This is a genomic window from Flavobacterium terrisoli (assembly GCF_030167905.1).
Lineage (GTDB): Bacteria > Bacteroidota > Bacteroidia > Flavobacteriales > Flavobacteriaceae > Flavobacterium > Flavobacterium terrisoli.
Map to the genome: position 1 here is coordinate 57672 of NZ_JARGNA010000008.1, position 57671 is coordinate 115342.

Here is a 57671-nt window from a genome sequence, read left to right on the forward strand (position 1 = left end):
AGCATTGTGGCATTGGACAACCGGATATAACATTCAAAATCCAGTATTCTTGCCGACGGCCTGTAAAGGGACACTTTGCCTTTTATCTCTTTTGTATTAAATTCTTTTGGAAAAGTAATAGTAACTCCTTTGTCTGTTGTAGCTATTACAGGCTTTTGTTCTAAATCTTCAGCATTCTGAATTTTGGCCAGTTCATCACTGTAATGGGCATCGTGCTTATAATATTCCTCTACTACAAGTTCGTTGTCGTATTTGGAATTGCTTTGCACCTTAATGATAAAATAGAGTATAAAACTCATGAAAAGAAAAAAAGCAATAACTATAGATGTTCCCCAGTTTGGTTTTTTCATGATACCAGTATTTTTAATTAAAAGCCCTAGGGCTTAAAAAAATTGTTTTTTCCGTTTCGATTAGATGTTGCCCATCATAAACACCAATCTTTATTTTGGTCTTGTCATTTTCAAGTACATATTTACTGATTTCAATAAAAAGCGTTCCCTGTGAAATACCTTGGGCTTTTAACGCAAAATGACTTCGACCTACTGTAGTAATCTTCCCTTTCTGCGAAATCAGCACGAAATGGATATCCTTAAAGTCCTTTACTGTCTTGTTGACAATTTTATAGGTATAGACATTACTGATATTGTCTCCCTTATGCTGATACAACTGCCCCGGAATCCTTAGTATATCTGCTTCCACATCATTTCTTAAAAATAATATCCCGGTAAGGATTCCTATTAGGATTCCTAAAACTGCCGTATATCCTTTCATTCGTGTGGTGAACTTAAAGGTTGCTTTTTTCTCGATTTCATCTTCGGAAGCATAGCGGATTAATCCTTTTGGCAGGCCGACACTTTTCATAATGGCATCACATTCGTCAATGCAGGCGGTACAATTGGTACATTCCAGCTGCGTCCCGTTGCGGATATCAATTCCCATTGGACACACATGAACGCATTGCATACAATCAATGCAATCACCTTTTCCGGATAAGGCTCGGTCTTCTTTTTTATTGAATTTGGCTCTTCCCGTTTCTTTCTCACCCCGCACAAAATCATAGGCCACATTTATCGATTTATTATCCAAAAGTACCCCTTGCAAACGCCCATATGGACAGGCAATAATACAGACCTGTTCGCGGAACCAGACAAATACAAAATAAAAAACTCCGGTAAATATCAATAGGGCAATCAAATTCCCAAGTTCCTGTAGTGGCCCAACTTCAATCATATGGAACAACTCATCACTACCAATTATGTAAGCAAGAAAAACATTGGCTATCAAAAAAGAAATCAGGAAAAATAATAACCATTTCAACAATCGTTTCTTAATTTTTTCTGCATTCCATTCCTGTTTATCAAGCCTTAACTGAGCGCCACGATCACCATCAATCCAAAACTCAATCCGTCTGAAAACCATTTCCAGAAAAATAGTCTGAGGACAAATCCAGCCGCAGAATATCCTCCCGAAAACGACTGTAAACAACGTCACGAAAACGACTCCGGTAATCATGACAAGGACAAATATGTAAAAGTCCTGTGGCCAAAACGGAAATCCGAAGATATTGAACCTGCGCTCCAGCACATTAAACATCATGAACTGATTGCCATTGACTTTCACGAAAGGGTTGGCTATCAATATTGCCAACAGAAAATAGCTTACATATTTGCGGTAGTTGTAAAATTTCCCGCTTGGCTTTTTCGGAAAAACAAACTTTCTTTTTCCTTCTTCATCCAATGTTCCTATACTGTCCCTGAAAGCTTCTTTTTCACTGTTGTTGAGCATAATGCTATTTTTTGGCGGCTTTTGATGGTGATCCTGATGTTTGTCCTACACCCTCCGGATTTATCCAGACCTCGCCATCCGGCGCTTTAGGGTCTTTAGGATTGCTTCCCTGTAATGATAAAACATAACTTGCCACAAGTTGGATTTCTGTTGGTTTCAAGGTCCCTTTCCAGGCTACCATTCCTTTTCCGTCACGGCCACCATTAGTTATGGTATGAAATAGGTTCTTAATACTTCCACCAAAAATCCAATGTTCATCGGTTAAGTTTGGTCCGATTTGCCCACCACCATCAGCTCTATGGCAGGCTGCACAATTGGTATCATAAATGGCTTTCCCTTTGGCAAGACCAGCTGCCTCTGTCACTTTTGTTACCTTATTTTCATCCATCATATCAGGAGCTGTAAGCATGTATTTGGCAACGTCAGCTTTGGCCTGTGCCAATTCTTTCCTGAGCTCCGTTTCCTGATCATCGCCACCCATAATTTCGTAACGTACGAGGTATATGGCTCCAAACAGAATTCCTCCATAAAAAAGATACAGCCACCATGGCGGTAATTTATTATCTAATTCCCTGATACCGTCATAATTATGATCCAATAAAAGCAAATCGTTATTTTCAATCGGTTCTGACCTTGTAAGGCGCTTCATCAAATTTTTATACCATTGCTTTTCGGTAATACTGATTTCCACAGAAGTAACTTCCTCAAGCTGCTTTTTTTGTTCCTCAGTCAACATTTGATAAGTCACATTATCTACTGCTGCAACCACAATCTCGATAGCAATAAGAAGGAACAGGAATATGAAAAGAAATAGAATTACCATTGGATACTTTACAAAGGCCGGGCGGTCTCCCGAATCGATAAAATATTCCAAGGCTCCAAAAACCGAAAAGAAAATTATCGGAAGTCTAACATAAACAGGAAGCATTTTTTTCATTTTTCTGGAATTAAAAGTTCATCATTATGATTTTCATTCAATGGCATTTGGCTAAAGGCAACTATCGTTTCCTTTTTATAAGTGTATACCCAGATTCCCAGTCCCAAAAAGAAAAGGAAGAATATGAGTAATGAAACTATTGGATAAATGGCCACTCCGTCAATAGTTTCCAAATTGTGTTTTATAGGTTCAAACATGTTTTTTACTTGTTAGATTTATCTTTTACTTTGATATCAGTGCCCAATCTTTGTATGTAAGCGATAAGTGCAACTATTTCACGGTCACGCATTGGAACAAATTGCTCCCCTTTAGCTTGTGCTTTTTTCTTGCTGTCTTCATAACTCTTCACAAAATCAGGGTCTGCATAAAGGTTTTTCTCAATCTGATTCCCTTGAGCAGTTATCATTTTGGTCGCATTTGCTATTTCATAATCGGTATAAGGAACACCTAATTCGCGCATTACCTTCATTTTCTTTTCGATATCCGAAACATCCAATGCCTTATTGTCAAAAAGCCATTTATAACCCGGCATGATAGAACCGGCAGAAGTGGATTGTGGATCCCACATATGGTTAAAATGCCAGTTATCGTTATACTTTCCACCTATTCGCAATAAGTCAGGACCGGTTCTTTTGGAACCCCATAAAAATGGATGATCATATACAAACTCACCTGCTTTGGATTGTGGACCATACCGTTCCACCTCACTACGGAATGGACGTACCATTTGGGAATGGCAGCCAACACATCCTTCGCGGATATAGAGGTCACGGCCCTCCAATTCTAATGGAGTATAAGGTTTTACGCTTGCAATAGTTGGAATATTGGATTTTACCATTATGGTTGGAACTATCTGGATGATACCCCCTATCAGGATAGCGACAGTCGCTAATATTGTTAATTGTATCGGTCTTCTTTCCAGCCATGGATGGAATTTTTCACCCTTAACCCTTGCGTTACTTACTCTTTCCAGTTCTGGAGCTTCAGCTAATTCATCACTTATAACAGCATTCGCTTTTACCGTACGAATGATGTTGTATACTAGTATAAACATTCCGATGATATACATTGTTCCTCCAATGGCACGCATCCAGTACATAGGCATAATTTGGTTTACCGTTTCAAGGAAATTACCATAAGTTAATGTCCCGTCAGGATTGAATTGTTTCCACATAGAAGCCTGAACAAATCCGGCAACATACATCGGAAGCGCATATAAAATAATTCCCAGGGTTCCCAGCCAGAAATGCCAATTAGCGAGTTTGTTTGAAAATAATGGTCCTTTAGTCATTCTTGGAATCAGCCAGTAAATCATACCGAAGGCCAAAAAGCCATTCCAGGCGAGAGCACCAACGTGTACGTGGGCAATGATCCAATCCGTAAAATGGGCAATCGCGTTAACATTTTTTAGCGATAGCATTGGCCCTTCAAAAGTGGCCATACCATAGCCTGTAATGGCTACCACAAAAAATTTAAGTACCGGTTCTACACGCACCTTATCCCAAACGCCACGTAAAGTCAGTAACCCGTTAATCATACCACCCCATGATGGCGCAATCAGCATGATTGAAAAGACAACCCCTAGGTTTTGTGCCCAATTGGGTAATGCGGAATACAATAAGTGGTGAGGTCCTGCCCAGATATAGATAAAAATAAGTGACCAAAAGTGTACTATGGACAATCGATAGGAATAAACAGGTCTGTTGGCAGCCTTTGGCACAAAATAATACATCAACCCAAGGAACGGCGTAGTAAGGAAAAATGCAACAGCATTATGGCCATACCACCATTGCACTAAAGCATCCTGAACACCTGCATACACAGAGTAACTTTTCGTTAACGATACAGGCAATTCAATACTGTTGAAAATGTGCAATACAGCTACCGTAACAAAAGTGGCTAAGTAGAACCAAATCGCCACATATAAATGGCGCTCTCTTCTTCGGAGAATAGTTCCAATCATATTAATTCCGAAAACAACCCAGATTAAGGCAATGGCAATATCAATTGGCCATTCCAGTTCGGCATACTCCTTTGAAGAAGTATAACCCAAAGGCAAAGAAATTGCTGCTGCCACTATAATCAATTGCCACCCCCAAAAATGGACATTGCTGAGGAAGTTGCTAAACATCCTTGTTTTAAGAAGTCGCTGAAGGGAATAATAAATTCCGGCAAACATGGCGTTACCCACAAAGGCAAAAATTACGGCATTGGTGTGTAATGGACGTAGCCTTCCGAAACTAAGCCATGAAATCCCATCTGTGAGGTTGGGAAAAAGAAAAAAGAAGGCGAGCAAAAGCCCGACAGCCATACCTACAACGCCAAAAACAATAGTGGCATAAAGGAACTTTTTTACAATTTTGTTGTCATAATAAAACTGTTGCATTTCCATAATTAATCTGGTTTTTCTATTTTGGTTTGTATTGATTTTTATTTTTTTGCTTTTAGCTCATCGTCAAAAAGCATGCGCACGGAAGGCGTATAATTATCATCATACTGCCCGCTCTTTACGGCTTTGATAAAGGCGGTAAAAAAGAATATGGCGATAATGATACTGATGCAGATTAGAAGATAGATGACACTCATGTGGTGATTTTATGGTTCAAAATTAATCCCGTGTTGTCGGATAAAATATGACGTTCATCACTCTTTTTGCTGACCGTCGTTATTTTTAGCCTACGGGCATAAAAATTACTGACCAATGTCACAAAACTGATAATGGTGATGGTGCTCAAAGGCATGATAATCGCTGCCACTATTGGCAATAAGTTTCCCGTTACCGCAAAGGCCAAACCAACAACATTGTAGAGTAAGGAGAGTCCAAAACTAAGCCTGATAACATGGATGGCTTTTTTGGACATTCTCATAAAACGATGCAGTTTTTCGAATTCACCGGCATCGAGTATGGCATCACAAGCCGGGGAAAAAATATTGACATTCTCTGAAATAGCAATTCCAACGTTGCTTTGTTTTAAAGCGCCGGCGTCATTCAATCCATCGCCAACCATCATTACATTATGTCCTTGCTGTTGGAGTTTGCTGATGAAAGTCAGTTTTTGTTCCGGATTTTGATTAAAAACCATTTCGACTCCTTTCGGCAGAAGGTTTTCCAGAATTTCACGTTCCCCTTCATTATCCCCTGATAAGACTTTGATTTGATATTGTTCGTTAAGATTTTTGAATAATTCGCCTAAACTTTCCCTGTACTGGTTGTGGAAAACATATTTTCCGTAGTAAACCTCATTTATCTTAATATGGACGGCGGTTTGCTGAACAGCATTTTCCTCATCAACCCCTAAAAAGGCTGCCGATCCGATGGAGATATTACTACCTGCCAGGCTCGCTTTGATTCCCCTTCCGGTTAACTCTTCAAAACCGGTAATCCCTATTTTTGGCGAATCCGGCAAGTAATCGTACAGCATCCGGCTTAGCGGATGGTTTGATCCCCGGAGTATATTTTTGAGAAGCAGCATTTCATCCTGAGAAAGCGATTTGCCCTGGTAGCTTATATTCGATTTCTTATTGGTTGTAATGGTTCCGGTTTTATCAAAAACAATGGTATCCACTTTAGCCAATTGTTCAATGGCGATGGTATTCTTAAGGTAGAATTTCTTTCTCCCCAATATCCGCAAAACATTCCCAAGTGTAAAAGGTGCTGTTAATGCCAGAGCACAAGGACAGGCCACTATCAAAACTGCGGTAAATACATTAAACGCAATATTGACATCAATAAAAATCCAATAGCCAAACCCGCCAAAAGCTATCAATAGCAATAACGGTGTAAAATAACGACTGATGCGGTTTGTTATATTCTCAAAGCCGATACCTTCATTTTTCTGAAAAGCGGCATTGCCCCACAATTGGGTCAGATAGCTTTGAGACACGGGTTTCAAAACTTCCATTTCAATAACAGCTCCGGCAAGCCTTCCGCCGGCAAAGATTTTATCTCCAGAGCTTTTCGACACCGGAATGGCTTCCCCGGTAACAAAGCTGTAATCTATGGCTGCATTTTTTGATATCAATATACCGTCTGTTGGGACAATCTCATGGTTCCTGATCAAAATGCGGTCGCCTTTATTTATTTCATAAACCGGAATATTTTCCTCATTATCATTGGCTGTAAGGCGCGTGACAGCAATCGGGAAATAGGATTTGAAATCCCTTTCAAAGTTTAAGAATTCATAAGTTTTAAGCTGGAAGGCTCTTCCGAGCAGCATAAAAAACACCAAACCCGTCATGCTGTCAAAAAAACCCGGGCCACGGTCGAGCAGTATATCAATAAAACTGCGCACAAACATTACAATAATGCCCAACGCGATTGGGATTTCAATGCTCAGGATTTTAGCCCTGAGGTTGTTCCATGCGGCAATATAGTAGCCGCTGGCCGAGTACAAAAAACTTGGAATAGACAGTGCGAGGATGAGCCAACGGAAGAATCCTTTGTATTGGTCGAGCCAGAATTCCTTATGCTCAAAATATTCAGGAAATGACAGCAGCATGATATTCCCAAAGCAAAAAAAGGCTACTCCTAATTTGTAAGTTAGGCTTCGGTCCTTTTGATTTTTGGTATTGCCATAATCATCGAGGCTGATATAAGGTTCATAGCCAATGGTTGACAAAAGGTTTACTACATCCTTTAATGAGAAGTTATCAGAATTATAATTGATACGTACCTTCTTTTGATGAAAATTAACTTGTGAGAAAACAATTTCCGGTTTCAGCTTTCGCAGGTTTTCCAGAATCCAGATACACGAACTGCAATGGATGTGCGGTACGTTTAGGGAAACAATCTGCGTTCCGTTTTCATTAAATTCCAAAAGCCTGTCAACAATTTTCTGATTCTCAAGAAAGTCATACTTTTGGTTATCGGAAATGGGAATAGCGCCGGGAGAATTTTCAAAATCGTAATACGAACAAAGTCCGTTGGCATTGAAGATTTCATAAACTGTTTTGCATCCTCTGCAGCAAAAAGCCTTATCATCAAAAAAAAGGGTGTCTTTGGGTGTTACTTCCAGTCCACAATGAAAACATTGATTGCTTGTCATATTTGCTCATTTACCTGTGGCAAATATCATGACCGTAATATTCATGGAAAATGATAAGCATCATCCAGATAAAATTTAAAAGTGACCACCATCATTTTTAATAAATAATTAGAATACTTTTGCTTTTCTGACTGCTAACCGTTTCAAAATGAAAAGTGTTTTTACTGACAAAAATATAACGCCAACAAATGAAAGTTTAAAGGAAGCTTTAGGGGAAAACTTTGAAATCTGGGAAGACTTCGTTGATTTTACGATACAAAGTTATCCTGGTGCAACTCAGGAATGGAATTTTTCCGGTGAAAAATTTGGGTGGAGTTTCCGTATAAAAGACAAAAAGAGGGTTTTGATTTATTTACTTCCAAGAGATGGATATTTCAAAACAGCCTTCGTTTTTGGACAAAAAGCAACAGATCAGATTCTGGAAAGCACAATTTCTGAAACTATAAAAAATGAACTAAGAGCCGCAAAAGCATACGCTGAAGGAAGAGGCATACGAATTGACATTAAGGATAAATCAATGGTTGAAGACATTCATCAATTGATAACAATTAAAATCTTGAATTAATAAACAAAAAGGGGTTTCCTCACCTTGTTTTTGCAGTGTGCGCTGAGGCATTTGCCATCTCTAATGGCTTCTCCAATTTTTGTTGTGATTTTTTGTTGCTTATTTCAACAGTATTGCCATGTCTATTAATATGATTGATAGTCAAACTAACTACTTATTACTAATAAACATATACCAGTTTACATTTTTTAAGAATTATTAAAGTTCCCCAATGTTGTTTAGATGCATCTTTTAAAGTTATTTACTGTTTCTCATCACAAACAATTTTTTTAAACTCTCGACTGATGATTTGAGGCTATTAATTTTCCTGGCTTAGTATGATATGTCACCAAGTAAGCTGGAATGATGAAAAGAAATCAATGCAAAAATGGTCTGAGATGTTTTAGACTATTAGTGTCAATTTACTACATTTACCTTCAAAACTATCTCGCTTAGATAATATCAATCAAAAATTCATGAGTGTCATCAAAGAAATATACGACGTCGCCAAAGACAGTGCCACGCTTGCTACTAAGGCAGCGGCTTTAAAACGTGCGCTAAAAGCAGAGTTAAAACTAAACCAAAAGCTATTAACAGATATCCAAAACGCCGCTCCAATTGATACAGCCCGAAGAATCGAAATTATTAAAATGTTGGATGTTGAAGAACTCACGGCTGCCGTTCGTTATGAAATACCCTATACCGCTATTTCCAGAAAAAAAGTAACCCCCGAACAAACCCAAAAATATAAAATCAAACGAATACTGGATTATGACCTTGAGAAGTTAATTGAAGTTTTGTACCTAATGATTTCGTATCTTAAAAAAGATAGCAAAAACACTCAAATTGATTTGAACTTAAGGTTAATCAATATTAATAAGTACAACAATATCCTGCTTGAGCTGCTTAGTTAGGAATATCTAAAGCTTCTAGATATTATTTTAAAACTAAGAACTCCTGGCGTTATTACTTTTAAAATCACTCGAAGTGACGGTTTGAAAACGTTTAAAAGCTTCCACTACTTCTATTTTAAACAACTAGTAAAAAAGCAAACCCGATTAGTTTCCTAATCGGGTTTTGCATTTTTATATTTTCACAGTTTATCTTTTATCGTCTTCGCCCTGGTCATCATCGTTATTCAAAGTAATCACGGGACAGTTCATTATACTAACTCAGTTCAAGTGTTACGACGCAATGACACGAAGCGAAGCCGACTGCCGAAGGACTTGAGCCCAAAGGGAGAACAGAGCGAAGCTAAATGGAGAATCTCCCCTAAAGTTTTTTTTATATTTTTGTATAAGAACAAATACGCATATGGATTCCTTACGCCGCCATATTGAAGCCATTACACCCATCAGTGATGAGGAGTTTGCGTATGTTGAATCTTTTTTTACGACGAAAAGGGTTCGCAAACACCAGTTTCTACTTCATGAAGGTGACGAGGTCCCATATGACTACTTTGTGGTATCGGGTATCTATAAAGTGTATTATTTAGACCCTCAAGGGAAGGAATACATTGTTCAGTTTGCGCAGGAAAACTGGTGGATGACGGATTATAATGCCTTTTTCAGACAACAAAAAACCGATATGTATATCGAATGCCTGGAGGAAGGAGATGTTTACTGCTTGACCCTGCATGCAAGAGAGCAAATGGCGGCAGAGCTTCATAAGATGGAGCACTTTTTCAGAATGAAGTTGACCCATGGTTATATGGCGCTGCAAAAAAGAATAAGAATGCTGCTTTCGAGCAGCCCGCAACAACGCTATGAAGCGTTTGCCAAATTATATCCCAGCTTATTGCAAAAGATTTCTAAAAAATTAATTGCAGAATATCTTGGCGTGAGCAGGGAAACATTAAGTCGATTACATCATGACAAATAGAATATAGAAAATGGAGGCTGAGGAAAAAATATATCTGGAATCTGTTAGGGCCTTATGTCCGAACCTTACTGATTTTGAACTCTCCCAGTTTGCATCCCAACTCACTTTTCAAACATTGAAGAAGAAAGATTTCTTTTTAGAATCGGGCAAAGTCCAAAATGCCATTGGTTTTATTACCAAAGGACTGGTTCGGTCTTTTTATATAGACGAAAAAGGAGATGAAATAACCGTCGGCTTCTATCCGGAAGGAGAATATGCCACTCATTTCTCCTCCTTTGTAAAGCAACAACCCAGCAAATATGCTATTCAATGCTTAGAAGACACCACACTGGTTTGTCTCACCCTTGAAGGCATGAATTGGAATTACCAACAATCTCCCAATTTTGAAAGATATGGAAGACTAATTGCCGGTGAAATTTTATACCGACAACAAGCTCGTATTGAAAGCTTTATTTTTCAGACGGCTGAAGAGCGTTATCTTGATTTTATCAAAAAGCAACCGGGCTTATTCAACCGCATCTCTATCTCCCATCTTTGCAGTTACCTTGGCATCGAAAGACAAACCCTTACCCGTATTCGACACAAATTAGCACACCAATAATCTTTTGACACATTTGTGTCAGGAACGCCTTTGGGATATTTAAAATCTTTGCAGTGTAATATTAATACACCTTGCAATGAAAACAAATATCTTACTTATCCTTGGGCATCCTTCCGAAAACTCGTTTTGCAATGCCTTGTTAGAAGCCTATCAAAAAGGGGCAGAACGTTCGGGAGCTCAATGCAAAATCCTCTATGTTTCCAGACTGGATTTTGATGTAAACTTATCCTCTGGTTATACAACCGGCGAAACCCTCACGCTTGAAGATGATCTAATCACTGCACAAAAACATATTTTGTGGGCTGACCATATTGTTATGGCTTATCCAAACTGGTGGGGCTTTATGCCTGCCATTACCAAAGGTTTTATCGACCGAATCTTTTTACCCGGCTTTGCCTTCAAACACCATTCAGGAAAAATATTTCCGGAAAAACTACTCACCGGAAAAAGCATCCGACTTATGGTAACGATGGACACGCCAAAATGGTGGTTCTATCTCATCTATCGTGCTTCTCAATACCAAATCCTTAAAAATATAGTGTTCGGTTATGTGGGCTTCGACCCTATCCGATTTTCCACTTTTGGATTTATGAGAAAATCAACTGACGAACTACGCAAAAAATGGCTTCGAAAAGTAGAAAAATTAGGTCAACAACTTAAATAACATACAACAACAATTAAAATTAAAGATTATGAACCAGCAACTTAAAACATTCAGACGCGTCGTGACCGGTCATGATGCTACAGGCCAAGCCATCATCATTTCAGATGCACCGCCAGTACTTTCTCAACTTGTAGGCGGTCCGGGCGGCCCAACTTTCTTTGAAGTGTGGCACACTTTGGAAACTCCGGCTTTGATTCACCCTCAACCGGATGATAGTGTAGAAAACAGTTTGGTATTGGCTCCGCCAAAAAACGGAACCCGCCTAAGAGTCATAGAATTTCCACCTGAAGGCGAGGAAATAAGAAAACTGACCGAAGCAGATGCCGCGGCCAAATTCAAATTGATGGGTGGTGAGAAAGCTTCAACCGCTGTTGCCGGTGCACCTCACCCTTTGATGCACCGTACCCAAACCGTGGATTACGGGATAGTACTCGAAGGAGAAATCACGATGATACTCGATCGCGGCGAAACCACTATCAAAGCAGGGGATATCATCATTCAAAATGGCACCAACCATGCCTGGGCTAATCGTTCAGGGAATATTTGCCGAATGGCTTTTGTGCTTATTGACGGCCAATTTACAGGAAACTTTTAATCCCAAAAAAAATAGAAATCATGCGTATAAAACCCTTACCTCCGAAATCCCTAAGCCCTCACGTTCGTTATGTTCATGACGAGATTGCCAAACTCATTGGCAACAGTCAGGGTCAGGTAAAAATGACAGATGCTCAAGGCGCCTTATTAGGGCCATTCATTCCGATGCTTCATTACCCACAATTTGGTATACCGGCTTTGAGTTTTATAAGAACCTTAGACCATCATGCCACCTTACTAAAATCACTGCGTGAGATTGCCATACTGACTGTGGGTGGCTCATTTGGAGCCCGTTTCGAACTCTATGCTCATGAGATTATGGCTGAGGCATTTGGAATTCCGCCAAATATAATCGCAACGTTGGCCGCCGGTGGTCATCCCAACGGCTTAAATGAAGTCGAAACCATCACCTATGATATTGCCTATGCCTTAGTCAAAGGACGCATCATTCCCGATTCAACTTATAAACAGGCATTGCAGTTACTAGGGAAAGATGGTGTGGCTGAACTCTATTTCTTAATTGGCGGCTATAGTTTCATCGCTATGATTTTGAATGGGTTTGATATTCCTGCACCGGAAAATAATCTCTAATAAGAAATTTAATAAAAACGGACAAGCCGAACACCGTACAAAAAGTAGGCAATACCATTAAAATTTAAAAAAAAATGAAAACAACAATTTCAATGCTGCTTTCAGCAGCCTTTGCAGTAACCACTTTTGCTTCGTGTTCTAAAAATGATGACAACACCACAGCAAAAAAACAAACTTATGTCCTGGTTCATGGGGCATGGCAAGCACCTTACGTTTGGGACTTGGTAAGTTCTGATTTAATCAAAAAAGGCAATGAGGTAATTGTCGTAGAACTTCCGGGTCACGGAGACGATATGACACCTACACACACCCTGACGCTTGATGTTTACAGAGATAAAGTAATCGACGCCATTTCGAAAACAGAAGGTCAGGTTATCCTGGTAGGACACAGTATGGGCGGAATGGTAGTAACGGCTGTCGCTGAAAGCATCCCTGCCAAAATCAGTAAGCTGGTCTATATCGGAGCATTTGTTCCTACTTCGGGACAGGCATTGGTGAATATTTCAGATCCTGAGTCACAATTAGGCCCATCCTTGATTCCTTCAGCCGATCATCTGACGCTTAACGTGAATGCTGAAAACCTGACTTATCTCTTTATTAATGATGGTACAGCAGCCGATAAAGAAAAAGTAGTTGCCAATTACAGACCTGAGCCAGCTATTCCGTTTACCACTCCGGTGACGTTGACTAATGAAAACTTTGGTGCTGTAGCAAAGGTGTATATCAAAACACTACAGGATATCGTGATTTCTCCGGGACTTCAAGACCAGATGATTGCCAGTGCCGGAATTACGACGGTGTATTCGGTGAATACCAGCCATTCTCCATTCCTGTCGCAACCGCATGAAGTATCAAAGCTGTTGTTGAAAATAGGGAAATAAGCTTGCGTAAAGTTCTTGGGGCAAAACAGCATCCATCGCCTCAAGTGATTTAAATCACACTTTTTTAGTGATTTGCTTCCTTGTCCCAAGGCTGCCTGCAGCGGTAAATTTGCTTTATCAATTAAGAAGTACTTCTTATAAAATTAATAACCCATAAAAATGAAAGTTATGATAGCAAAAACACTCTTGTCAATCCAGCGAAAAACAGTACCCGTTTTGACGTCATTTCTCTTAGTATTCAGTTTTTATGCTAACGCACAAAATTCAGGTAAAATGAAAAAGAAAATTCTATTTGTGGTAACAAGCCACGACGAAAAAGGAACTACCGGTGAAAAAACCGGGTTCTACTTATCAGAAGCAGCCCATCCATGGGAAGTATTGGTGGATGCGGGATATGAAATAGATTTCGTGAGTCCGAAAGGCGGAAAAGCGCCGGTCGACGGATTTAATCTTGGTGATCCGGTTAATAAAAAGTTTTGGAACGATGCCACCTATAGAAATAAAGTGGAAAACACGCTGAAACCTTCTGACATCAACCCAAATGATTATGCGGCTATTCATTATGCCGGTGGTCATGGCACCATGTGGGATTTTGCAGATAACAAACCACTAGCATCAATAGCCGCTAAAATTTATGAGAATGGCGGTATTGTAAGCGCGGTGTGTCACGGTCCGGCTGGCTTGGTGAATATCCAACTTTCTGATGGGAAGTTTTTGGTTGAAGGTAAAAAAATAAATGCTTTTACCAACGAAGAAGAAGTGGCGGTAAAACTGGACAAGGTTGTTCCTTTTTTACTAGAGTCAAAATTGATTGAACGCGGAGCCATTTTTGAAAAATCAGGTTTGTGGCAATCCCATGTTGTTACCGATCAAAGAGTAGTCACCGGGCAAAATCCGCAATCTGCCAAAGCAGTGGGCGAAGCTGTTCTGGAAGCCTTAAAACATCAGGAAGTCGCAGCAAAATTGACTCGCTATGAGGTAAAGCAAGATTATTTGGAATCCTTTAAAAAAGCGATTGATGACTATGTTCATTATGCCGTTTCAAATGACAATAATATCATGGCTGAAGCTTATTTCGAACAGGACAAACCAAATGTGCTCTGGGTAATTGAACGATGGAATAACCAAAAAGAATTGGATAAAATCAGTAATCATTTAAAACCAAAAGTAGTAAACGATTTGGCGAAAACAGCATTAGCAAAACCTACCAAAACGATTGGTGTTAAAGATTTGGAACCCATTTCAAAACAAGCATGGCGCAGAACGACAAAAGCAAACGAAGACCAGCTTACCATAATGCTTTTTGTAGATGCTAAAGTCGGAACCCAGGCCAACTTCAAAGATGTTTATCATGTTGCTATGCCTCAATTTAGAAGTGAACCGGGCGTCGTGACGTATCAGTTATCGGAGCTTGAAGAAGATGAAACCCAATTTGTGACTTTTGAAAAATTCAGAAACAATGAGGCCTTTCAGTATCATTTGAACTTTCCTCCTATTCAACCGGTAATTGACTTTCTGAATACCAGTATCAAAAACCCACCATTTCAGGACAGCGTTCACCGACTTATCGAATTTGCTCCACTCACAAGAGAATAATTCAAACGAAATTAATTACTAACAATTAAAAATTTAGAAAATGAAAACAATAAAACAAATCATAATGGCAGTTATCATCAGTATAGTTGCCTCATCGAATGTAAACTCACAAGTAACCGTAAAAACTAAACAAATGAATGCACTAAATGTAAACCAACTGGAAATTGCCAACAAATTATCTACTCAAACGGCTGTAATAAATATGCCGGTAACCCAATTATTAAATGCTCCGGGCAATGAAGCCTTGAGAGATTTCTTCTTCAACCCTGTAAAAAACAAAACCGCACTCAAAGGCAAAAAAATTGCGGTAATCGTAGCCGATGGTTTTGAGGAAATTGAATTAACCGGTCCGGTATGGTACTTTAGAGAACTGGGTGCACAAGTAGATATTGTTGCTCCAAAATTCGTTCCGGCACCTGAAAGATATGGATTGGTATATCCTGAAATGTCAAAAACACATGTTATGGCCATACAATATTTACAACCTGTAGGCTGGATTAAATTTGATAAAACCGCAGACCAGATTAAGGTAAGCGATTATGATGCGGTGTTTATTCCGGGTGGTGCCTGGAATCCGGACAATTTGCGCAATGATAAAGATGTGATCAAATTTATTCAGGATTTCAACAAATCGGGAAAACTAATCGCAGCCATCTGTCATGCTCCGGTGGTATTGGCTTCAGCAGACATTTTGAAAGGCAGAAAACTAACCGGATACTGGAACATCCAGGTGGATTTAAAAAATGCTGGTGGTACTGTAATAGAAGCACCTGTTGTGACTGATGGAAACATCATTACCAGCAGACATCCAATAGACGTAGCCGATTTTTCAAGAGCGGTGGAAAACTGGTTAATCAAAAAATAATTCTAAAATAAGATTAAATGGTGGAGATAAGGGTTTCTTTCTCCACCTTCAATCTTAAAAATCAAAAAATAAATCATATTTTTAACTGGTTGGTCATTTAAACACTAAAATATGAAAGCACTCATCATTGGAGCCACAGGCGCTACCGGAAAAGACCTTGTAAATGTGCTGTTACAAGATTTTACATTTACTGAGGTTGTCATATTTGTGCGTCGTCACAGCGGAATAAAGCATCCTAAATTGACAGAAGTACTTACTGATTTTGATCATTTGGAAGAAGTCTCAACATTTATCAAAGGTGAGGTTTTGTTTTCCTGTTTGGGAACCACTCTGAAAGTAGCCGGTTCCAAAGAAAATCAGCGGCATATCGACTATGATATTCCAGCTAAATTTGCGGAGTTGGCTAAAGCCAATGGTGTTCCGAAAGTAGTTTTACTCTCCGCCTACGGAGCGTCAATGACAAGCAATGTGTTTTATTCTAAAATAAAAGGCGAATTGGAAGAATGGATTGACCAATTGGCATTCGATTCCTATATCATTTTCAGACCCGGATTATTGCTTCGCAAAGAGACCAATCGATTTGGTGAAAAAATAAGCGCCGGTATATTAAAATTTCTGAATGGATTGGGTTTGATTCGAAAATTTAAACCGATGCCCACTTCCCTACTTGCGGAAAAACTGGCTAAAGCAGCTAAAACTTTGCAAAATGGAAAACACATTATAGCATTGGAGAAAATCTTCGGATTTTAATTTCCTCTTATCTCCACAAAAAAAACCGATTAGTCTCCTAATCGGTTTTTCCATTTTTAAATTTTTACAGTTTATCTTTTATCGTCTTCGCCCTGGTCATCATCACCATCATCGTTACCACAGTCATCATCAGCCTGCTGAATTTCATCTGTTAGTTCCTCGTTACTGTTGACCACTTCCGTTTCGCCATTGGCATCGGTGATGGTTAAAGGATAATTGATTACCACGGTTTCTGAACCACCTAAAGTAGCCAGGAAAGTATAGGTTTCATCATCGTTATTCAAAGTAACCACAGTGCTTACATTATTGGCATCGGTGAAAGTAAGGGTTAAAGGATAATGCAAATCCAAACATTCGATATCATCAGCATCATCGCCGCAAGAGTGCACGGCAACATCCAACTCTTCCTCGGTTGCAATAAGCTGTGTGGTTCCGTCAGCAAAAGTGATGCTGATTGGGAAAACAAAAGTCGCATGAACCTCATCGTCATCGCTGTCATCATCATCGTCATCATCGTCATCCGAATCACCGGCATGGTGTAAGGCGTTTTGAACGGTCGCATACTCATCCATCGTAGTTATAGTAACCGTTTGTCCATCGACTACTAAACTCACCGGAAGATCTACTACAAAACAAGGCATATCATCGTCATCCTCAGATTTACCCGTTGGCGTATTGCCATTGTGTGTTACCCTCATCAACAACTGGGTCAGTGTTGAGTTTTTGGACAGTTTTTGACTGTCTGAATCATTTTCACAGGAAGACAGTACTAAGCCTATAATGGCCAAAGCAAAAACAGACTTCAAAATTTTTTTCATAGTTAATTTGGTCTTTAATTAAACGTTTGGTGGCGTTAGGATAATACAAAGTTAACAAATATATACAGTTTTTAACTCGTATAGAATTGATTTAATGGTTTAATTCAAAGAAATACACTTTTTGACCATCGCAAAATTTGAAACTAATCCGTTTTTATTGCAATTCAACTCCAATTGCCAGTTTTCAAATATTACCTTATCTTTATCGGTATAATGAATTGGGCTAAAAAATTGACTTATTTTTACCTAGAAGGCTATTAAATTGTATTGTGCTGCTTAGCAGCATTACTTCATTATTGATTAACAATGATAGTATCTTCCTTGACTTGAAAAGAATAACCGTCATGTTTAAAATGAACAATCTTATCTTTCGCATTACAATAAATTATGCTGTCGTTCGTATTATCAAACCATACAATAACCCTCTTTTTATTTTTTGAACTGCTTTCAATGATATTAGTCAGCCGTATGGATTTTGTATCTTCACATTTATTGGTCTTTAAATAGATAAAAGAATTCATTTTTGCAAAATGGATACTGTCAATTTGCGAACGGCCCGAATCTGCAACAACTTCATAATAAGGTTGGCATTTTCGCTCCTTTAACATTCTTTCCTGCTGCTCGGCCACTTCAATCGAAATTCCATGATCCTGTTGTTCCTGTTTGCAGGAAAAGAACAGTAAAACAATGAATAAACTAAAAATTTTGAATTTCATGATAGTATGATTATTTGGATAAGGAATCACGGTAGAATGATATAATCTTACTTAGCAAAAAACCGATCAGTAAACTAATCGGTTTTTTTATTTTAGTCAGTATGCAACGTAGCTATTTGCTTGTCATGAAACAATATTCATTCACAACAATTACAAGGAATTAAAAATTTCTTATTACTAGTTTCTAAAATAAAATTTAAAGTTTCGTCTTTATTGCTTAGTTCTATATATGATGCAGAATTTACAATCATTTTATATTTTTTATCTTTAAATTTTATCTCTGCTTCATAAAAGCATGGATACTCATAACAGAATAAATGTCTTTCAGAAGGACTTACTTTCTTCATGGCTTTAAATAGTTTTTTAATATCTTTTTCATTTAAAATCCAATCTTCGCATCCTAAATTATCCTTATCACCTTTAATTTTTTTTTGAGGTCTAGTGATAAATTCAATTTCATCATTGACTGAAGAACTATTTATACAGTTAAAAGAAAAAAATATAAATAATATGGTCACTATAAATTTATTCATTATCTTTTTAACATTAGTTTCAGTCCTCTTTCAAGTTTTTTTTGCATATCAAATAAGTCTCTAATAATTCCGTCTTTTTTTGTCTCAGGAATTCTTTCTTTAATTTGTATATCATTATTTTTTTCAGTCGTTGGAGGAGGAGGAGGATTAACTAATTCATCTAATCTATCATGTATAGCGTCTATAACTGTTTGCCCTTCACCAGCAGTTTTCCATGATACATCCTCATGAGGATATATATCCTCCATTGTTAAGTTATACTCGGTCATTATAGTAAATACTGCCATAGCAGTAGCCTCAATTTGTTCTTCTGTTAAAGCATCCCATGTTTCAGTAGTACTATTGTAATTACCAACAACCTCAATCCCAATAGAGTTAAAATTCCCTATTTCCCCTTTTTGTTTTCCGACATGATTAGCTCTATTATTAAAATTAACTAATTGTGTTGTCTCTCCATTAGTATCAATAACTATATGAAAACCGGCTTTCCCTTTATTTGCTTTAGCAGAATTTATTGCACTAGTGGCTGAGGAACTTACTGTTCTATGCAAGACAACCCCATTTATAGAACCCATAGCTGGTCTTGATACATCAGCATTGATATCGTTTACTACATTTGTCCCTCCTGCGACTCCATCATCTATTACATCAACTTGCTTTCCATTCGGATCAATTAATCTAACCGGATTTTGATAACAATACATATAAGAACCATGGTTAAATGGGTTAAAAAAGCCGCCATTATGATTGCCTGTCCAAAAAGTATCATCATAAACTAAAGGATCTACACTTGCCCATATACTTATCTTTGGATCATAATATCTGGCTCCATAATAATACAAACCGCTTTCTTCATCCAATTCCTTTCCATTAAATTTATAGGGTGAATTGTGACTATTCATATGCTCTTCTACAAAGCTTTCACCAAAGGCAAAATACTCCATATGCTGGCTTACCTCTCCAACAAAATTAGTAATATAATTGGAACTTCCCAAATGATCCGGGTGAAAAAAGAACTGCTCATTTTCTTCATCGGTTCCCTCAAAGCTAGGCACTGTTATAAAAGCCGTATTAGAGGCAAAGATTGGTGTTGGCGTAATCTCAAAAGCAGTATACACATGGGTGACTCCTGTTTCGGCCAGAGTCAACTGATCATGACTCGTCCCGACTAAATTGATAGGGGCGCCACCAGAGCTATTCTCCTGCAAAGCCCACTCATCAAGGAAGCGACCTAAATTAGTGGTAGTTCCTATTTTACTGCTGACCCTTTGGGAACCGGCAAAATAATGCTTGGTATAGCTTAAAACTCCTGAATTATCTGTTGCCGGTCGTGCTACCAGCATGCCACTTGGATAAAGCATAAAGTCAGACTGAATGACAGTTCCAACCTGCTCTGCATTTTCATAAACCGCAACGCTCGATGAATTTTGCTTAATGATTCGTTCGCCACCGGCATCATAAGTGTATATGCCAATAGGATGAACCGTTGTTGCCTCAGGATTTAAATCAATGGCGCGAAGACGGTTTTCCTCATCCCAAAGATTTTCTCTTATAATATCTGCCTCAGGCGCTGTACAAATCTTTTCAGTGACTTTGGTTTGATTTCCGTTATAGTCATACTCATAGCTTTTTGTTTTAACCCTTGGATCATTGGCCCCATCACAGCAGCCAGGTAATACCGGTTGCTCTACAATTTTACGTGGGGCATGAGGTTGCTCATAGTCATAAGTTGAAACGCTATAGCCAGCAGTGTTATATTCCTGGTAATCCAATCCATAAGTCGTTTGCTCAACCTGGGTCCATGCCCCAACTACAGCGCTAGGATCTGGGCTGGTAGCCGTCTCGTGTATTTGTGTTTTAGTTTTGATATTGTGCTGACTGTCATAACTCATCGCAAGCGTATATTTACTATGATTAAAACCAACACCATTTTCATTCCTGCCGACAAAATTACCCGCAGATGTGGTCATTCTGTTCAAATCATCATAAGTAAAGGTCTGCCAGCTTCTTCCTCCAATTTGAGTTGGTGTAGGCATTGCCACTGTATTGTTATGTATAGCCGTAATATTGCCCAATACATCATAACTGTATTGGTTGTTTATGAATTCCCTTTGTACAACACCAGACCCAGCGCCTAAAACGGAATTACCGGATTGTTGTACTTTCATTCTGTCCAATCTCCTGCGTTCGGCTTCATAACTATAGCTAGTTTCAGTACCATTGCCATATCGGAGATAGTTACGTTGACCAAAACGGTCATACCCCAATTGGCTGATAATATTTTTACCCGCTACACCATTTTTTTCGGAAGTCATGGCATGAAGCTCTCCTCCACGGTTATAGCGATAAGTCACGAGTTCTTCATCCGGATACTGGATGGTTTGTACCCTGTTCCAGGTATCATAGGTCCAATCGGTCTGAAACCAATAGGTGCGGTCTCCCGGTACAACTACCGAACGGCGATTTTTGGTGATTTCGCCTAGTTTACCATATTTAAAATATTGGGTTCCTGTGGCGTCAACATGATACCACAATTTGCCTACGGCATTATCATTAGAGGCATCTGAGTTGCCTGAGGGTCCGTAATAATAATGTACATTATTCTCAGGGAACTGTGGGTAAATAATCTCATCTAATCTATTATAGGTATAATTATATAATATGGCTTGACCTCCTGACTCCAATAGATTGGAAGTCCTTTTTTCTTTCAGATTACTAGCTAAATCATAGGTGAATTTAGTAATACCATTATCAGGGTGACGAAGCTCTATTCGTCGTCCTGCAAGATCATACTTAGTTTCTGTTATATTTCCTGCTACATCTGTGACTTTCAGTAATTCCCCTATACTATTATATTCAAAATTAGTTACAACATTACCTGTTACCGATTCCTGAATAGAGCTCACTATTCTTCCTCTAGCGTCAGTTAGTTTCTTCTGCACCTGTCCAAATTCATTGGTAACCTTAGTTAAAAAAATACCACTATCTATCGTAAACTCAGTAGTAGTTTCATCTGTCTCCCCTGGTAATTTACTCGTTAAGCTTCTATCTAACACATCATAGGTTGCTTCTGTAGGCGAGGCTGTGTCATCTTCATCCGGATTATAGTTAAAAGCACCAGGCGGCACAAAACTTACACCGGAATTGGGTACAGTTAACCCACTAAAATCGTCAAATTGGGTGGTTGAATAATAGCTTTCTATAGCCCTGTTAAAACCGTCAGTTTTGGTTTTACCATTAAGCACCCATACCAAAGTATTATCATTATCAGGGTCAATCGTTGCAGAGGGGGTACTTGTACCATCAAAAACAGCCATTGATTTTTTTACCTGAACCGGTTTTCCAAAACCATCTACCAAGGTAGCCGTTAAAATTTGATTGGTTGTTGTAACGTCCAGTCCATTAGTCCCTGTTCTATATTCAGGATCAAAATGTCGGGTCAAGGCATGATGCAAACTATTGGTGGCTTCTCCGGTAGATAAGGCATCAAAATGATCCTCGGCATCAATAACACCATTAAAAAAATCAGCCGTGTTTGGACCATACTGATCAATGGCGAAATTGGCTACACTTGTTGCTACCGCCACTTCATTTTGATACTCAAAACGTATTGTCCAGGCGGGTTCTGCTCCACCGGCTATGCCTTCTAAAAATAATTCATAAGGCCCTGTGATTTCTACTGCACGTCCCCGGTCATCAATACGCGTACGCATAGATTGCTGATTCATATCAGTATTATATACAGGCATCCCAAACAGGAAATTATACTCACTTTTAGAAAAATAACCAAATGCATCTTCAATTCGAATTGGGAACATGTTTAATACAGTATCATAAGTATATTGCTTGAAATAGTGCGAACCTGTTACATTTGGGTCAACGCTATCATGACTAACAATTTTCGTCATATTACCATAATCATCATAATCCATATTCATAGTGGAATACTGAGGAATGTCATTTAGCTTCGTTATTACCTGATGTAATTGACCAGTATTACCTGCGCCTGAACCACCAGTAGTCGCTGGCGTTGGATAATAAATAGCTTTTCTTTCTCTCAACACAGTACTTCCGTTAGATTCATAAACCCTTATAAACTCAGGATACCCCACAGCATTATCAAGAGACGCAAAAGTAGATGCTGGATAATAGGTGATTTTGGTAACATAAGCATCAGTATTTTGTTCTCCATAATCGCGGTATTGCGTAATATTCCCAAAAGCATCAAATGCCTCAGTAGCTGTAACTATATATTTATCACCTGAGCCTCCTTCTGTAAAATGTTTTATCGTAGCTAATGGAGCAACAAAAAGGCTTGAATGGTCTAAATCTGTACATACAAAACCATTGCTTGGTATTGCACCACCATTTATTGTGGCAGTTTGATCTACAGTACTGCCATATTTAACCGCATCTGCATTAAAAGTTGTCCCAAATGTGCTGGTGGAAGGGTCAAAAGTTCCGGCGGCCGCAATAGCTTCAGTACCATTTATAGCAATTCCCGGACGATAAATTCCATAAGAGGTTATGCTCTCAGTCCATAATGTAGTTCCTGCAAAAAGGGATTCCTTTTTAACAGCGCCTTTTAAATAGTAATTGTCATTGTGGAACTCTTGCGTAGTATACCTGTAAACTGCTGGATAATCTGTTATAGTCGCAGGATCAGCATAGATATCTATATGATTGTTGTATCCTTCACGCTGTTCTACTTTTACTTTCTTAAATCCAAAAAAATCTCTTTCCCTACGGTCATAATAGGGGTCTTCATATTCAACAGTAATCAATGCTCTGTCAAAATCCCAACTATTATCAGCTGTAAATCCATCATAAACAGCTATCGTACTTAATACATATTGACTGTGAGGCATTTCAAAAATGTTTCCTTCACGGGAATAAGCCACTTCCCAGGAACCACCGGTTGGGGTGTTGACTTTTTTAAGGAGGTTGGTTTTACCAATTTTTGATAAACGGGCATGTAATTCCCCATCATCAGTGTCTGCTCCTGTTTCCGAATTTTCATTTCCATTTCCTGCCGTTAATATATCTGCAAACCCATCCCCATTAATATCCTGTATGGTTATTTCATCTCTGCTTAAGGATTGCTCACCACCAAATTTTGGATTGATGTTGATTTGGAACAAACCTAAAATACAAATTGGAATGGTAAAGGAACCATTAGCCCCTTCTGCTGTTGATCTGTTTCGATTGATATAGTTGGTAGCGCCACCATTGTTATAACTGCCTGCAAAGCCATTACCGGTGTTCAGGGCATAAGTAAAATTACCCCCACTCGAGTCTGTCAACAAATCCAACAAACCGTCACCGTTGATGTCCATCAGGTTCTTTTCGGTATATGCTTTAGAGGAAGACGCAGTGATACCGGCAGAGAAAGCATTGAACCCGTAAGAAAAGCCGGCTCCACCGGCAAAATTGCTGTATTTACCTTTAAGGTCTGTGGATGCCCAGGTCTGTTCCGGTCCAAAACCATAACCTAAATTCAAGCGCACTTTTAAACCCCCTTCTGCATTAACACGGTCAACTAATCCATCCCCATTCATGTCGAGCCATAATAAGGCTTCCTTGTTAGCCCCGCCACCTACTGAACCACTAATTCCAATGGATGACTTGGTCTGGGGTTGGTCCGGGGATTTAATCGTTGGTTTTACGCTTCCCACAGACCACGCAATATTATATTTAGGATCACAGGTTTTTGAAGTGACAAAAGTACCACTGGCAGTAGCACCCCAGCTCTCTGAGGTACTTGTGGTTACTCGTCCAAAATTCAATGTTCTTTCTTCGGCAATGGCTCCCAGTAAGTTCGTGAACTGCACTTTATCCCTTGTCAGGATATCCGGGTATCGGTCTCCATTTAAATCCAAATAATTTAATTCTGCCCAGTTGAAACTGGTACTATAGTTCCCGCTGCCACCAACGCCTCCTGCATCAAAACCTGCAGCAATGGAATGCCCTTCACCTTTATTGATCAAATTAACTCCTCTGATCGTTGGGAAAGTACATTGTGTCACAGTTCCTGGTGTAACCGGAATCATCTCAATAAAAATAGTTTGCAGATTTTTAACGCCAAATCTCGAAGTGGAAAAGAACTCTTCCTGCACATTTACCCCATCTGTAGCATGCCACATACTGTTTTTACCTTCCGGCGATAGGGTAATAAATCTTGTATTGGAAACATTTTGGCTGTTATCTTGCTGGATGCAATCGGCTACAGCTTGCCCTGAAGCATTATTATCAATACAGTCCTGGATATCGTCATTGGCCGTTTCAAGTACAGATTCGTCTATAGGAATTATGACTCCGGCGGCTGTAAAGCCATATCGGGCAGTGATAATAGGTTCTCCAGTAGAAGTATTCAAAGTTACTGTATTATCAACTTCCCATGGGTCAATGTTTCCACTTCCGTCTGTATCAACACTTTCTCTAGCCACTACTATACCGCCATGATAAGCAAATTGTCCCCAGCGTCTGTAATTCGGTCCAAAACCATCATTTCCTACCTTACAATAGATATCTTTTGAATACTGGGAATCAGGGATTAGGTTTACTTTATAATCCCTAACGGTTCCTTCCGGCGTAAAAGCACTGGTTTGATGCAGGTCTGAAGGATTGTATTGGAAAGTAGACCCACCAATAACCCTCATAAGAACATAGCCATCAGACACACCACTTGGGATAGGAATAGTAAAAGAATGTTCATGGTCAACTAAATTCGATTTAAAAAATTCTCCCGCCTCAATAGTCGTGCTTCTGTTAAAGTCAAGCCAAACCGCAGCATGTCCTTCAGTAACGATGGTATTGTCTAAAGTAACATTTAAAATATAATTGCTTCCTTTCAGCAGGAATGGGTTGACTGATAAAGTAGTTCTGTCTTGATAGTAATTTGTTGCGCAGCTGATACCTGTATCATGCAATGAATCAAAATCAACAGCAGTCAGTCTGTTATTGGTACTGCAAACCCCGGTTGGGATATTATAAGTTGGTAAAGTGGTAACCGGTGTAGTAGACTGGGTAACTATCGCCTTAATAGGTTCTGTACCTAAACTTCCGAGATTAGCCAATTCTGATACAGCAGTATTTAATTCGACAAAAATAGTTGATGTCAAATTACTGGTCAGGGTAATCCCGTTGATACCTGTACCGGTCAACGTAACATTTCCTCCACCTTTATTTACAATCATATCTAAAGTGGCTAAGACTTTTTTATTACTGTTTTTAACCACAACATTAATAGGATATGCTCCATCGTCTAATGTAGAAGAAGCATTAATAACCGCAGAATTGAAAACCGGTTTTATGGTAACAGGCTGTAGTGGATCTATAGTAAATTTTGAAGTAACATCGGAATTGATTTTGTTATTGAATATCCCATAATCCACAATACCATATAATATCTCCCCACTACTGGTTGTAATTGTTGGTCGCCAGTCAATTTTTTTCCAATCCACATTCGAATTGGTAATAACACTAAATCTAAAACAGGTTTTATCTACAGCAGTTGAGGAAGGCAATGGTGAAAGTGTAGTAGAAATAAAATCGTTTACTCCTACATTTCCTCCTAATATCTGATCATAGGTGGCTGTGTAAGTATTGCTTACATCAAACACGCCCATACTCTCATCAAAAAGTCCTTCTTCAATTTTAAAGGTAATGTTGTCGCTATAAGTGTGGTCCGAACCGGTAAGGGCCGGTATTGTATTTAAGAGCGGATTCCATCCAAAACTGATAGGTCCTGCTTGGTTAACAACAAGCAAAGTATTGGCAGAAACAATAAATCCTTCAGAAGCCTGAGATGAAAAATAAGACAAGTCATTCGCATCCAATTCGTTTGTAGGGTCATTATACAATATTTGTGGATTCCAATGAACACGATCATAACTTCCTTCAGTTTTAGCCTGAACCCTGAAATAAATGTTATCACCTTTATTAACAGGGACTAAACCAGGCACGGTCATATCAGCCGGAGTGAGATTTACTGTCTGGCTTGATGAAAATGTTGGATTAATTTCCTTGTGCCAGATGACACTCGAAGAACCATCCTCTTTTTGAATAGACAATACCACACCATCATAATCATTAAAAAAAGGATTGGTTGATGTAGGATAAGGATTTTGGACAGTTGGAGGTAAAGGCGCAAGTACAACTGTATTTGTTAAGGCAGATATCGTAATGTCGCCATCTTTAGGTGCCGTCCACATTTTGACAATGTCATGCGGAGGGTTTTCATCATCTAACTGCTCAATGGTTTCCAAAGCGATATTGTCGATGATACCTTCAGTAATTTCCCCTGCGCTTACCGGGTTTGGTGTTCGCCCATTTTCATTGGAAAAATCTACGTCAACAGTCATATAATCATCCTTATTGGCCTGGTTGAACATCACATTGCCAGCATCAACTAAATCAATCAACCCATCACCGTTCACATCCGAGAAATAGGTACTGTTAACACTTTTGGATTTGTTGTAAGTATATCCAAGGAATGCACCATAACTTGCTGAACCACCAATGCTGAATGAATTAGAGCGGTTTCGGCTGATGTTGTTAATATTGTTGATTGGAAGTTCCGAATCAAAACCTGTTCCTGTGTTCGGCCTGAAATATAGTGCATCGTTTTTCCGGAATACCTTATCGTTAAGCCCGTCTCCGTTAATATCGATAAAAGAAACTAAGCCACCTCCGCTTGAATAGTCAAAACCCAAATTGATTCCTGCGGTAAAGCCGTTGGTCCCGCCGACACAACTTGCTGAAAAACCTACATAAAGTCCTCCATTTACACCACCACTTTCAGAAGAGCCCAAGGCACTGGCATGATTGGTAAATTCTGAAGAAATATTGCTAATGGCATTCCCGGTAATAAGATCACCCGTAATATCATTACTTGCATGGCTCCAAGAATCGTTCAGGGTCATATCAATGATATTGTTATTGGAAATAGTAGACCCATCGTCCCCTTTATCTTCATACTCCATGGTATTCGAATAGAACAAATCACCACTGGCATCATACTCAGCGATGCTTTTCAATAATTTTTTAAAGAAGATTTCCTGACCGTTGTTATAATTGAAGCGATAAGAACGGATTGGTCTTAAATCATTTATGCTGCTGTCAAATAGGCCGACTTTAATTTCCTTAAGCAGGTTTTTAGTCACTTGAACCACACCATTCCTTGCATTTACTTGTTTATCAGCTCTATTCTGATAAGGATATAATACGCTGCTTTCATAAGTGTCACCATCCTTTATAAACTCTACTTTATAATAATTGTTTTGTGTAATGGAGTTATGTAAAGTATATTTTATTTCTTTGATATAAAATTCATTGCCACCATCTCCCGGCTGTCCCGACAAACTGATATTGTAATTGTTTTCATAAGTATATTCTACATAATTGCCATTGGTGTCTTCAGTTCTGCATAATCCCCAATAGGTAATGTTTCCGGTGGTTAAATTCCCTGTTCTTATGACTGCATTATCCACTACCGCACTGCCATGTCCTCCATAAAAACTCTTATTTCCCATTTTATCCGTTACTTCCCACCAATAATTGGTTGGATTGTCACCATGACGAACGATGAGTGCATAGGCCCCCTCTATTCTTGGATAAAATCGTCTCTCAGCAGATCTAGGTATGCTTTCTTTTCTGTGCGGATTGGTGTATTCAGCACCATCCATTAAGGTTAGCATACCGCCACCCATGGAATATATCTCGGTTTCATTCGCGATATCATATCGAGGCGCTCCCCAACGGGTATCTAAACTAACTCCTGGGATTGACAAATCCCAACCTAATCCCATCCAGCCATTACCACCTTCGCTACTGTAATTCACGGAAAGAGTGGGTTGCATACCTGCTCTACCTGCTGGTAATTTAATTGGAAAACTGGTATTAACAGTTCCCATGTTATTAGGAGTTGGCGGCGCTATGCTCACAACGCCTGTCGTAGGTTCAGCGGCTTTGATGTCTTTGATGGAAGTGGGTGTAAAACTACCGGTTTCCGGAGATTCAGGCACTTTTACAATACCGTTGATAAAGTCGGTAAAATGAACTGTTTTGGAAACGATTTCATTGGCTGTTGTAAGCAAAGTATCTTTCTCCAAAGCCATCCATTTCTTTTGATCACTGTCAAAGTAAAAAGTTTTCACATCTCTCGCAGTATATCCTGTTGGAAACTTAGAAGCATCGTATTTTATATGAACTTTCGCAGGGCTTTTGGTAAATAAATTCCCGTGTGGCAGCATTCTGTATCCCGAATAATCGGCTGTAACATTCACCATTTCCGGAGACAATGTTGGCACATCCACATAACGCAAACCGGCTATCGAAATATTTTGATTTTCTTCTAAACTCAAGCTGTCAACCTCAAGTCGGGCACCTCCTAAAGCTAAATTATCGCGAAGTCCTTTGATAAAATTTTTATTTATATAAGGTATAACCTTCGCTTCTTTGTGCAATTCTGAAGGTTTGTCGAGCAATTGAACCACTTTTATGGTGTTTTCAATTGATTTTCCATTGGGATCAACATAAGATACGGTTAAATTGGCATTTGGTGCTTTTTCTTCAACAAGTGCTTCAAAAGCACCATTGATAACCGGATATTCTTTTCCTAAGACTGTTATTTTTTGGACATTGTTATCCGCTATAAAACCACTCAAGGCAATAGCACCAAAATAGGATTTTGCTTCTGTCTGGTTGAATACGATTGGAGCTGTTTTGGTTTTTTCTTCATATACCAATTTTAGGTTTCTAATCATGTATTGGTACTTCGATTGTTCCCAGGTAGTAAACCTAACGGTGTTTTTGCCTTTTTGAATGGTATTCGGATTTAGTCTTTCCTTTACCTTAGTCCATTCTTTGGTTGTTTTTATGATATTTCCGCCTAAGGCATATTGATCATTAATACTTTTAGTTGCCTGGGTTCCGTCGGCCAAACCAAATAATTCATACTCCAGATAGACATCTTTATCCATTTTGACATCACTCTTCAATTCAAAAGAGAAGATATTATCAGTCAATTCATCAATCGGTAGGTTTTCACTTTTACCAATGATACCTTGCTTTTCTAGAGAAAGTATGGTATCAGCATCACTAAGCTCTTCATTGGCTGCCAATAAATCAGGTTGGATTGTTTTGGTAACAATGGTTCTTGTTTCAGCAGGTGAAGTATTCGAGACCAAGTCATCAAACCCTCTAAACTGATTCTGATTAAAAAGGGCATCGTTATAATAGGTAGAAGCAACACCGGAAATATACTGTACTTTTCCACTATTCATAGCATAGTTCAAGGTCGGGGAAAGAACCATCAAATTGGTCATGACCGCCATAAATAATTGCTGGGCGAATTGTTGTTTTCTAATACGGGAAAATATAGAATTTTGCATAGTATATTTTGTTTAGTTTATTATTAGTTTGTGTGTTGTAACATAATCTTTCGCCGAAATAGCAACAAAGTAAATTCCACTGGTAGTCAGATCATAATCCTTTTGATAATGGTCCTCCCCGTTAAAATATTCATTTATCAAAGTTTTACCGGTAACATCATAAATGATGATACTCACATCTTTGATCTCGTTAAAATCAACGTTTACGGTAAAATGTCCCGAAGTGGGATTGGGATACACCTGACTAAAGGAAGGCCGCAATTCGGCATCGTAAATGATAGTCACACTATCCTCAACGAAACAACCTGTCGAATTGTTCAGGACTTTACAGGTATAGTTCCCGCCATCAGTAACAACAATGGAGGGATCAGTTGAGATTACAATGTTGTTAGGCAATTGCCCTACTGGGGTAAAATACCAGGCATAGCTGACATTTGGCACTGTAATATTGGCAGCTGCATTTAGCGTCGCTGAATCTCCTAGGGCTAACATTTGGGTAGGCCCCAACTCGAGCAGCATACCAGGTATAGGAGTTACTGTAAAATTAGTAGTCTGGGTATATCCGCTGGCATCTGTTACAGTTACTGCATAAGAACCTACAGTCAATCCAAAAGAAAAATCTCTCTCGGGTTGAAAAAACTGTTGATTGTAAGCATTGTCAGTTCCATGAATATTAACAGCAAATATGGGTTGTCCTCCTCTGATGACAAAGTCAACTGTTCCTATTGTACCATTACATGCCATAGGTTGAACGGTGGCAAAAACTACCATCTTAGGACCAACGCCAAAAGTAAATTGATTATAAGTTGTTGTTGGGCTTGACCATTTAAGATCGTTATATTCTGCATAACCACCTGTAAAACTGGTAACCTGATAAGCATCAACATTGCCTCCATTAAAATCAGAGACTACATTATTGCCGGCATTCCTGTCAATTAACAACCAAAAAGCTTCGTCAGGAAGCAAGGTCACACTAGGATCCTTTTTATATTTTAAATGGGTGACCAAATTGTGAGTTGAAGGACCGAATTTTTCAGTCAGCCAAACCCTGTTAATTTTTTTTATTCCATTGTTCAAAACCGTATTGGGAGTTTCCGCTCCATTATTGTCTCCCATCAGGAGAAAACTCTGGTCTTCAATATAGGCTGTATTGGCATAATTGTCATCCAATAATCCGCTATCACCTGTCCAGAAAATCATCTTTTTCAAAGGATTGGCATCATGAGCACTAACGGCCTGTTTTTGATTTAAGGCACTGTTGGAATCTTTTCCTAAACCAAATATCCGGTTACCAAAAAGCGGATTGTTTTCCTTATGCCAAACAATTTCATTCTTTGAATTATAGTAATTAACTCCAGCCTCTAATGTGATACCATATTTTATAGCCAAATAACTCTCTACTCTCCATTTTTCCTTTTGATTCAATGCTTTTCTGTAAACAATGAATTCCGGAATCTCTCCCTGAAAATTAATCGCCCCGTTAAAGGCCTTCCCAACCAGAACATCGCTTTCCCCATTTACACCATAGGAATTGACAATTTTTTTACTGTTGAAATTGTGCCATACCAAAGTATTCAATCTGGCATTGGGTCTGGACCCTGAAGCCGTTGGATAAGGCAGGTTAAGATTGTTTTTATCAAATGTTGCGGTAGATAATCTAAACGCCTGCTCATTCACAGCACCTGAAGCAACCGGAACACTTGAATTCCAGGCGGTACTCATCAAAGCCTGCAGATCAGAAGGATTTGATGGTGGCAGAGGCTGACTAACCATAAAAACAGTCGCATCTTTCATGCTTTCTACTTTACTCAGAAAGGAGACAAAACTATTTGAATTGTAAGTATAGGAATAGTTATAATTTAACAGGGATTGCTGAAGCGTTGTCCCTGCTCCAAGCGTTATGGCTTTGTTATTTCTACTATGATCTTTATATCTAAAAGTGGTTGCCGGTGACGGATCCTTAATAACTTTACTCCAGATTTCTGCTTGCGAAACTCCTCCGGGGCTTTGGCTAAAAACATAGCTTAGACCGCATACGCTCAGTAATAGTGATAATTTTCTTTTCATAATAGTTATTTTTTTATAAACTTAATTTGACGGTAACCATCATTTGTTTTTGTTTTTAAAATATAAGTCCCACTCGGTAATCGATTTAAATCTAAAGTTTTCTTATTCACTCCAACCTCATATATTTTAGGGCTGTCATCACTGAAAATCAGCTTTCCGCTAACATCATATACTTCAACAGTTAAGGCAGAACTTTCCAAAAGTGAAAATTGAATGTGAAGTATATCATTGATTAACGGATTTGGAAAGACCACCATTTCTCCTTTCTCAACATTGATCCTGTCATCCACTATTTCGTCTTTGATTATTGATTCAATTTCTCGGGGACTAAAAGCCATCCTTTCATTCATATCACTGGTACAATCAATGTGGGCAAGGAAATCAGAACCTAACTCTGAGGTAAAACCTTCCGTTCCGGTACCGCCATTATTGGCTTGAGGCAAAAGCTCAATAAAATCCTTGGCCTGATATTCAACAAAATCCGGATTAACCATTTGAAAAGGAGATATTGCTCTGATAATATTGCTTCCCTTTATCGTACTGGCTAATACTAGGGTTCCTGTATTATCAGTCAGTTCGTTATCCTGATTTTGCTTAAACACCAGATTGTCTTCACAAAAACTCACACCGGAAACAATCAGGGAGAATTTTTGGCCATTTATATTATCACAAGGATCTGCAATGGTTCCTTTATGCTTAATTTCCAATTGGAACATTCCACCTGTAGCAGGTATGAAATTTTGATACACTTCAATTTTTTCGACATTATCCCGGTCATTGTTTCCTCTTATGGCTCTGGAGGCTAGTGCTGCCGTATTATTTCCTGCAATTTGTTGTTTCATTTTCCATGGATACAAAACATTATTGCTATTCAGGGATGACAGAGGTATTAAAGGATCTGTCAATGTAGTATCCTCAATTCCACTTGCATTATTGCGAATCAGTCTTATATCTAAATCATTGACCAATTTTGGATTGGTTTCATTGATAAATGTATTAGCAATGTTAGGATCTACTGTAGTCACAACACCCGATGGATCAGTCCATGCCAGGGTAACAACCAAATCTTCCAGCCCTGTGGCTGCGAGATTCAGTCGGATAGTTTGACCATTGGTTATGACATCTTCCCTGATGATAACATTGTAACCTCTGTTTTGTACAATGGTAGCTGCTTTTTCAAGATTAACCAATCCCCATCCGTTTCTGTAATCCGGGCCTCGGTCATCAATTTCATCAATGGAATGGATCAATAAAGCTCTTATGGTTGACGACCACATCACGCTTGGGAATCTAGAGTTCCAATATTGGCTTAATAAATTTATGCCACCGGCTACCCCTGCCGCAGCTTGAGAGGTACCGCTATAAGTACCATAAGAGTTATTTTGAGTTTCAATGCTCGAGAAAACGCTTTTTCCGTGGGTAACCAAATCAGGCTTAATTCTTCCGTCATCGGTTGGTCCCCAACTGCTGTAAGGTTCACTGAATGCCCCGTCATAATATCCATTTGTTAATAAAGCCGGACTTTCGAGGTTGACAGCTCCGACAACCAATACATTTTTTGAGGTTCCGGCACCTTCCAACAGGTCATATCCGTCAAGCAGATTAACCTGTGGATATTCCGGATAACCATTTTTCTTAAAATCATCCCGCGCATTCCCAACAGATTTTACAATTTGGAATTCCTTATTGGCACACATCACATCATCCCATTGTTTGGCTACATAATTATACCGGCCAAATTCCAGAGGATGCATGTATAATGGATTAAGTCCGAAACTGGTATTGGCAATTTTTATATTATCAGTGGTAGCTGCTGTCTGCATCTCGGCAGGAACATTTAACCAGTCCCAGGCTTTAATGGTACTTCTGAAAGATACACCGCGTACAAGGCTGTTAAGTGGTGAAGTCAGACTGGGCGAAAATTGATTCCCAATAATAGTACCGGCAACATGTGTCGCATGTCTTTGAATTGTAGTTGAATTTTGATCGGAAGCATATTCTATTCTGCTTTGCAAAAGAGCAGGTGGAATATTCAATCGGAACATTTCATGGGCTGTTCTTGGTGATCCGTTTTCCCAAAGTCCGATTCTTAATCCGTTACCATCCAGAATTACACCATCAAATCCTGCATGAAGGATATTGGCCTTTAACCCCGACACAACATTACTGTTGTTACCCGTTAAAAAATACATGGGCTGCCCAACTTCATTTTCTCCGACTAACTCACTGTAATCCCCATTGGGCGTCTCTATGATACGCTTATAACCCAGTTTCACAAAACGCGCTACAGCATCCTGTTGTTTCTTTTCATATTCTAATAAATCCCGTTCTTTTTTCGCCTTTGAAGTATCGTTTTGAGCAACAGAAAAAAGGGAAATAAAGCAGAAAAACAGAATAAGAACAGGACTTTGATTGGTCCCCGAAAAATTACTTATACTTTTCATCGATAGTAATTTTAGATTATTGTTTTGCTTTGTTTTCTAATTTTTCCAGTCTTTCAATTAAACTCTGAATAAGGGCTTGCTGTGTTTTATTGTTTTTCTCCAAAGCCTCATTCTTTTTATTGATTTCAATGGTGTGTAATGTCAATTCTTCTATTTTCTCCAATAATTTTGCATCCATTTCAGCCAAATCAATTCCTTTATCTTTTACCTCTTCTGCTGTTGGGATATTAGGCAAATGCTTATTGGCATTGATGTATTCTTCTAATTCCTTTAGTGGCATTAGCTTATACCCTGTATCAAATACATAATCCGACCATCCTCTGACAAGTGCAATATCAACACGTACCTTTTCAGTACGGATTCCCTGAGCTACAAACAGCCTGTATTGGTCACAATCAGGACAACCAGCATCCATGTTGACATTCAAAGTCCCGATAGCCACTTTTCCACCGTCTGGGTTAATCATATAACTCGCGGCAAGGCTATTATAAGATGATTGTGTCCAGAAATAATGCTGACCCTGTCCATCCTGGTTATATCCGGTGGTCAGGAATGTATTGGTAAGACCTGCTCTTTGTATTCTGAAATGTCCTGTCCCTACATAGTTTGACGTGTTATTTCTGTTAGAAGCAACAGAAAGGCTGGCGGTTGATGCACCAACACCTGGGTTCATCGATACTTCATTGGCTGATAATGAAGCTATAGTGCCAAAGTTAAAGCGTAAAGTATTTCCGTTAGAAGCTACTATTCTGTTTGACTGCAAGTTATCACTAGTGTTATAAATGTTTGCACCGTTTGAAGTAAGGATTGAGGAAATATCTCTGATTGCGACATCACCGGATCCGTTTGTGGTTAAAATGTTCGTATTCGTGGTTGATGATCCTAAGCCTTGAAATCTCAGTGTACCATTAGTGTGCAGCGTTGCCAAGGGAAAATTAGGGCTTACTCCTATCCCGAGTCTTCCACCTTTCCCTGTAATCCATCCTCCAATATTAAGTTCATCACTAGCTGTGGTTACTGTTGGATTGTTAATAAAGGAAGGTGCTTCACCATTGATTAAAATATTGTTACTGCCGCTTGTTAAATTAAAACCGCTCATATATCCGATACCAACATTGTTCTGACCCGTTGTTACCTTTTCCAAAGATTGATATCCTAAGCCGGTATTACCCGAATTAAGCTGCCCGGAAGTTGTTCCTGCCAATGACAATGCGTTTTGACCCAGAGCTACGTTATAACTTCCTGTTTTATTACTAAATAAGGCATTGACCCCTATAGCAACATTGTATCCTCCGGTTTGGTTAGCCAATAAAGCATTACTTCCAAGGGCAGTGTTAAGTATACCGGTAGTGTTATTTACTAAAGTTCCATAACCGATTGCGGTATTGGCGGCAAGAGGTCCATAAGGGGAGGCCGTGGTATTAACAGAATTATTACCTCCTCCTATGTAAAAATTCTTACTCCAGTTAGAACCAAACTCGCTGTTAACGACTATTCTGCCCGAGGCTGAGTTGGTAAACCTGAATCTTTCAACATTGTTTGTTCTTGCAACAAAATCCCTGGCATCGGTGGTTCCGATAAAATTAAAATTGGGGTCTGTACCGGCATTACCATTAAGCTGCCAGTCATCAGTATCAGTGGTACTTCCTCCTGAAAAAATGCCTGGATCCCACTCGTAAACATTTCCGGCGCTATCAGTCCCTAAAATGTTTACAGGTTTTTCTGAAGGGTTAGCTAAATTTTCAAAACGCACGGTGTTAATGGTATGCAACTGGGCAGTAGGATCCATAACACCTACACCTACATTTCCATGTAGTGGATTGATAAGTAAGTTAAAGGTTTCAAATTCCTCACTTTCTAAAGGTTCTGTGGCTCTGCCAAATCTGCCTTCAGGGCGGCGACGGCTTGATTGAAGCCAGGTCGCTTTCGAATTGAGTCCTTGCGTCAGGGCAATGGCGGAACCCGGCTGTGTAATGTTAGACATCCCCCATCCTATTAAATTAGGATCTTGATAAAAATTATTGGCTGTCATTTTAATACTCGAAAAGGAATCCTTTTGATCAACAAAATTCTGTGAAGAAAGCACCAGTTCATTGTTAAAAATGTCATCTATAAAATGCAGGTTAAAAGGATTAACTTTTCCAAAATAAACAAATCTTTCTTTGAGCAATGTGCCATCGCTGTTATATATATTATTGGCACTTGAAGAACCTGTCCAGTCAATTAACTGTCTAAACGTAACATTACCGTCATCTCCAACCGTTAATACTTTGGTCTGGTTTGTATTGGCCGCTAGATTTTCAAATTTCAAAGTGCTGTCGGTGTGCAGACTGGCTGTTGGGTGGTCAACACCAATACCTATATTTCCGTTATTACCAAAAATCCAGTTCCCAATATTTAACTGATTAGAACCTGTATTGGATATGTTTGGTTGTGCGCCCGCCCCTATAAAAATATTATAGCTTCCATTAGTCAGATTCATCCCGGCTCCATGACCAAAAGCGGTATTTGAATCACCGCCACCCTTAAGTTCCATCGCTCTCATTCCAAAAGCACTGTTATAATATCCTGAATTCTGCAATAAGGAAAACAATCCCAAAGAAGTATTGGTTTCATTTATTCTTCCTGCTTCCCAATTATTTCTTTTGAAAATTACATCATAATTATTGGTGCTACCCATAAATTCAGTGCCGTTACTGGTGGTTAAAGCATTACCATTTAAGGCCCAATTCAAACTCGAGCTAGATGAACCCCAGTTGGTTAAACTTCTTGTGGTAACATTTCCACTGGAATCTGTTGTCAGGACATTGACATTACTGGTGTTTGTCCCGAGATTTTGGAATCTCAAGGTACTGTCTGTATGCAGACTTGCCGTTGGTTGCGCAACCCCAATTCCAATACTGCCGTTATCACCATAAATCCAGTTTCCGATATTCAATTTATTAGAACTTGTCGGGGCCATACCAACCGCAGTGGTATTGCTTCCGAGAAAAATATTATTATCACCATTAACTCCATCTCCGGCAAAAAGTCCAACTGCTACATTATTATGACCTGATACATTACCTATTAAAGTGCCGGCACCAATAGCTACATTCATATTTCCAGTCTGACTAACACTCAAAGCTTCGATTCCGAGAGCAATATTACCGCTCCCGCTAACATTCATTTCCATTGTTTCTTGACCAAGTGCAATATTTCCATTACCTGTCTTATTGAGCGCTAAAACATCCCCGTTACCCATTCCTATGTTATGAGCTCCGGTGGTATTCTCATTCAAAATTTCCCTTCCAATGGCAACATTCCCATAACCGCTGGTATTATGATTCAGGTTCTCCGCTCCTACAACCGCATTACTTGATCCTGTAGTATTTAATGATAAGTTTTTACTGCCTACAATGGTATTGTATGCTCCTGACGACCCATTGTTATTCAGCGAATTAAAACCAAATGTTGTATTACCTGATGCGCTCCCTAACCTGCCTGCAAAAGCTCCGTTTCTCCTGAAAACCAAATCTTTGTTATTTAAGGTACCCAAAAAATCTGAATCTGTCGGAAAGTTTCCGGCCAGTTTCCACTCAGTGGCAGTGGTTGTGGTTTGTATACCCGACAGGACAACATTATCTATCCTGATGGCGTTTGTGCCTGTTTTGACAAACCTGATTTTTAAATTATTGATTTGTGCTCCGGCGGGCAAAGCCAAAGCTATGGCGGAATACCAACCTTCTCCTGTACTCACTCCCTCGGTGAACAATGCTGCCGAAGTATTGGCGAGGTTGACCCAGGCAGAGCCATTCCAATAATCCACTGAAAATGTGGCATGCGCTACAGCAGACATTTTGTAATATGAATATTGCAACGACAAAGAGGTATAACTGGCTGCATTGATCCCTTCAATGGAAAGTCCATAAGCGCCGGAAGTAGCTGGGAATAAAGCGTTCATCGCCGGAAAACCAAATTCCATCACTCCACTCATGGTAGCACCATTAGTCTGCGCACCGGTTGAAAATTGAAGTAAACCACTGTTCTGAAAATTATTGGTGGCAATCGTAGCATCATCGAGATTTTCGTTTGCGTAACCCATGTTTTCAGAAAATAGGGTCTGCGATATGACACCTTGGATCGATAATATTGCTAATAATAAGGTAAACTTTGCTTTCATATTTACGAGTCGTTAAATTTATTTTTAATCTATATTGTACAGTCAAAGGAAAATAGTATTCCCATTCAATCGAACTTATTCATAAACAATGCATGCCTTGAATAAGCCGAATTAAAGGGCATTCACGCTAACTTTTCAGAAAAAAAAGACTTAAAAATCCTGTTCCCAAATTGAAAAATTGGCAAAAAAACACTAACACTACTGAAATTCAGCAGCGGGACTAAATGTGATAAAAGTGGTTAATGGATTTTCCTAGCTCAGACAGCATTCCTTGATGCAAACAACATTTGTCAAACTGAAACAATTACAAGTTTTTTTCTTGACTATGGAAAATTTGATAAAACTGTGAAGTGGTATTTTAGCTTTATCGAAGACGAATGTAGAAATAAAATTGTAAGAAAAAAAATATTTGTTAAAAAAAATTTAAATCGTAACATTAAATTAATAAACCGCAAAATTAAAAATACCAATATTTACAATTAATTGATACTGAAAAGATTCTTCTCTCACTCTGGCTTTGAGGAAATAATTACAAAAAAAAAATCCGTTCTGCTTACCTTAAAATTTTAGAACATAAAAGGGCAATTCTGTAATGCTTTTATAACCCAAAATGCAGAATTTAGTACTATCATAATCTGACTCATTAAACTAAACCATTGTTTAATTTTTAAAATTCAGTATCATGAAAACACTACGAAAAATAAGCCTCCTGTTTTTTGTCACGAGTCTTTTGACATTATTACAGCCACAAACCATAACCGCACAGGTATCAGTTGGTTTTCAGGTTTTTTATGACAACCTGAGCCCTTATGGTAGCTGGATAAGCAGCCCAAGTTATGGTTATGTATGGGTTCCGAGAGTGTCTGTGGGATTTACACCCTATCATACCAATGGATATTGGGCCTATACCGATTATGGCTGGACTTGGGTTTCCAATTATTCCTGGGGTTGGGCACCATTCCATTATGGTCGTTGGTATTATGATCCTTATTACGGATGGGTTTGGGTTCCCGATAATGAATGGGGGCCGGCATGGGTAAGCTGGAGAAGTTCACCCGATTATTACGGATGGGCACCATTGGGTCCGGGAATCAGCATTCAGATTGCTTACAGCAGAGGTTATAGTGTGCCTTATAATTATTGGACCTTCGTCAGACACAGGGATTTTGGTCGAACCAATATCAACAATTACTATGTCAGCAATACCCGTAATACTACCATTATCCGAAATACAACCGTCATCAATAACGTGAGAAGGGACAACCGAAACGTGAGTTATGCCGCGGGTCCCAATAGGATTGAAGTCCAAAAAAGAACCGGTAAAAACTTTACTGCTATGGCGGTTAAAGACCGTGGTGCACCGGGACAAAAAAGCAGCGGTCGTGAATTACAGTTGTACCGTCCTCAGGTGAAAGAGAACAAAGCGGCAAAACCGGCGCGTATCACTCAAATGAAGGATATTAAACGTCAGCCGCAAACCAATACGGTGAGAAACAACAAAGCAGACAGGCCTTCAGCCCTGCCGCAAAGAGACCGGAAAGAAACGGCTCCAAAAGTGACGCCTCCAAAAAACAACAGACCTGCCAGGGAAATGGAAAGACCGAGAGAAACCGCTCCAAAAATCAGAGAGCCCAACATTAACAGACCGGATAGAGAAGTGCAAAAACCAAGACAGACTGTTCCTGAGCCACAGCAGCCAAGAGTCAGTCCACCGGGGAACAACAGACCGGCTATTGCTCCTGTTGGACCACCGACACAACGAATGGAACGACCTCAAGGCCAACAGCAACAGCGCCCTAACTTGAATCGTCCTATACCACAAGGAAAACGGGACGGACTCCCCGGAGGAAAAATCCTTTGATAGCAACAGTTATATATAACTTTCAAAAGCCCGATAGCTTCATCAACTATCGGGCTTTTGTGTGTAACAAAATGATTACTGATTCCTTTTCCCTTGATTTTACCGATTAAACGTGTCAAAACACCGATTAAGTGTAAAATTCTATCGTTAAAAAACCAATTAATCGCAATTTGCTTAACTTTAGTATTGTCATTTACCACACTTTAAATACCACAGAATTTTATAGGAAAACTGATAAGTAATCTCTCTTTTGAGCTTACATGTATTGCCAACTAATGATTGTTAATCATTGGTAATGTCTTTTTGATATATCCCGGAAGCTGAAAAGGGTTCTTAGAGTAGGCAGAATTAAAATCTTTAAATATTATGGCAGCTAATCCTAATGAAATAATTACCATCATTGTGGCAGGAGGCTTACTTGGTCTTTTGGGGCAAGGTATCAGAATGGCAATAGGTTTGAAAAAATTATCAGACGCTAACATTACTAAAGTAGCCGGTGAAAAAAATGAAATCAATGGAACCCGTTTACTGGTAAGCCTTTTTATAGGTTTTGTGGCGGGAGCTTTATTTCTTTTGGTAAAAGGGGTTAAAGAAATTAACAATAATGAATTCCTTTTTTCGGTTATAGCGGCCGGTTATTCGGGAGCTGATTTTATTGAGGGATTGTTTAGTACTGCTATTTCAAAAATTGGAACCAGCGGAAATACAGCCGTAACTCAGCCGGCCAGCACTACTCCATTGTCTCAAAGCGAAACTCCTAATGTTTCATTTGCAGGGAAAGAACGTGATGACGAATCAACTACTAATCTTTAATCAGCCGTATCATGTTTCCCATTACAGAACAATTTATAAGTGGTCATAACAGACCCTATAGAAAACTAGATGGTTTGAAAGCCATCATCATTCATTGGACAGCCAACACCAACCGAGGTGCTAATGCTATGGCCAATAGAAATTATTTTAATTCCAAACATTATGATGCCAATGGCAATGTTATATATGCTTCGGCACATTACATTGTAGACTCTACCCGCATAGTTCAATGTTTACCCGATAATGAGGTTGGGTATCATGTGGGTGCCAAGGCATCGCGTTATACTGATACTGCCAAACGCATTATGGGTGGTAGTGGCAGTCCCAATTATGTAACTGTTGGAATTGAAATGTGTGTAAACAGTGATGGCAATTTTGACATTACCCGGGCACAAACGGTTGAACTTACACGGATGTTGGCCAGAAAATACAACATAAGCCGTGAAAATGTTTTGAGACATTATGATATAACCCGTAAAGACTGCCCAAGAATGATGCTTGATGAGGCTATTTGGAGCACCTTTTTAGATGAAGTCTTTGCAGATTCTGCTACTATCAACAGCTATCGTGTAAATGTTTCCCAACTCAATGTAAGAGCCGGCGACGGCACCCAACACTCTATACTTAGAAAACTGGCTATGGGTGATATTGTTACCGTGTTGGATAAACTTGGGATTTGGTATCAGATCGGCCAAGGCGAATATGTGCATTCTGATTATTTGGTAAAAGTGTAAAAAATAAACAATAAAAACTGAATTATGAAAACAAAAACAATTATTGGAATACTCTTAATAGCAATGGGAGTTTTATCCTCTTGCTCTTCGTTTAATGAAGTGCATTATTTTAAGGACAAAGTAGGTTCGAAACCAGGTGAGGTAACTAAAGTCTCCAATTATTACAGAGTGAAAATATGTGGTTATTCCTTTCTTTCCAGTTCAAGGTATGTTTCTGGCTATTTTAACCAAGACGCAATTAACCTTTATTTTAATGAATTCACACAACCAGAAAATGGAGCACTTGGTCAAACGCGAACTACGGACAATGTAAAATCATTAGTCACCAATGAAGACGGCAATGAACTGGTATTGGTTTTTTCAACCAATGCTAAAGCAATTTCTTCTCAGATTGGGAATATCGCCAAAAACCAGGTAATATTAAATAGCGCGGCGCAACTGACCCAAAAGGATAAATTGATGGAAGCCGCAAAGCTTAAATATCAGATTAAAGATATAAAGCAAGACATTGATTTTTTTAGTTTAAGTGTAGATAGTCATCTTAGTGACATAAATAGTAAAACCGCCGCTGATTTAAGACGTGAAATTCAAGATTTGTTAAACTCGTTAAACTAAACACGATGAAAAAGTTATTTATTATATGTGTTTTATTCATCGCCACAGGTTGCATGAGTAAATTAAAGGTAGTTGTTGAAGTAGCCGATAGGGATAAAATAATTACCGAAAGTGGCAGACTAGATCAGCCAAATGTTGCCTTATCGATAAATTCTCTGCAAAACTTTATAACTGAGTGGGATAAAAAACATAAAGATAGAATGAGCAAATTGTTTAGCGATGTAAAAACTGGATTAGGTGTATCGACGTTAAGTCCTGCAGTTATAAAAAAATTTACTGACAAGATCGATGCTCATATAGAGAATATTAAAACTAATAAAGAAAAAGCTGAGCAGTATTATAATACTTATTTAGGTGACAATAAGAAATTGGTAGAGCTTAACGCTGCTAAACTTTATGTGGAAAAAGGAGGCTCTGAATTAGAGAAACTCGAAGCGACTCTTAAAGATGAAGGAGTTTTGAATGCTCCAACATTGGCTGTTGTGCCTGAAAGTCGTGAAGTTGCTGCAACAGTTTCCAGTGGCATAACAGCTTTGGCAAATAATGGTGCACTTAGAACACGCTTTCCTATCTTGGGTGATGAACTGGTTTGGTTTATCTCAAAAAACAGCGACAAGGATATCTGGAAAAGTGTTTTTAACAAAACTGCCTGTGCCAATTTCATGGGAAATGCAGACATGGCGATGATACTGAGGTCAACTCCTCCCGAGAGAGAGATAAAAAGCGGTGACTATAACAATAACTTTACCATTAAGGGTGTTAGGCTGGATGCTGCTGACGCTACCAATGCTTTGGTAACAGGATTGACTCAGACCTTCAATTTCATTGCAGCTACACAAGGCATTCCTTCTGTACTGAATGCAACTCCACAGACAGGTACCGCAGACAATCCGTTACCCAATGGATCGACTGCCGTTAACACCATTTATGATGATCAGTTTAAAATCGAGACTGATAGAAAGAAACTTGAAAAATGCAAGGAGCTTTTAATTCAAAAAATCAAACAGGAAAAATTCCCTGCTAATCAAACGGACGCTGATGCTCGTGCTGCTGCAAATAGAATTAAAAAATATTGGGATGAAATAATCAAAATTGAACTTCAAAAAACATAAATCATGAAAATTAATCAAGTATATATCACCACCAAAAATTTGGATTTGGAAAACGAAAATTTCTTAGTTAAAAAAGGCACAGCTCTTCAAGTCACAAATATTTTTGACGCAACAGATACCTCAGTTCCAACCAAGGTTGAATTTAAGATTGACAAAATTAACGGGAATTATACACTCGACGAAAATAAATTCAAAAATTACATTAATGACAATGTCCTTTTCGGAGCGGCTCTCTCGAATTTTAATGTAGGCGACTGCGTAATCCATGTTGTGTATGGCCAAGGCTTAGTTATAAGTAAGCAGTACTATAATTCCATTGATTCCTGGCTCTATGGTGTGGACTTTAACGGCCAGAAGATAGGCTGCACGGAAGAAGAGTTAACAGGCTGTTGATTAGGTGAATAAACAATTGCTATTCTAACTTAAACTATAATTTATGAAAAAAGAACTTAAATATTTTTTGTTTGGTTTAATCATCAGTTGTGACATTATGTTTTCACAACCTACTACAGAAAAACCATTGGCATATGCAATGTCTCAAAAGTTTGTTGCCTCAGTGTTGGATGCACATCATACAATCCAGGATTTTTCTTTTGAAAGCACAAAGGATATCCGACAAAACTATGGCAGCAAGAGCTCTCAATTCATGAACGCCGTAAAAGCAGATTCCATTTTCAAAGCTGCCAGAAACAATATCAACTCGTTGTTATACAATATGAGCGAATTAAAAGAAACCGACCAACATAAGGCAATAATAACCATTCAACAATATATTAAACAGGCAAAGGAACTGGAGAAAGACAAAAATAATCTTCCTTCCTTTTTGGATATAATGTCAACCTCAAATAAGTTCGAAATCAATAATACAATCATAAGTGAAAACTTTATCTTGGGTATAGAAGGTACTTCAGCTAGCATTACACCTAATAATTCTTTGGATGTAAAAATTGATTTTAATATCAAAATACCACCTGGAAATCCTAAAGACTATATCCTTTATCTTTTTCCTAGTAATTGGATTTATTTGGAGGACAGGCTGTTTGGAGCAAACATAGGTACAGGCAAGAATGTATCAGTCTTTTATGATAGGCTTGATCGATACGCCCATAAATGGATTAATGGTATGGATAACAAATTGGACAAAATATACACAGGAAAATTTATGCTGATTATTATTGATAGAAACAAAAATATAATTACCCATTTCCAAAATGTGTTGATACCCTCAGACAGGGAATTTAAATATACCGTAACTGATTAAAACAACCTGAAATGAATAAAAATATTTTGGTAATCGGGATTCAGGTAGTATTGACTTTTTTAGGGGCCTTTGGTGCTATCTTAAAAGATATATTGCCCAACGAAATTGAGTCAAAACCTTTTATTTATGGCATTACTCAATTTAGCTGTCTATTTGTTTTTTTAATATTAAAAGCTGCATTTTTCAAAAAAAAAGTAATAAAAAAATCACATTGGATTGCTTTTGCTTCGCTTATGCTTGTGTCTTTCCTCGTTTCTTCCTGGTTTTTTTACAACCATAATCGAAAAGCTATTATATTGGTGGGAGCAAACGCTGAAAAAGTGATAATTGGTAATGAACTTACGCCCAGAGCTAAAACAGCTTGTACCAACATCAAAAAAATGTTTCCGGAATTAACTTTAAAGGAATGTCAGCAAAAACTTTTGGTAGAAGGTACTGCCGACGACCCAACATGGATTTGGACCGAACCTTCAATTGAACAAAACGAAGATAAATTTGTTTTATTTTACATATTGTTAGTCATCTCATTATCTGCTGGACTATTTTCCTTAGTAGAATTATTATCCCCCAATCAAACTGCTCCGGAAAATGCGCCTTGAGAGATTAAATGTAGATTAACAATACACTTGATTAAAGAATTTTTACCTTATAATCTGATAACGGAGTGAAGTCAGTTTGCCTCTCGATACATTTTGACTATGTCAAAACACTCGAGGTGACGGTCCTAAAACTAACGTCAGTTCGAGTGTTGCGAAGCAACGTATCGACCCGGGCGAAGCGAACGGAGCATAAGCTAGAACTCTATCAAGAACAAAAAAGCCTCCCCAAATGGGAGGCTTCCTTTTTAAACCTGTAACCTTACGACAAAGTCGCTTTGTGATTGGTAACCGCTGTGATAAACGAATCCACTTCGGTGATTTCCTGGTTGACTCTCGCCAAATCCATTTCCTTTTCGAGCAAGGCTACTGCGCCATAACTTTCCCTGCGGGTTTCCAACAGGAACTTTTTGTATTCCAGTCTTGTTTTTTTGTCCAGGGCATCGTCTTTGGTTGGTCCGTCGGGCAATACCGCGATGATGGTTTCGGTGGCGGCCAGTTCGGCCAATACGCCCTGAAGGACAGCGTCGAGCTCTTGTGCAGTTTCTGCATAGCGAACGGTCAAACGCTCATCAGATAATTTTTTAAAATTCAAATCGGCTTTTTCTTTGTTTGCCCAAGTTAACAACGCATCGCAATCGCTAATTTGTGTTAAGGCACTCACGGAGTAATTCATAATAAAAGTTTTTAAAGTTAATGCTTACGTCTTTTACAAATGATGTGCCAAAATATTTACATTTTGAGAATTTATTTTATTAATTTATTTACAAAACGCGAATTTTATTCTGTTTCCACAATCTCAATACTCCGATAGTGTTTCAGCAATTCGGCTTGAAGCTGCATGTTTTCCGAGACCAGAAGTTCATACTTCATCTTGTATTGGAACATTTTGCTTAAACCTTCATTTTCCAAACCCTGTGAAGCTCTCCGGTTTATGGCATTTAAAACAGTAGGTGATATCGAATGTTGATCAGACGGAGTGTTGTTAAGATAAGCCACCATTTGCAGGGCTTTTACATTGCCATGGTACTTCTTTTCGGCGGCGGTAATTTTTCGCAGCATGACTTCCATTTGGTATTGGTTCTCCTTTAACAGCCGCTCCACCAACTGTTGTTTTTGGAAAAATTGCTGCTCCAACACGTGCAGCCTTTTGGCAGACAGTTCGGGTGATTGTGCTACTTTGAGCAACTCCGCCAATAGGTATTTGGCCGCCATCGGTAAATCCCTTTTACCCAACTCAAATTTATTAATCTGAGTACGGTCAAGACTGAGCACCATCGCCAACTCCTTCTGGCTAAAGCCCAATATTTCCCGAATAGTTGACGGTTTCTCCATAGCGCTAAAGTAAGAATATTGTTCTACTTACTCAACTATTTGTAAAAATTTTATACTACTTCTTATTTTATTTTGATTTTTGTCACACTTTTAGTCATGTGAACAAAAAAAGTGACAGGTTTGGTCTCTTTTTTTAAGTCTCGAAGAAAAAAAGAGACAACTTTGGTCACTATTTTTTTTGTAAAAGAAGAAAAAGAGACCTATTCTGTCACATTTTTTATTGAGACAGAAAATTGTGTGACAAGTTTTGAAATTTCCTTTTATCGGATTTTTTTGGTTTTGGCCAAATATTATTACTAAAGAGCATCTGTGAATACCTACACTTTGAGAAAATTTAAGTATGTTTGGGAGAATTACTTTATTGTTTTATAATGATAGATAAAAAGAAATTATCGGAAAGGGATATTTGTTCTAAGTTTATTACACCTGCCATTCAAAGTGCGGGTTGGAATATTCAAACTCAGGTATTAGAAGAAGTTTCTTTTACGGATGGTAAAATTTATGTTCGTGGAAAGCTAACAGCTAGAGGTGAACGTAAAAGAGCAGACTATTTACTTTACTATCAAGACAATCCAATAGCTATCATTGAAGCGAAAGATAACAAACACTCCGTTCGTGCGGGTATTCAACAAGCTTTAAATTATGCAAGGATTCTAGATATCCCAAGTGTATTTAGCAGTAATGGTGACGGTTTTATTTTTCATGACAGAACTGCAACCGATGACAATATTGAAACTGAAATTGGTTTGGATGCTTTTCCTTCCCCCGAAATTCTTTGGTTGAAATACAAACATTACAAAGGCATTATAACTCCAGAAGGGGAAAAAATTGCTTTGCAAAAATACTTTTCCGATGGTTCGGGAAGAAAACCAAGATACTACCAACAGATAGCCATTAACAGAACTGTTGAAGCGATTGCCAACGGACAGAACAGGATTCTGCTTGTCATGGCAACAGGAACGGGTAAAACTTACACTGCTTTTCAAATTATACACCGCCTTTGGAAAAGCGGAGCCAAGAAAAGAATTTTATTTCTTGCCGATAGAAATGCTCTGATTGACCAAACCAAACGCGGCGATTTCAAACATTTTAAAGATAAAATGACTGTTGTTAAACATCGAATGATTGACAAGAGTTATGAAATATACCTAGCACTTTATCAAGGATTAGCCGGGACTGACGAAGAAGCCAATGCCTACAAACAATTTTCTCCTGACTTTTTTGACTTAATCATTATTGATGAGTGTCACAGAGGAAGTGCTAAAGACGATAGTTCATGGCGTGAAATTTTAACGTACTTCAATAAAGCTACTCATGTTGGTTTAACCGCTACTCCAAAAGAAACCAAAGAAACCAGTAACACAGAATATTTTGGGGAGCCAGTTTATACTTATTCCTTAAAACAAGGAATTGATGATGGTTTCTTAGCGCCCTATAAAGTAATTCGCGTTGCCTTAAATGTAGATGCCGAAGGCTATCGACCTGAACAAGGTAAAACCGATAAAGAGGGTAATGAAATTGAAGATAGAATCTACAACCGAAAAGATTTTGATCGCAGTTTGGTTATTGAAGAACGAACCGATGTTGTGGCTAAGAAGTTAACCGAATATTTAAAAGGATTTGACCGTTTTGCCAAGACCATTATTTTTTGTGTAGATATTGACCATGCCGAACGCATGCGTAATGCGATAGCCCGACACAATGCCGACTTGGTAGCGGAAAACTACAAATATGTAATGCAAATTACCGGCGATAATGATGAAGGTAAACGAGAATTAGACAACTTTATCAACCCCGAAGAAAAATACCCTGTTATTGCTACTACCTCTGAGTTAATGACAACCGGTGTTGACGCACAAACTTGTAAAGTAATCGTGTTGGACGCCAACATTAACTCAATGACCAAGTTCAAACAAATTGTGGGACGCGGTACGCGTATTAATGAAGAGTTTAATAAATTATACTTTACGATTCTCGACTTTAGAAATGCCACCGATAATTTTGCCGACCCTGATTTTGATGGAGACCCATTACGTGTAAAACCTATTACAGAAGATGTCGATTTAACTACTGTTGTGGCTGAAGAAGAGCAAGAAGACAAACCCATTATTGATGATATCACCGGAGATGAAATTGTAATTATTCCTCCTGTAGTTAGAACAGTTTCTGACATTGAACAAGATGCCTACAAAACCAGACCCAAACAATATGTAAACGGTGTTGATGTTTCGGTATTGGTTAGCCGGGAGTTGTATTTTGACCATAATGGTAAACCAATAACCACCAGTTTAAAAGACTATACCAAAACCTTAATACAAGAGCGCTTTGCTTCATTAGATGATTTCTTAGTAACATGGAACAAGGCCGATAAAAAAGAAGCCATCATCAAAGAATTGCAAGAACAAGGCGTTATGGTAGAAGCATTATACGATGCCGTTGATAAAAAAGTAGATTTGTTTGACTTGATTTGTCATGTGGCGTATGACCAACCTCCATTAACCAGAAAGGAAAGAGCAAACAACGTAAAGAAACGCAACTATTTTACCAAATATGGCGATCAAGCCCGTAAGGTATTGGAAACACTATTGGATAAATATGCTGATGAAGGTGTTGAAAATATTGAAAGCATCGAAGTATTACGTGTCAAACCATTTGATGAATATGGCTCGCCAATAGAGATTATAAATGAGTTCGGCAGTAAACAAAAGTATTTAGAAGCTGTAAGAGATTTAGAAAACGAATTGTATAGAAGAGTATAATAATGGTTATCAAACAATTTGAACAACTCTTTGAAGAGTTTAAAAAACTGCCTAAGCTTTCACAAAGTAACCCTACTTATATGGAAATTGCCGGCTATCCTCATTATGAAAATGTGTGTAGCAATATATTAAGTTTCTATTTTGACACACAACAACCCCATAAATTAGGGGATTTGTTTTTAAAGTCACTTTTAGAATGTCTAAACTTCGATTTAAACAAAATAGCTAAATTAACTACGTATGACTGTATTCGAGAATATTCTACCGATGAGCAAAAGAGAATTGATTTAGTTATTGAATGTGAAGATATGATCATCGCTATTGAAAATAAAATATTTCATTGGCTGCATAATGATTTAAATCACTATGAAAAGACCATAAATGATAGTTATTTCAGTAAAACAAAAAAGTTTTTTGTAGTGCTATCCATCAAGACTGAAAAAACAAAAGGGTCTTTTTGTAATGTTACTTACGAAAGTTTTTTCACAAAGTTAAAACAGAACCTTGGAAACTATGCCGTTAATGCAAATAACCAATATATAACCTATTTGTTGGATTTTATAAAATCAATTGAAAATCATTACACTGTGGAAGACATTAATATAGAGATGTTTAATTTTATAGTTAAAAACGAAGAAGCTATAAACGCACTCAACCAGGAAAGCAACAACATTAATAACCGATTAATAGATGTCGTTAAAAAGCTATTGCAACAAATAGAATACACCAACGAATTCCACCACCAAAAATGGATTTGGAACAAAAACACTATGGTATTCGATTTTAAGTTTGATAATAAAATTGTGGCAGTAGATATTACAATTAACAAAACAACTATTTTTGCTGAACTTTTTTTAAGAGGAGGCCGTCAAACCTATGATTTATTAGATTCTCTCCAACTGATTAAAAACAACCCCAATAAATTTAGCAAAAGTAAAAGAGGTTATACCCTATACACTAAGGATGTTAATTTTTTTGAGATTAACAAAGACGAATTCATCCCTAGGATAATTAACCTATTAGAACTAATAAAAAAATAAATGAATTTACAACACTACAATATAACTTTGCTGATTATTTTGATTATCGCTTTATATGGCCTTTTTAATTTACTATTTATTAAAATCACCAAAGCTGGTTTTAAACTTTTTCAAATTCCTTCTATATTTAGCGTAATCCTTGGAATTGTATATTTAATCAATACCTATTGTTGGAATTGGTGGCTGATAAATCCATTATTAGTAAATGTTCCCGATATTTCCGGAACATATAATGGCGTTGTAAACATTAGACATTTAGACAACAAAACCAAAGAAATTCCGCCCGTAAAAGTCGTTATAAAACAAACAGGAACAAATTTAGACTTTGATTTGTACTCAAAAAAAGGAAGTCATTCTACTAATATAGTATCTGAATTGGTTAAACAAAATGGCTTATGGTACCTTTATATTATTTATAAAAATGAGAATACAAAAAATCCGGAGAATAGAAATCGATACGAAGGAGTTAGTAAATTTGAAATTCATAATGAAAAAGACACCATCAATTTAGTCGGCCAATTCTATACTGATGAAACTCATAAAGCCTATGGCACCATTAAATTAAAAAGAACATCGAAATAAAACCATGTCAAACATCTCCTCCATACTAAAATCCATACAAAACATCATGTGGCAAGACACCGGACTAAACGGTGATGCCCAACGCATTGAACAACTCGGTTGGATGCTGTTTTTAAAAATATTCTCTGATAAAGACAAAGAGATTGAACTCCTTGATGAGACCTACACCTCGCCTATTCCCGATTTGTTTCATTGGGTAAAGGAAAAAGGCAATTGGGCCGGCGATGATGAAGGCATGACCGGTGACGAATTGTTAGAATTTGTTGACCGCAAATTGTTTCCGGCGCTGCGTAATATTGATGTAAGTACAGGTAATCGTCGTGCTTTGATTGTACGCGAGGTTTTTGATGGCAACAACAACTATATGAAAAGTGGTATCAACATTCGTAAGGTGTTGAACAAACTCAATGAAATGGACTTTAACGTAGCCAAAGACCGTCACGCTTTTGGTGAGTTGTATGAAAGCATTTTAAAAGGCTTACAAAGTGCCGGTAAAAGTGGTGAGTTTTATACACCCCGTGCTATTACCTCGTTTATTACCGAAATGATTAACCCACAATTGGGCGAAAAAATATTAGACCCTGCGTGTGGCACCGGTGGTTATTTGACTTGTGCCATTGAACATTTAAGAAAACAAGCCAATAATGTTGAAGACAACAAAAGCATTGAAGAAAACATCATGGGTTGGGAATACAAACCGCTACCCTATTTGTTAGCTACGACCAACTTGATTTTACACGATATTGAAGTACCCAACATTCGTTTTGGCGATGCCTTAGACCAGCCGTTGTCTAACTTTACCGAAAAGCATCGCGTGAATGCCATCTTGGCCAATCCACCCTTTGGTGGTATTGTAGCGAATAACAATGAAAATAACTTTCCTCAAAACTTTAGAACTAAAGAAAGTGCCGACTTGTTCCTTATTTTAATGATACACTTATTAAAACAAGGAGGTCGTGCCGGTATTGTATTGCCCGATGGTTCATTAACAGGTGATGGGGTAAAAGAACGCATACGCCAAAAGTTATTGGAAGAATGCAATTTACACACTATTATACGTTTGCCTAATTCTGTCTTTAAACCTTACGCAACAGTTGCCACCAATTTATTATTTTTTACCAAAGGGACGCGCACCAAAGAAGTTTGGTATTACGAGCACCGATTACCTGAAGGGGTAAAGTCATATAACATGACAAAACCCATACAAGCTAAAGAGTTTGAACCAATAAAAAAATGGTGGACTGATAGAAAAGAAAGTGATATTGCCTGGAAAGTGCCGATACAAACCATTATTGATCGTAAATATGATTTAGACATAAAAAACCCTAACAAGAAAGAAGAAGTACACGAATATGACAGTGTCGAATTAATGGAACTGTTGTACAATTCTTTTGAAAAAAGTAATGCATTGTTAAACCAACTTAAAGAAGCGGTGAAATAATGAGTTGGGAAAAAGTAAAATTAGGTGATTTATGCATCATTGAAAAAGGAACTACTGGGATTCAAAAAGCTATACCAGGTAAATATCCTTTGGTTGTAACTGCTGAAGACAGAAAATCACATAATGAATATCAATTTGATAATGAAGCTGTAATTATTCCCTTAGTTTCTGGAACAGGTCACGGACATGCTAGCATTAAACGTTTGCATTTTCAATCAGGTAAGTTTGCATTAGGCTCAATACTTTGTGCTGTTATTCCAAAAGATAAAAGTATTTTGAATGCGGAATATTTATTTCGCTTTCTTAATCTTAATAAAGAACGAGAATTAGTTGACAGAATGAAAGGAATGGCAAATGTTACCTTACCGATTAAGGAAATTGCCAAAATTGAAATTCCTTTACCAAGTTTAGAAGAGCAAATTGAATTTGTTGAGAAATATGGATTACTTGAAACTGATAGTGATGATATTTCTAATGAATTAGAACACCAACTCAATCTCATCAAACAATTGCGTAAAGCATTTTTGCGTGAAGCGATGCAAGGGAAGTTAGTAAAAAGCACCAACATTGAGACAACAGGACAACAACTCCTTGAAAAAATAAAAACCGAGAAAGCGCAATTGATTGAAGTAAAAAAACTCAAAAAAGAAAAAGAATTACCACCAATTACCGAAGATGAAATTCCTTTTGAAATTCCTAAAAATTGGACTTGGTGTAGGTTGGGTGAAATTGGGGAGTCTACAATCGGAATTATCTTTAGTCCTAATCAAGTTGGTGAAATTGGTATTCCTGTTTTAAGAGCTAACAACATCCAAAATAATTTAATTGACTATTCAAATTTGATATATGTTAATACTGTAGTTCGAGAGAAACAAATTGCAAATTTGGGAGACATTCTTTTATGTGTTAGAAGTGGGAGTAATAATTTAATAGGGAAAGCATGTCTAATAGATAAAAAAGGTATGTCATTTGGGGCTTTTATGAGTTTATATAGAAGCGATTTTAATCCTTTCATATTTAAATTCATGACTTCTGATTTATTTAAAATTCAAATTAATGATAAAAAGAGTACTGGTATAAATCAACTAACCCAAGGAACTCTCAATAACATTATTATACCACTTCCTCCACTCCACGAGCAAGAACAAATTGTAACCAAGTTGGAGGAGTTGATGGCGTTTTGTGATGGGTTAGAGCAAAGTATCAAGGAAAGTCAAGCGTATAATGAAATGTTGCTGCAACACTTTTTGAGAGAGGCGTTGCAACCAAAAGAGGAAACAAAAGTTATTGCTTTAGAGAATAGAAAGATTGAGCAACCATTAAAAACGATCCTTGCCGGTCATATTATCAAACAATGTAATACCTCAGATTTTGGTAGAGTTAAATTTCAAAAGTTATTGTACTTAACGGAGTATTACTGCAAGATAGATTTTGATTCTCATTATGTTAAAAAAGCAGCTGGTCCTTATGAAAATGATTTGATAAAAAAAATTGAAGCCGATTTTAGTCGTATGAGATTTTTCAATGTGGTACAAGATAAAACAGATACAAAAAGAGTTCATTATACAGCATTACCGGCAGCAAGTCAAATTGATGCCATGTTCCTGGAAAACTTCCCCAATGAATCACTCAAGATCAATAATCTATTGATGAAGTTAAGACCTTTGAGTTGGAGTGAATGTGAAGTAGTAGCGACTATTTATGCCGTATGGAATAACCGCCTTATAAAAGGTGAACCTTGTGATGATAATTTGCTGTATGATGATTTTATGTCTTGGGATGCTCAAAAAATTAAATACAAAAGCATATTCTATAAAAAGTTATTTTGGATGAAAGAAGAAAATATTATCCCTGACGGTTGGGGTAATTATGTATATAATAAAGAAAATAATTATGCCTAAAAAACAATTAATTATAAAAGTCAAGTGGTCTTATCCAAGAGAATTTGAAAATGCAAAAGAAACGGTGCTTTCTTATGAAGGTTATGGTGTTTATTGCATTTCTAGAAAATTTGGGAATAAAGAAACGATAATTTATATAGGAAAGACTGCAAGACAATTTAGAGACCGGCTTAAAGATCATCAGAACAAATGGTTGGATGATTATAGAGGAGAAAAAATAGTTCGATTTGGGACCATTACACAACCAAAAACTGTAACTAAAGAAATTATCAATGATTTAGAAAGTGCGATTATTTTTGAAATTCATCCTACTCACAACACTGATAAGAAAAACGGTTATCATTATACAGAAGAGTATAAAATAATAAATGAAGGATACAGAGGGCAATTGCCAAAGGAAATTGATATTAATAAACATTTATAACCCAGCTCAATTTCAACAGAATAATGAAAAGTTGTTGCAGCGGGTTTTGAGAGAGGCATTGCAGAAAAAAGAAGTTTAATTTAAAATAAAAAGTATGGATATCAAAAGTTTCAGGAAATTGGTTCAGGATAGTCCCATTAAAGACAAATTGAATAGTTTGGAAGCTACTTTAAACTATCCTGTTTTAAATACTACTATAGAATTTAAAGGAATTCAATCTATATACAAATTTGTTTTAGACCAAGTAATTGGTTGGAATGAAGTTGAAAAACTTCCTAGTTATTTTAGCCCTTCAAAAGCACACTTTGAAAGATTAAAATCCAAGCTAATTCAGTTATCAGATTATTTCAACGAGCAAATTCAGAATCAATTTGATAATAATTGGAACTCTTTTCTAACTGATTTCACCAATGAAAAAAACCCAAATAATTATTATAACTTCTTAATTGATTGTCCTGAAACCGATTTTATCTTAAAAGTAAACAATCATAATCCGACCTACACTCAAGGCGCAATTGATTTTATTGCCGGAAGAAACCTAAACATCAACAACAATAAGGATTTTTTTGTTGGAGCTTTAATGGCGTATGAATTCAAAAGTCAAAATGATTCAGAAATACTACACAGACGAAATAACGAGAAATTAAGTTTAAGCAAAATACGAGATAAGTATAACGAGTACATCACAGAAGCAGAACAGCAACTCAATGGCTATTTATCAGACGCAAAAGATAATTTGAAAGAACATTTTGATACCGTAGATAAATTAAAGACCGAAAAAAATAAAAATTTTGAAGATTGGTTCACTGGTGTACAAGGTGGTTTTGATACTTTTTTTTCTAATGCAAGTGATAACATCAAAACTAATGAAGACTTATATAAAGAAAAATTACGTTTAGAAGCACCTGCTAAATATTGGAGAGATAGAGCGGAAAAACTTAAAAAAGAAGGTAATAAACATTTAAACTGGTTGATTGGTGTTTCAATAGTCGCAACTGTTTTGCTATTTACATTACTAATGCTACTTGGAACTGACTATTTTAAAAATGCTTTTAGTGATAATATCAAAGGAATAAAATGGTCAGTAATCTTGATTACTATTGTTTCGTTATTAGCATTTAGCATTAAGATATTGTCGAAAATGACATTCAGTTCTTTTCACTTGTCAAGAGATGCTGAAGAAAGAGAACAATTGACACATTTTTATTTAGCACTTAAAAAAGATACCACTATTGAACCTGAGGAACGTCAGTTAATATTACAGTCTTTGTTTAGTAGAGCTGATACAGGTTTATTAAAAGAGGATTCTTCCCCTACTATGCCAACAACAAGTATAATTGAGAAATTTACAGGGGGTAAATAATGGAAATTGTAAACTATAACCCCATACGCGGATTTTTATTCCATGCCCTAATAGCCCATAACACTAAACCAAACAACCTAAAACCAGTAACCATCATGTCCACCAAAAAACTTCCTCTCCATTTAGAAAACACGCATTATAGCATTTACGGCAACCTTGGCGAAAGGATTGCTGCCGGGCTTTTAGATGGGTTATTTCTTATTCCGGTAACCGTTGGGTTACTGTATTTTAACAGTGCGCATTTGTATAATTATTACTACACGTATGTGGTAACACAATTGGTTATCACGGTGTATTGTGTCTATTTACCCGTGCGTTATGGGGCTACTCCGGGGAAGCGTGTCATGGGACTGACCATTTTGCGACTGGACGGTTCCGCCATATCCTATCGCGAGTCGTTTTTAAAATACTTGCCTACCTTAATCATAGGGTTACTGGCCTTTGTGGCTCAGTGCCTGGCGATCAGCCTGGCAGATGCTGCGGTATTTGACCGTTTGGGTTGGATGGAGCAATCAAACTATTTAAAATCATTTAGCCCGATTCCGATGTGGATTCAGATGGTGGTGATTTATGGGTTTTATTTTGCTACCCTGCTTTCGGTCTTACTCAATACCCGAAACAGAAGTGTCAGCGACCACCTGGCCGGAACTGCTGTGGTCTATACCCGATGTTTGGAGAAGATAAGGGAGTTATGAGTTATGAGTTATGAATTATGAGTTATGAGTTAGGATTTGGGAATTAGGATTTATGAAGAATGGTTATCTTACAGATAAATCAAATAAAACCCGTACTCTGAAATGACTAGTTTGTGGGTTTGATAATAGAGTACCTTTTGGTTAATCATATCCACTATTTCTTCGTCTGACGGGAAAAAAAGTTCAAAAACGCCGGGGTTCTTCTCAAAAAAAGTGGCAGGGTCAGCAATCTTTTCACCTTCGAAAAAATATTCGATCACTAAAGGGATTTG

Annotated in this window: 44 protein-coding genes (2 of these 44 cut by a window edge); 27 read left to right on the forward strand and 17 right to left on the reverse strand. The window is 37.9% G+C overall.

From position 1 onward, the window contains the following. The 7 genes in view from P1K33_RS12165 to P1K33_RS12195 are tightly spaced (at most 38 nt apart) and all read right to left on the reverse strand, a layout consistent with a single transcriptional unit that may run on beyond the window. Positions 1-350 carry the 5' portion of a FixH family protein gene (locus tag P1K33_RS12165; RefSeq protein WP_284653251.1) on the reverse strand. It extends 103 nt beyond the left edge of the window, so 350 of the gene's 453 nt are visible here — the first part of the coding sequence; its start codon is at positions 348-350; its stop codon lies off the left edge, out of view. Between the two features lie 13 nt (positions 351-363). Beyond that, a complete protein-coding gene (gene ccoG, locus P1K33_RS12170) occupies positions 364-1785 on the reverse strand; it encodes a cytochrome c oxidase accessory protein CcoG (RefSeq protein WP_284653252.1) in 1422 nt (473 codons plus the stop codon). A gap of 4 nt (positions 1786-1789) precedes the next feature. Continuing rightward, positions 1790-2722 (reverse strand): cbb3-type cytochrome c oxidase N-terminal domain-containing protein, encoded by a 933-nt coding sequence (locus P1K33_RS12175; protein WP_284653253.1) that lies wholly within the window; start codon positions 2720-2722, stop codon positions 1790-1792. Then, on the reverse strand, positions 2719-2919 hold the full coding sequence (locus tag P1K33_RS12180) for a CcoQ/FixQ family Cbb3-type cytochrome c oxidase assembly chaperone (RefSeq protein WP_284653254.1): 201 nt from the start codon (positions 2917-2919) through the stop codon (positions 2719-2721). Before P1K33_RS12180 ends, P1K33_RS12175 begins: the two co-directional genes overlap by 4 nt. 5 nt (positions 2920-2924) lie before the next feature. Next, positions 2925-5114, reverse strand: coding sequence for a cytochrome-c oxidase, cbb3-type subunit I (ccoN, locus tag P1K33_RS12185; RefSeq protein ID WP_284653255.1), 2190 nt, complete (start codon positions 5112-5114; stop codon positions 2925-2927). A 38-nt stretch (positions 5115-5152) separates the two neighbouring features. Next, on the reverse strand, positions 5153-5308 hold the full coding sequence (gene ccoS / locus P1K33_RS12190; RefSeq protein ID WP_284653256.1) for a cbb3-type cytochrome oxidase assembly protein CcoS: 156 nt from the start codon (positions 5306-5308) through the stop codon (positions 5153-5155). Next, positions 5305-7767, reverse strand: a complete 2463-nt coding sequence (locus tag P1K33_RS12195; RefSeq protein ID WP_284653257.1) for a heavy metal translocating P-type ATPase metal-binding domain-containing protein — start codon at positions 7765-7767, stop codon at positions 5305-5307. The genes ccoS and P1K33_RS12195 overlap by 4 nt, the downstream gene beginning before the upstream one ends. A gap of 148 nt (positions 7768-7915) precedes the next feature. On the opposite strand from P1K33_RS12195, the gene P1K33_RS12200 reads away from it, so the two are divergent. From P1K33_RS12200 to P1K33_RS12250, 11 genes are all read left to right on the forward strand, one after another. Then, complete coding sequence (locus tag P1K33_RS12200; protein ID WP_284653258.1) at positions 7916-8332, forward strand: DUF3788 domain-containing protein; 417 nt, start codon at positions 7916-7918, stop codon at positions 8330-8332. A 455-nt stretch (positions 8333-8787) separates the two neighbouring features. Further along, the gene (locus tag P1K33_RS12205; protein WP_284653259.1) at positions 8788-9225 is read left to right on the forward strand and encodes a hypothetical protein; all 438 of its coding nucleotides are present in this window, start codon (positions 8788-8790) and stop codon (positions 9223-9225) included. A 400-nt stretch (positions 9226-9625) separates the two neighbouring features. Then, positions 9626-10192: a Crp/Fnr family transcriptional regulator gene (locus tag P1K33_RS12210; RefSeq protein WP_284653260.1), complete on the forward strand. Its 567-nt coding sequence runs from the start codon at positions 9626-9628 to the stop codon at positions 10190-10192. Positions 10193-10307: 115 nt separating this feature from the next. Then, a complete protein-coding gene (locus tag P1K33_RS12215; RefSeq protein WP_284653261.1) occupies positions 10308-10793 on the forward strand; it encodes a Crp/Fnr family transcriptional regulator in 486 nt (161 codons plus the stop codon). Between the two features lie 76 nt (positions 10794-10869). Beyond that, the gene (locus tag P1K33_RS12220) at positions 10870-11457 is read left to right on the forward strand and encodes an NAD(P)H-dependent oxidoreductase (protein WP_284653262.1); all 588 of its coding nucleotides are present in this window, start codon (positions 10870-10872) and stop codon (positions 11455-11457) included. A gap of 28 nt (positions 11458-11485) precedes the next feature. After that, a complete protein-coding gene (locus P1K33_RS12225) occupies positions 11486-12052 on the forward strand; it encodes a cupin domain-containing protein (RefSeq protein WP_284653263.1) in 567 nt (188 codons plus the stop codon). Between the two features lie 20 nt (positions 12053-12072). Beyond that, positions 12073-12642, forward strand: coding sequence for a carboxymuconolactone decarboxylase family protein (locus P1K33_RS12230; RefSeq protein ID WP_284653264.1), 570 nt, complete (start codon positions 12073-12075; stop codon positions 12640-12642). A 74-nt stretch (positions 12643-12716) separates the two neighbouring features. Beyond that, complete coding sequence (locus P1K33_RS12235) at positions 12717-13523, forward strand: alpha/beta fold hydrolase (protein ID WP_284653265.1); 807 nt, start codon at positions 12717-12719, stop codon at positions 13521-13523. 273 nt (positions 13524-13796) lie between these two features. Next, the gene (locus P1K33_RS12240; RefSeq protein WP_284653266.1) at positions 13797-15119 is read left to right on the forward strand and encodes a DJ-1/PfpI family protein; all 1323 of its coding nucleotides are present in this window, start codon (positions 13797-13799) and stop codon (positions 15117-15119) included. A gap of 40 nt (positions 15120-15159) precedes the next feature. Beyond that, positions 15160-15984, forward strand: coding sequence for a DJ-1/PfpI/YhbO family deglycase/protease (locus tag P1K33_RS12245; protein WP_284653267.1), 825 nt, complete (start codon positions 15160-15162; stop codon positions 15982-15984). A 111-nt stretch (positions 15985-16095) separates the two neighbouring features. Beyond that, positions 16096-16734, forward strand: a complete 639-nt coding sequence (locus tag P1K33_RS12250; protein ID WP_284653268.1) for an NAD(P)H-binding protein — start codon at positions 16096-16098, stop codon at positions 16732-16734. A gap of 71 nt (positions 16735-16805) precedes the next feature. Here P1K33_RS12250 and P1K33_RS12255 read toward each other — a convergent pair whose 3' ends face one another. The 7 genes from P1K33_RS12255 to P1K33_RS12285 form a co-directional block, all read right to left on the reverse strand. After that, positions 16806-17552, reverse strand: coding sequence for a hypothetical protein (locus P1K33_RS12255; RefSeq protein WP_284653269.1), 747 nt, complete (start codon positions 17550-17552; stop codon positions 16806-16808). 293 nt (positions 17553-17845) lie between these two features. After that, positions 17846-18268, reverse strand: a complete 423-nt coding sequence (locus tag P1K33_RS12260; protein ID WP_284653270.1) for a hypothetical protein — start codon at positions 18266-18268, stop codon at positions 17846-17848. A gap of 137 nt (positions 18269-18405) precedes the next feature. Further along, entirely contained in the window at positions 18406-18801 is a 396-nt protein-coding gene (locus P1K33_RS12265; protein WP_284653271.1) for a hypothetical protein, read from the reverse strand. Continuing rightward, positions 18801-30194, reverse strand: coding sequence for a SpvB/TcaC N-terminal domain-containing protein (locus P1K33_RS12270; protein ID WP_284653272.1), 11394 nt, complete (start codon positions 30192-30194; stop codon positions 18801-18803). Before P1K33_RS12270 ends, P1K33_RS12265 begins: the two co-directional genes overlap by 1 nt. Positions 30195-30206: 12 nt before the next feature. After that, a complete protein-coding gene (locus P1K33_RS12275; protein WP_284653273.1) occupies positions 30207-32261 on the reverse strand; it encodes a T9SS type A sorting domain-containing protein in 2055 nt (684 codons plus the stop codon). A 5-nt stretch (positions 32262-32266) separates the two neighbouring features. Next, the gene (locus P1K33_RS12280; protein WP_284653274.1) at positions 32267-34705 is read right to left on the reverse strand and encodes a S8/S53 family peptidase; all 2439 of its coding nucleotides are present in this window, start codon (positions 34703-34705) and stop codon (positions 32267-32269) included. Positions 34706-34721: 16 nt separating this feature from the next. Continuing rightward, on the reverse strand, positions 34722-38789 hold the full coding sequence (locus tag P1K33_RS12285; RefSeq protein WP_284653275.1) for a beta strand repeat-containing protein: 4068 nt from the start codon (positions 38787-38789) through the stop codon (positions 34722-34724). Between the two features lie 760 nt (positions 38790-39549). Here P1K33_RS12285 and P1K33_RS12290 point away from each other — a divergent pair. From P1K33_RS12290 to P1K33_RS12325, 8 genes are all read left to right on the forward strand, one after another. After that, complete coding sequence (locus P1K33_RS12290) at positions 39550-40728, forward strand: DUF6600 domain-containing protein (protein ID WP_284653276.1); 1179 nt, start codon at positions 39550-39552, stop codon at positions 40726-40728. 366 nt (positions 40729-41094) lie between these two features. Beyond that, a complete protein-coding gene (locus tag P1K33_RS12295) occupies positions 41095-41541 on the forward strand; it encodes a hypothetical protein (protein ID WP_284653277.1) in 447 nt (148 codons plus the stop codon). A gap of 11 nt (positions 41542-41552) precedes the next feature. Continuing rightward, positions 41553-42275 (forward strand): N-acetylmuramoyl-L-alanine amidase, encoded by a 723-nt coding sequence (locus P1K33_RS12300; RefSeq protein WP_284653278.1) that lies wholly within the window; start codon positions 41553-41555, stop codon positions 42273-42275. 24 nt (positions 42276-42299) lie between these two features. After that, positions 42300-42890, forward strand: a complete 591-nt coding sequence (locus P1K33_RS12305; RefSeq protein ID WP_284653279.1) for a hypothetical protein — start codon at positions 42300-42302, stop codon at positions 42888-42890. 5 nt (positions 42891-42895) lie between these two features. Further along, complete coding sequence (locus tag P1K33_RS12310) at positions 42896-44002, forward strand: hypothetical protein (RefSeq protein WP_284653280.1); 1107 nt, start codon at positions 42896-42898, stop codon at positions 44000-44002. 3 nt (positions 44003-44005) lie between these two features. Then, on the forward strand, positions 44006-44395 hold the full coding sequence (locus tag P1K33_RS12315; protein ID WP_284653281.1) for a hypothetical protein: 390 nt from the start codon (positions 44006-44008) through the stop codon (positions 44393-44395). A gap of 43 nt (positions 44396-44438) precedes the next feature. Next, positions 44439-45263 (forward strand): hypothetical protein, encoded by an 825-nt coding sequence (locus P1K33_RS12320; RefSeq protein WP_284653283.1) that lies wholly within the window; start codon positions 44439-44441, stop codon positions 45261-45263. An 11-nt stretch (positions 45264-45274) separates the two neighbouring features. Next, a complete protein-coding gene (locus tag P1K33_RS12325; protein ID WP_284653284.1) occupies positions 45275-45862 on the forward strand; it encodes a hypothetical protein in 588 nt (195 codons plus the stop codon). 259 nt (positions 45863-46121) lie between these two features. Here the strand turns inward: P1K33_RS12325 and P1K33_RS12330 are convergent, their stop codons facing one another. Continuing rightward, entirely contained in the window at positions 46122-46535 is a 414-nt protein-coding gene (locus P1K33_RS12330; RefSeq protein ID WP_284653286.1) for a hypothetical protein, read from the reverse strand. Between the two features lie 104 nt (positions 46536-46639). Continuing rightward, positions 46640-47194 carry a helix-turn-helix domain-containing protein gene (locus P1K33_RS12335; RefSeq protein WP_284653287.1) on the reverse strand — a complete coding sequence of 185 codons (555 nt, stop codon included), beginning with the start codon at positions 47192-47194 and terminating at the stop codon, positions 46640-46642. Between the two features lie 374 nt (positions 47195-47568). Here P1K33_RS12335 and hsdR point away from each other — a divergent pair, with 374 nt between their 5' ends. From hsdR to P1K33_RS12375, 8 genes are all read left to right on the forward strand, one after another. After that, on the forward strand, positions 47569-49953 hold the full coding sequence (gene hsdR, locus P1K33_RS12340) for an EcoAI/FtnUII family type I restriction enzme subunit R (protein ID WP_350028983.1): 2385 nt from the start codon (positions 47569-47571) through the stop codon (positions 49951-49953). 2 nt (positions 49954-49955) lie between these two features. Further along, positions 49956-50993 carry a PD-(D/E)XK nuclease family protein gene (locus P1K33_RS12345; protein WP_284653289.1) on the forward strand — a complete coding sequence of 346 codons (1038 nt, stop codon included), beginning with the start codon at positions 49956-49958 and terminating at the stop codon, positions 50991-50993. Next, entirely contained in the window at positions 50994-51575 is a 582-nt protein-coding gene (locus P1K33_RS12350) for a Cap15 family cyclic dinucleotide receptor domain-containing protein (protein WP_284653290.1), read from the forward strand. Positions 51576-51579: 4 nt separating this feature from the next. Next, positions 51580-53016, forward strand: a complete 1437-nt coding sequence (locus P1K33_RS12355) for a class I SAM-dependent DNA methyltransferase (protein ID WP_284653291.1) — start codon at positions 51580-51582, stop codon at positions 53014-53016. Further along, positions 53016-54917: a restriction endonuclease subunit S gene (locus tag P1K33_RS12360; RefSeq protein ID WP_284653292.1), complete on the forward strand. Its 1902-nt coding sequence runs from the start codon at positions 53016-53018 to the stop codon at positions 54915-54917. Before P1K33_RS12355 ends, P1K33_RS12360 begins: the two co-directional genes overlap by 1 nt. Further along, on the forward strand, positions 54910-55341 hold the full coding sequence (locus P1K33_RS12365; RefSeq protein ID WP_284653293.1) for a hypothetical protein: 432 nt from the start codon (positions 54910-54912) through the stop codon (positions 55339-55341). Before P1K33_RS12360 ends, P1K33_RS12365 begins: the two co-directional genes overlap by 8 nt. A gap of 94 nt (positions 55342-55435) precedes the next feature. After that, positions 55436-56704: a DUF6161 domain-containing protein gene (locus P1K33_RS12370; protein WP_284653294.1), complete on the forward strand. Its 1269-nt coding sequence runs from the start codon at positions 55436-55438 to the stop codon at positions 56702-56704. 95 nt (positions 56705-56799) lie between these two features. Continuing rightward, complete coding sequence (locus P1K33_RS12375; protein WP_284653295.1) at positions 56800-57399, forward strand: RDD family protein; 600 nt, start codon at positions 56800-56802, stop codon at positions 57397-57399. Between the two features lie 68 nt (positions 57400-57467). On the opposite strand, the gene P1K33_RS12380 is transcribed toward P1K33_RS12375, so the two are convergent. Then, positions 57468-57671 carry the 3' portion of a hypothetical protein gene (locus P1K33_RS12380; RefSeq protein WP_284653296.1) on the reverse strand. 39 nt of this gene lie beyond the right edge of the window, so 204 of the gene's 243 nt are visible here — the last part of the coding sequence; its start codon lies off the right edge, out of view; the stop codon is at positions 57468-57470.

Bases quoted from the DNA above. Each gene is read 5' to 3' on its own strand.
- ccoG (WP_284653252.1), bottom strand. From the start codon at position 1,785: ATGCTCAACAACAGTGAAAAAGAAGCTTTCAGGGACAGTATAGGAACA.
- P1K33_RS12175 (WP_284653253.1), bottom strand. From the start codon at position 2,722: ATGAAAAAAATGCTTCCTGTTTATGTTAGACTTCCGATAATTTTCTTT.
- P1K33_RS12180 (WP_284653254.1), bottom strand. From the start codon at position 2,919: ATGTTTGAACCTATAAAACACAATTTGGAAACTATTGACGGAGTGGCC.
- ccoN (WP_284653255.1), bottom strand. From the start codon at position 5,114: ATGGAAATGCAACAGTTTTATTATGACAACAAAATTGTAAAAAAGTTC.
- ccoS (WP_284653256.1), bottom strand. From the start codon at position 5,308: ATGAGTGTCATCTATCTTCTAATCTGCATCAGTATCATTATCGCCATA.
- P1K33_RS12195 (WP_284653257.1), bottom strand. From the start codon at position 7,767: ATGACAAGCAATCAATGTTTTCATTGTGGACTGGAAGTAACACCCAAA.
- P1K33_RS12200 (WP_284653258.1), top strand. From the start codon at position 7,916: ATGAAAAGTGTTTTTACTGACAAAAATATAACGCCAACAAATGAAAGT.
- P1K33_RS12205 (WP_284653259.1), top strand. From the start codon at position 8,788: ATGAGTGTCATCAAAGAAATATACGACGTCGCCAAAGACAGTGCCACG.
- P1K33_RS12210 (WP_284653260.1), top strand. From the start codon at position 9,626: ATGGATTCCTTACGCCGCCATATTGAAGCCATTACACCCATCAGTGAT.
- P1K33_RS12220 (WP_284653262.1), top strand. From the start codon at position 10,870: ATGAAAACAAATATCTTACTTATCCTTGGGCATCCTTCCGAAAACTCG.
- P1K33_RS12225 (WP_284653263.1), top strand. From the start codon at position 11,486: ATGAACCAGCAACTTAAAACATTCAGACGCGTCGTGACCGGTCATGAT.
- P1K33_RS12230 (WP_284653264.1), top strand. From the start codon at position 12,073: ATGCGTATAAAACCCTTACCTCCGAAATCCCTAAGCCCTCACGTTCGT.
- P1K33_RS12235 (WP_284653265.1), top strand. From the start codon at position 12,717: ATGAAAACAACAATTTCAATGCTGCTTTCAGCAGCCTTTGCAGTAACC.
- P1K33_RS12240 (WP_284653266.1), top strand. From the start codon at position 13,797: ATGAAAAAGAAAATTCTATTTGTGGTAACAAGCCACGACGAAAAAGGA.
- P1K33_RS12245 (WP_284653267.1), top strand. From the start codon at position 15,160: ATGAAAACAATAAAACAAATCATAATGGCAGTTATCATCAGTATAGTT.
- P1K33_RS12250 (WP_284653268.1), top strand. From the start codon at position 16,096: ATGAAAGCACTCATCATTGGAGCCACAGGCGCTACCGGAAAAGACCTT.
- P1K33_RS12255 (WP_284653269.1), bottom strand. From the start codon at position 17,552: ATGAAAAAAATTTTGAAGTCTGTTTTTGCTTTGGCCATTATAGGCTTA.
- P1K33_RS12260 (WP_284653270.1), bottom strand. From the start codon at position 18,268: ATGAAATTCAAAATTTTTAGTTTATTCATTGTTTTACTGTTCTTTTCC.
- P1K33_RS12265 (WP_284653271.1), bottom strand. From the start codon at position 18,801: ATGAATAAATTTATAGTGACCATATTATTTATATTTTTTTCTTTTAAC.
- P1K33_RS12270 (WP_284653272.1), bottom strand. From the start codon at position 30,194: ATGCAAAATTCTATATTTTCCCGTATTAGAAAACAACAATTCGCCCAG.
- P1K33_RS12275 (WP_284653273.1), bottom strand. From the start codon at position 32,261: ATGAAAAGAAAATTATCACTATTACTGAGCGTATGCGGTCTAAGCTAT.
- P1K33_RS12280 (WP_284653274.1), bottom strand. From the start codon at position 34,705: ATGAAAAGTATAAGTAATTTTTCGGGGACCAATCAAAGTCCTGTTCTT.
- P1K33_RS12285 (WP_284653275.1), bottom strand. From the start codon at position 38,789: ATGGGTTACGCAAACGAAAATCTCGATGATGCTACGATTGCCACCAAT.
- P1K33_RS12290 (WP_284653276.1), top strand. From the start codon at position 39,550: ATGAAAACACTACGAAAAATAAGCCTCCTGTTTTTTGTCACGAGTCTT.
- P1K33_RS12295 (WP_284653277.1), top strand. From the start codon at position 41,095: ATGGCAGCTAATCCTAATGAAATAATTACCATCATTGTGGCAGGAGGC.
- P1K33_RS12300 (WP_284653278.1), top strand. From the start codon at position 41,553: ATGTTTCCCATTACAGAACAATTTATAAGTGGTCATAACAGACCCTAT.
- P1K33_RS12305 (WP_284653279.1), top strand. From the start codon at position 42,300: ATGAAAACAAAAACAATTATTGGAATACTCTTAATAGCAATGGGAGTT.
- P1K33_RS12310 (WP_284653280.1), top strand. From the start codon at position 42,896: ATGAAAAAGTTATTTATTATATGTGTTTTATTCATCGCCACAGGTTGC.
- P1K33_RS12315 (WP_284653281.1), top strand. From the start codon at position 44,006: ATGAAAATTAATCAAGTATATATCACCACCAAAAATTTGGATTTGGAA.
- P1K33_RS12320 (WP_284653283.1), top strand. From the start codon at position 44,439: ATGAAAAAAGAACTTAAATATTTTTTGTTTGGTTTAATCATCAGTTGT.
- P1K33_RS12325 (WP_284653284.1), top strand. From the start codon at position 45,275: ATGAATAAAAATATTTTGGTAATCGGGATTCAGGTAGTATTGACTTTT.
- P1K33_RS12330 (WP_284653286.1), bottom strand. From the start codon at position 46,535: ATGAATTACTCCGTGAGTGCCTTAACACAAATTAGCGATTGCGATGCG.
- P1K33_RS12335 (WP_284653287.1), bottom strand. From the start codon at position 47,194: ATGGAGAAACCGTCAACTATTCGGGAAATATTGGGCTTTAGCCAGAAG.
- P1K33_RS12345 (WP_284653289.1), top strand. From the start codon at position 49,956: ATGGTTATCAAACAATTTGAACAACTCTTTGAAGAGTTTAAAAAACTG.
- P1K33_RS12350 (WP_284653290.1), top strand. From the start codon at position 50,994: ATGAATTTACAACACTACAATATAACTTTGCTGATTATTTTGATTATC.
- P1K33_RS12355 (WP_284653291.1), top strand. From the start codon at position 51,580: ATGTCAAACATCTCCTCCATACTAAAATCCATACAAAACATCATGTGG.
- P1K33_RS12360 (WP_284653292.1), top strand. From the start codon at position 53,016: ATGAGTTGGGAAAAAGTAAAATTAGGTGATTTATGCATCATTGAAAAA.
- P1K33_RS12365 (WP_284653293.1), top strand. From the start codon at position 54,910: ATGCCTAAAAAACAATTAATTATAAAAGTCAAGTGGTCTTATCCAAGA.
- P1K33_RS12370 (WP_284653294.1), top strand. From the start codon at position 55,436: ATGGATATCAAAAGTTTCAGGAAATTGGTTCAGGATAGTCCCATTAAA.
- P1K33_RS12375 (WP_284653295.1), top strand. From the start codon at position 56,800: ATGTCCACCAAAAAACTTCCTCTCCATTTAGAAAACACGCATTATAGC.